Genomic DNA, 55,505 nt, shown 5'->3' with positions numbered 1-55,505 from the left:
AACGACTCACTTATAAAATTAACGGTAGAACGAATTGATGTGGCCTTTCTATAAAAGCTACAGCCGCCACCCACAACACCGCCCCACAGCTTGAGCTCACCACAAAGCGCAATCCGTGGGGCAAAAAATCACCGATTCAAAACCAGCAAAACCATCCGCCTCACCACCCCTCCTTCAACACCCTTAGCTCCAAACACTGCAACAACATAATCGTCTTCCCATCCACAATCTCCCCGCTCTGCACCATCCCCAGCGCCTGCTCAAACCCCAGCTCCAGCACCTCGATATCCTCACCCTCCTCTTCCAACCCTCCGCCCGACCCCACTCGATCCCCCGGCTGGTACTCGCCCAAAAAGAAGTGAATCCGCTCCGTCACCGACCCCGGGCTCATGAACGCGGCATACACCTTCTCCACATGCCCCACGCGATAGCCCGTCTCTTCTTCCGCTTCCAGGCGAATGCGTTCTTCGGGGCTGGCGTTGTCGAGCAATCCGGCGGCGGTTTCAATCAGGTAGCCGGGGTAGTCGTTGACGAAGGTGGGCATGCGGAACTGACGGATCAGCAACACGGTGCGCTGCTCGCGGTTGTACAGCAGGATCGTCGCACCATTGCCACGGTCGTACACCTCGCGGGTCTGGGCTTGCCAACTGCCGTCGCGGCGGCGCAGGTCGAAGCTGTATTTTTTCAGCAGGTACCAGTTGTCCGAGAGGGTTTCTTCGGCGGTGATGCGAACGGGGCTTTGGTTCATGGTTGGTTTTCTCACGTAAGGGGAAGCGCTTGTTTGATGCTATCCCAGGCGGCTGCGACTTCTTGCGCAGTGCCCGCTTTGATCCGAGCCAGGTTGCGCGGGTAGTCCACGCCGGGGTTTTCGGTGAAGCGCGTGGCGGTGAATTGGCCGTTGCTGGCGCGCAGGATATAACCCGTGTCCTCGCACTGCGCCGACGCCAGGAACACCACCCCCGGCGTCACCCACTCGGGTTTGAGTTCGTCCGGCGCCTCGGTCACGCCCCACATGCGTGTCTTGGCCACCGGTGAGATCGCGTTGACCCGAATCCCCGCTTGCGCGCCTTCATGGCCCAGCGCATTCATGATCCCCAGTTGCGCCATCTTGCCGGCGCTATAGGCCACCAGGCCGGTCTGCTCGTACTGCGCGTACATGGCGCGGTCGGAGGTGGTGAGGATGATGCGCGGCGCGCTGGATTGCAGCAGGTGTGGCCAGGCGTGCTTGCATAGCCACAGCGGGGCGTAGAGGTTGATGTCCATGGCGCGTTGCAGGAACGCGGCGTCGAGGTCTTCGATGCGTTGGTAACCCACCCAGCCCGCGTTGTGAATCAGGATGTCGAGTTGGCCGAACGCTTCGATCGTCGCGTGGATCAGTTGCCGGCAACCGTCATCCGTGGCCAGGTCGCCACTGTGGCCGATCACGTTCAGGCCTTCGGCCTGCAGTGCGGCGGCAGCGGCCTGGGCCACCGTCCCATCGTTGCCGGCCCCCACCGTGTCGGCGCCGATATCACTGATGACCACTCGCGCCCCGCCCTGGGCCAACGCCCGCGCATAGCTGAGCCCCAATCCGCGTGCCCCGCCGGTGACGATGGCTGTCTTGCCGGTGAAATCCATGTACTTGCCCTCCTGTTTGGCCGACCACCCTAACAATCCCTGCACGCATTGTTCAATGCTGTAACACTTTGCAAGCAATCCCCGTTTACGACTGTCGAATTAATTCCTGCCTGTACGGGCCATCTGTTAAAACCCCTGCTTCACCTTTGCCCTGGAACCTTCATGTCTTCACGTTTTCTGTCGCGCCTGCGCCTGCGCTGGTTGCCCTTGTTGTGCATGGCGCTGCTGATCGTCGGCCTGCCGGTGGGTTGCAGCGTGCTGCAACAAAAAGAACGCGAGCTAGTGTTTCGCATCGAGCCGGGCACCGCCGGCTGGTACACCGGCCTGCCCAAGGCCGTGCAGGAGTTCGAACTCAAGCCCGCCAGTTTCAAGTCAGGGCAGAACATCCATGCCTGGTGGTACCCGGCAGCCAAGAAGGACGCGCCCGCGATCCTCTACCTCCACGGCGTGCGCTGGAACCTCACCGGGCAGCTGTTTCGCATCGAGCAATTGCACGCCCTGGGCTACTCGGTGCTGGCCATCGACTATCGCGGTTTCGGCCAGAGCCACGGCGAGCTGCCGTCGGAAACCACGGTGTACGAAGATGCGCGCATCGCCTGGGAACGCTTCCAGATCCTGCAACCCGACCCAAGCAAACGCCTGATCTATGGGCATTCCCTCGGCGGTGCAGTGGCCATCGACCTTGCGGCCGAGCTGGGCAAGCAGGTGCCATTGCCGGTGCGCGGGTTGGTGATCGAGTCCACCTTTACCTCGTTGGCGGATGTGGCCACCGCCGTGGCGAATACCTCGCTGCCGGTGCGCTGGTTGCTGTCGCAGAAGTTCGATTCCATCGACAAGATCGCCGATATCCATATGCCGCTGCTGGTGGTGCATGGCCTCGATGATCGCTATGTGCCGCCACGTTTCAGCGAGCAGTTATTCAAAGCCGCCCAGGAACCCAAGCGTTTGTTGCTGGTGCCCGGCGCCAGCCATAACAACAGCATGAGCCTGGCCGGTCGCAGTTATGGCCAGGCGCTGGACAAACTGATGCAAGCGCAGATGCCGGCCCAGGTGGTGACGCACTCCACAGGCCGCAACGGCGACTCGTAAAAGCGCTTTTCGGCACTGGGTTCGCGCTTGCGTGTCAAGCGCAAACCCTGGCCATACTGGCCCGCGCGGAAAGTTGATCAAATATTGACCTTTGGTTAAATCGCCATACCTGCCGGGGTCTTGCAAAGTTATCCACAGAGATACCCACGGTTTTCGTGGACAACTCTTTTTACTTTTTTACGATTTTTTTGCTCAGTAAATGCTTTCGGGAAATGTACCCGGCAGCAAAATCTCGCGATTCACATCGCGTATATCGTTATAGCCACACAGGGCCATCGACACGTCCAGTTCGCGGGCGATGATGTCGAGGGCCTTGGTCACGCCCGCCTCGCCCATCGCGCCCAAACCATACAAGTGCGGGCGCCCGATCATGGTGCCTTTGGCCCCCAGTGCCATCGCCTTGAGCACGTCCTGGCCGGAACGGATACCACCGTCGAGCCACACTTCGATGCGCTCCCCCACCGCTTCGACAATCGCCGGCAATTGGCTGATGCTCGACGGCGCGCCGTCCAGTTGACGGCCACCGTGATTGCTCACCACCAGCGCGTCCGCACCGGCATTCGCCGCCAGCCGCGCGTCTTCCACATCGAGGATGCCCTTGATGATCAGCTTGCCGCCCCAGCACTTCTTGATCCACTCCACATCGTCCCAGCTCAGGCGCGGGTCGAATTGCTGGGCAGTCCACGACGACAGCGAACTCATGTCCGCCACGCCTTTGACATGCCCGACGATATTGCCGAAACCACGACGCTTTGTGCCGAGCATGCCCATCACCCAGCGCGGCTTGGTGGCCATGTTGAGGATATTCGGCAAGGTCAGCTTGGGCGGCGCCGACAGGCCGTTGATCAGGTCCTTGTGGCGTTGCCCGAGGATTTGCAGGTCGAGGGTCAACACCAATGCGTCCACGCCAGCGGCCTTGGCCCGCTCGATCAGTTGCTCGATAAAGCTGCGGTCGCGCATCACATACAACTGGAACCAGAACGGCTGGCCGACGTGTTCGGCGATGTCTTCCAGCGAACAGATGCTCATGGTCGACAAGGTATAACGCAGGCCAAACGCGGCGGCAGCGCGGGCGGTGAGAATCTCGCCATCGGCATGCTGCATGCCGGCCAGACCGGTGGGTGCGAGGGCCACGGGCATCGCCATGTCCTGGCCGATCATGGTGGCACGGATCGAACGTTCATCGATATTGCGCGCCACGCGCTGGCGGAATTTGATGCGGGCAAAATCGCTTTCATTTGCCCGGTACGTGCTTTCAGTCCAGGAGCCGGAATCGGCGTAGTCGTAGAACATCCTGGGCACACGTTTTTGCGCAAGCTTGCGTAAATCTTCGATGGTGGTGATCAACGACATCTGAGTGACCTCTCCCTAGGCTGAGCACAGAGAGTAACCGCCCATCGGCGGCGCAACCAGCCATTGCGTTTACATCGGCGGGCGACTAATCTCGCACAAAACCGCATAAAGGCGCACAAACATGCATGACACCCACGCCGCCATCGACCTGCCTTCGTTGCGCAAACAGAAGATTTTGTTACTGCTGGAGCGCGACGGCAAAGTCACCGCCGCCGACTTGGTGGAGCACTTTGCGGTGTCCGCGGACACCATCCGCCGCGACCTCGGCGAACTCGCCGCCGCAGGGCTGTTGCAACGGGTACATGGCGGCGCCCTGCCCCGGCCCAAGGACACCGGCAAGGACTTCTTCACCCGCATGGGCGAGACCAACGAAGCCAAGCGCCACCTCGCGCAACTGGCCGCCGACCGGGTCGAAGACGGCCAGATCGTGCTGTTCGATTCCGGCTCGACCACTTTGCAGATCGCCCAGTCACTGCCGCACTCGATTCGCCTGACCGTGGTCACGCCGTCGCCGATGATCGCCATCGCGCTGGCGGACCATCCCGAGGTGAAAGTGATCCTCGCGGGCGGCCAGCTCAACCCGGCGACCTTGTCCACCAGCGGCCACGAAGCCGTGCGCCTGATTCAAAGCGTGAAGGCCGACCTGCTGTTTACCGGCGTGTGCGCGCTGCACCCGCAGGTCGGCATCACCTCCCTGCATTTTGATGAAGTGGCGGTCAAGCAAGCCCTGCTCGACAGCGCCTCCCAGGTGATCGCGGTGACCATGGCGGACAAACTGGGCGCGGTGGAACCCTTTGTGGTGGCGCCATGCAGCCGCATTCACACACTGATTACCGAATGGCATGTGCCCAGTGTGGAGGCCTATGAGCAGTTGGGGTTGGAAGTGTTGCGGGTGGAAGTCGAGTAGGTCATCACTCCAGAATGAAAACCGGCGCCTCAGAGGCGCCGGTATTTTTTCATGCCTGTCTCAGCCCTTGCGATGCTCCGGCATCTGGCGCTTGGGTCCGAACATTGCCCAGGCTATCAAGCCCAGCAACGGCACGAAGATCAGGATCACCAGCCACAAGCCCTTGCTCTCCCAGCCCCCCGTGCTGCGCAATACGGTATTGATCGCCCACAATTCCAACACCAGCAGAATCACGGCCAAACCGATCCAGATATATTGAATTTCCATGCTTCACCTCCCAGGTCGTATGGGTTAGGTCAAGCATCGGCCGCGAGGGTTCATTAAAAGTTCTGCGACAAGGAAAAAACCCGCTCAGGGCACTGACGGTTCATCGGTCACTGGCGGCTCTGGGGCAAGTCCCCAATCTCCGTGCTCGTACCAGTCATCCCCGAGCATCTCCGCCGGGTGCATGGTGCGGTCGGCGCCATTGCCGCAGGCCAGGTCGGTCGCGGCACAGTAGCGATCACACCCCCAGCAGATGCGTTCGGGGTGCTTGGGGTGCAGTGGGAAAGGCTTGGCCATGGTGAGGTTTCCTGGCGGCGAGCAATCACTGCAACTTACCCTTATCACCAAGGCCGGACCTTGACCGACATCAAGCCGATCGGCCCCAAAGCACCTGATACATAAAAATCTAAATGTGGGAGCTGGCTTGCCTGCGATGGCGGTGTATCAGTCACCCATACAGTGACTGAACTACCGCTATCGCAGGCAAGCCAGCTCCCACACAAGCCTCCCAAATAAACCAGCGCTTCTAGACCTTGAACCGCGCCACCGTCTGGTGCAGCGCGCTCGCCATCCCCGCCAGGTCATGCCCCGCCGTTTCGGTATGCAACGCGCCCTGCAACACCTGCTGCGACAAGTTGCGAATCCCCACCAGGTTGCGATCCACCTCCCGCGCCACCAGCGCCTGCTCCTCGGTGGCGCTGGCAATCATCAGGTTGCGTTCGTTGATCTGCGAAATCGAGCGGGTGATTTCCTCCAGGGCCTCGCCCGAGCGTTGCGCCACGCCGAGGGTCGCCTGCACGCGCTCGCTGCTGCTGTGCATCGCCGACACCGCGTGTTCGGTGTCTTGGCGGATATTGCCGATCATCTGCTCGATTTCCTCGGTCGAGGCTTGGGTGCGATGGGCCAGCGCGCGCACCTCATCAGCCACCACCGCAAACCCGCGCCCGGCATCGCCCGCCCGGGCCGCCTCGATGGCGGCGTTGAGGGCCAGCAGGTTGGTCTGGTCGGCAATGCTGCGGATCACTTCGAGCACGCCGCTGATGTCTTGCACGCGCCCGGCCAGTTGCTGGATACGCTCCGAGGTTTCCACCACGCCGGTGGCCAGGGTGTTGATCGACGCCACGGTTTCCTGGACCTGGGCACGCCCGCGCTGGGCCGTCTGTTCCGACAGGCGCGAAGCCTCGCTGGTGCTCACCGCATTGCGCGCGACTTCGTCCACGGCGGCGGTCATTTCGTTGACCGCCGTAGCCGCCTGTTCGATCTCCTGGCCCTGGGACTGCAAGCTACCGCTGGTCTGGCTACTGACCGCGCTGAGTTCTTCGGAAGAGCTGGCCACGCCGTCCACCGAAGCCGCGATGTGGCGCACCATCTGATTAAGGTTCTGCTGCATATGGTGCAGGTTGCGCATCACGCTGCCGTCGGCACTGTTGCCCAGCGGCACGTCGATGGTCAGGTCGCCCTCGGCGATGTGGCTCAATACGCGCGCCACCTCATCCGGTTCGCCGCCCAACGGCCGGGTCACGCTGCGGGTAACGATCACCGCGGCCGTGACCACCAGGGCCAGGCACAGCAGGAACAGCCCGATCATATTGCGCCGCGCGTCGTCATACAGGCTCTGCGCCGCCTGTTCACGCTCGCTGAACAACCGCCCTTGCATCGCCATCAGCGCGTCCAGGCTCTTGAACACCTGCGCTTCGGCCGGCATCACCTGTTGCTTGAGCTGGGCCAGGCCCTGTTCACGGGCACCTTGCTTGATCAGTGCCTGCACCTGGGTAAACGCCGCCACGTAGGTTTCGCGATGGCTTTTCAACGTGGCGTAGGCGGCCTTGCCTTCGGCACTGTCGAGCAGCGGTTCAAGGGTGGCGAAGGCCTCGGTGATGTGCTGGCGCGTGGTGCCGATGGCTTCCTGGGCCTGCTGATTGTCCTGGTTGATCAGCAGGTCGCGGGTATTGCGCCCGTTATCACGCACGCCGGTGGCGATCACCATGATGGGGGCGATGCGCGGCCAATCCTGCTGCACGATCTGCTCGGATTGCTGCTTGAGGGTTGCCAGGTCGTGCAAGGCGTAAAACACCAAGCCCACCAGGGCCAGCGGCGCAATCGCGAAGCCGATGACAATGCGTTGTGCCGTGGTTAACTGCGTCATTCTTAACATTCCTTGATGAAAACCTGCCCACCATGGGCAGCATCTTAAAAACCAACAGAGGGCTCATCACCCTCGCAATACAAAAGCGGGAAACAACTCGTGCAGGCGGCCCCACAACTCCGGCAACCGGGCCTGCGCCGGTGAAGTCGCCAAGTGCGGATCGAGCATGCTCGCCGTGCGCACCATCTGTACGGCAAAGCGCTGCACACCCAAGGCCTGCAAACGCTGGGCCAGCAGCAACAAACGTGGTGGATCGATCAAGTGCCAATGCACGGTGGTGCGGCATTCGTAGTCCACGCCGCTGGCCAGCAGGGTGTCGAGGCTGCGCCAATTGGCGGTGCCGCTGCCCTTGACCTGAGTGACCGACGGGCAATCCTCGGCCAGCGCCTTGACGTCAAACCCGACCCAGTCGGCATGGCGCAAGGCATTGGCAAACCCTGCCGGCTTGATCCCGGCGCTGTGCAGGCCGATGCGAAAACCCATCGCACGTACTTCGTCCATGGCCGCCGGCAAGCCTTCCTGCAAGGTCGGCTCGCCGCCGCTGAACACCACCGCATCGAGCAAGTCCTGGCGGCGCTGCAGAAACAGCAATACCCGGCGCCAATCCATCTCCGTGCTTGCGCGCGGCGGGATCAGGTCCGGGTTATGGCAATACCGACACCGCCAGGCACAGCCCTGGCAGAACAGCACGCAGGCGAGCATGCCGGGGTAGTCGAGGGTGGTCAGGGGCACCAGGCCCCCGACCCGTAGCGCTCGACTCATTGGCGCACGGCCACGGCGGCGGTTTCGGTGAAGTGCACGCGCTCCTTGTGTTCGGACTGCTTGCCGGGGTTGAACGCCGACACCGGCCGGTGATAACCCATCACCCGGGTCCAGACTTCGCAGCGCTGACGTTGTGGCTGGGTTGCTTGCATGGTGAATCTCCTTGGGGTTGAAAAAACTTAGTGAGCCGCGGCCAAGACCTCATCGCACTTCGGACAAAACTCGTGTTCGCCCGCAAGATAGCCGTGCACCGGGCAGATCGAGAACGTCGGCGTGATCGTGAGGTACGGCAGGCGGAAACGTCCCAGCGCCTTGCGCACCAATTGCTTGCAGGCCTGGGTCGAAGAAATCTGTTCGGCCATATAAAGGTGCAGCACGGTGCCGCCGGTGTACTTGCATTGCAGTTCGTCTTGCAGCTCCAGGGCCTCGAACGGGTCCTGGGTAAAGCCCACCGGCAATTGCGAAGAATTGGTGTAGTACGGCGCGACGTCGCTGCCGGCTTGCAGGATGTGCGGGTAACGCTTGCGGTCTTCCTTGGCGAAACGGTAAGTGGTGCCTTCCGCCGGCGTCGCTTCGAGGTTGTAGAGGTGGCCGGTGTCTTCCTGGAAACGCAGCAAGGTGGCGCGCACATGGTCAAGCAGCTTGAGGGCGAACTCACGGCCCTGGGCAGTGTGCATCCCCTGCTCGTCACCGCTGAAATTGCGCAGCATCTCGTGCATGCCATTGAGGCCGATGGTGGAGAAGTGATTGCGCAGCGTGCCCAGGTAGCGCTTGGTATACGGGTAGAGGCCGGCATCCATATGGTGCTGGATCACCTTGCGCTTGACCTCCAGGCTTTCCATGGCCAGTTGCATCAACTGGTCGAGGCGTTGCAGCAGGCCCGAGGTATCGCCCTTGAACAGATAACCCAGGCGCGCGCAGTTGATCGTCACCACGCCCAGGCTGCCGGTCTGCTCCGCCGAACCAAACAAACCACCGCCGCGTTTGAGCAACTCGCGCACGTCCAGTTGCAGGCGACAGCACATCGAGCGCACCTGGTTGGGCTGCATATCGGAATTGAGGAAGTTCTGGAAATACGGCAAGCCATAACGCGCCGTCATCTCGAACAGGCGATCGGCGTTGGCGCTGTCCCAGGGGAAATCATGGGTGATGTTGTAGGTCGGGATCGGGAAGGTGAACACCCGGCCCTTGGCGTCCCCGGCCTGCATCACTTCGATGTAGGCGCGGTTGATCAGCTCCATTTCGTCTTGCAGCTCGCCATAGGCAAACGGCATTTCTTCACCGCCGATCACCGGGACTTGCTCACGCAGATCCTCGGGGCACACCCAGTCGAACGTCAGGTTGGTGAACGGCGTCTGGGTGCCCCAGCGCGACGGCACGTTGAGGTTGTAGATGAACTCCTGCACCGCCTGGCGCACTTCGGGGTAGCTCAGCTGATCCTTGCGCACATAGGGCGCCAGGTAGGTGTCGAACGAACTGAACGCCTGCGCCCCGGCCCATTCGTTTTGCAGGGTGCCGAGGAAGTTGACCATCTGCCCCAACGCGCTGCTCAAGTGCTTGGGCGGCCCCGCCTCGACCCGCCCTGGTACGCCGTTGAGGCCTTCGTGCAGCAACGAGCGCAGCGACCAACCGGCGCAGTAGCCGGCGAGCATGTCGAGGTCGTGGATATGCAGGTCGGCCTCACGGTGGGCGCGGCCGATCTGTTCGCTGTAGACCTCGTCGAGCCAGTAATTGGCGGTGACTTTGCCTGACACGTTGAGCACCAGGCCGCCGAGGGAGTAGCCCTGGTTGGCGTTGGCCTGGACGCGCCAGTCTTCGCGGTCGAGGTATTCGTTCATGGAGGTGGCGACTTCCACCAGGGTCTTGCGGTCGCGGCGCAGGCGGCCGTGTTGTTCGCGGTAGACGATGTAGGCGCGCATTGAGCGGAAGTGGCCAGCGTCCATCAATACGCGTTCGACGCTGTCCTGGATTTGTTCGACGTCCAGGTGTTCGATGCCTCTTAGGCGTGCCAGTACTGCGCCCAGTAAGAGGTCGGCTTCGGTGGGTTGGTATTCGGTGGTGGCGTTGCCGGCGGCGATCAGGGCTTGGCGGATTTTTTCGGCGTCGAAGGGGGCCAGGGTGCCGTCGCGCTTGTGGAGGTGGGTGCTGGCCAGCGGGGTGAAAGCGGTTTGCATTTGGGGCTCCTAGCACTACATATAGATGTTTTTTTCTGATTAGACACAAGATGCAGTGATGGTATGGAGGTTGGGTTGGGGGGGCATTGATCGGGGTCAAGTTTTTTTAGATCGTGTGAATATCCATTTCTTAGGTAACGGCCACCTATGGTTCCGCTCTTACAGCGGCTCACTTTTGGAAAGGCCCAAAAGTAAGCAAAAGGCCTTCGCCCCAACACTCGGTGCCTCGCCTAGGCTCGGCATGCCCGTAATCCGACATGTATTTGGGGGGCCGCCGCCACGCGCCATCCATGGCGCGGGGCGGCTAAACCGGCATCCCTGCCGGTTTACCCCCCAAATCCACGCCGAATTCCGGCCAGCGTGTTTAACGGGGCGCCTAAGATCAAAATCAAAAACAAAGCGAGGCGGCCTAGTAGCCGACCTGGTCGAGGAAGCGTTCGCGTTTCCCTGTGGGAGCTGGCTTGCCTGCGATGGCATCAACTGGGTGTGCCTGATGTACCGAGTTGTCTGCATCGCAGGCAAGCCAGCTCCCACAGTTGCCGGTTCCCACAGTTGAAGAGTGAACACCAAGAAAAATACCGGTCGGCTCTAAGGCCGCCGCGCTCTGGCTTTTGATCTGGGGTCGCCCCGTCAAACACGCTGGCCGAACGCAGGCTTGAATCCGTGGGTAACCCGGCAGGACGCCGGGTTAGCCGCCCCGCGCCATGGATGGCGCGTGGCGGCGGCCCACGGATTCAAGCCGGAGAGAGGGCACACCGAGCCTAGGCGAGGTGCCGAGTGTTGGGGCGAAGGCCTTTTGCTTACTTTTGGGCCTTTCCAAAAGTGAGCCGCTGTAAGAGCGGAACCATAAGCCGCCGTTACCGAAGAAACGGATATGTACACAAGACCAATCACCCCCCACTAACATTCATAAACCGCACCACCTGAACCTCCCCCGCCCCAGTAAACTCATGCCGCAACGGCTTCCCCTTCAATGCACCCACCAACGCTTCAACCACCGGCCCATCATCCACCGGAGCCCCCCTGAGCAACCCCCGCAAATCCACCGAATCCTCCTGCCCCAGACACAGCAAAAGCCGCCCCTCCACCGTCACCCGCACCCGATTACAACTCCCACAAAAATTATGCGAATTCGGCGAAATAAACCCGATCCGCGTGCGAGGATGCCGCACCAACCGCACATACCGCGCCGGCCCACCACTCGTCTCAGCACTGTCGAGCAACTCATACTCCCGGGCGATCACGGCACGCACTTCATCACTGGCACAAAACGTCTCCCCCCGCGACCGCCCCACATCCCCCAAAGGCATTTCCTCGATAAAACTGATGTCGATCCCCTGCTCAATCGCAAAACGCACCAACCCCGGCACTTCATCAAAATTGCGCCCCTTCATCACCACGCAGTTGAGCTTGACCCGCTCAAACCCCGCCCCACTGGCCGCATCGATCCCATCCAGCACCTGGCGCAAATCACCGTTGCGAGTGATCGCCCGAAACCGCTCGGGATCAAGACTGTCGAGACTGATATTCATGCGTTTGACCCCCGCCTCCACCAACGGCCGCGCCAACCGCGCCAGTTGCGAGCCATTGCTGGTCATCACCAACTCACGCAAGCCCGGCAATGCCGCAATGTTGCGGCACAAGCCGACAATCCCCGGACGGATCAGCGGTTCGCCGCCGGTGAGGCGGATCTTGCGCACACCCTGCCCCACAAACAGCGCGGCCAGGCGCTCCAACTCTTCCAGGCTCAGCACCTGTTGGCGCGGCAGGAAGGTCATGGTTTTCGCCATGCAATACACACAGCGAAAATCACAGCGGTCGGTCACCGACAAGCGCAGGTAGTCAATCGAACGGCCGAGCCCATCCACCAGGCTCATGTCACTGCACCAACGGCGAGTCGGCGCCCTGCAAGGCGAGGCCACGGATGTCTGCCGCGCCAATCAAGGTGTGCAGGTATTGCACCAGTGCCTTCTGCCATACGCCTTGCTGCAACTGGGTGCGGATCGCGCCGGCCACCGCCTCATAAGGCAACGGCTGGCCTTCGACGCGCTGGTCGATGCTGATCACGTGCCAGCCGTAGCGGCTTTCCAGGGGTTTGTCAGCCAGCCCCGGCGCCAGGGTGAACAGTTGGCGCTCCAGCTCCGGCACCGTTTGGCCCTTGCTGATCTGGCCCAGCGAACCACCCTGGGCCTTGGAGGGGCAGGCCGAGTACTTGAGGGCCAACTCGGCAAAGCTGCCGGGGGTTTGCGCCAGGCTCAGCAGGAGGATTTCCGCCTGCACATGGGCCATCTGCCGCGCCTCGGCGTCGTCCGGCGCGCATTCGAGGAGGATGTGCCGCACCGCCAGCAACGGCGCGCTGTGGAAGCGCCCGCGATTGCTGTCGAAGTAGTGCAGGCACGTCGCCTCGTCGCACTGCGGCACGCTGATTTCACGTTCCAGCAGCAAGCGAGTGGCCGCTTCTTCTTCGTTCTCGCCGGGGGCGATGTCCACCGCCAGGCCGAGTGCGCCGATGCGCTGCTGCAACAGCTCGCGGATCACCAGCGCGCGGGCGGCCAGGTACACCGCCGACTCGCGGCTTTCCGCCGGGTGATATTGCAACTCCAGGGCCATCGCCTCCGGCGTGATCAGCACGCCGTTGACGCTGACGATGGGCCATTCCTGTTCACTGCTGGCGATCAATGCAGGCGCCGCCTCTGCCACTTCCACCACCTCGACTTCCGGCGCTGGCACCGACGACCCGCAACCTCCGCCACATCCGCATCCTGTTGTCATGACCGTCTCCTCACGACTTCTGCCGCACGATTTGATAACGCCGCCCCAGGTACCAGATCGGCGCGCTGACCACGTGCACCAAGCGGGTAAACGGGAACAGCACAAACAAGGTCAGGCCCAGCGCCACATGGGCCTTGTAGATCAGCGACACCGGCGCAATCGCTGCCGCCGCTTCCACTGGCCGCAGCAACACCACGTTCTGCGCCCAGTCGGCGAGCATCACCATCACCGAGCCGTCCATATGGCCGGTGGACGCGACGATGGTCAGCAAGCCCAGCAGCAACTGCGCGAGCAGCACCAGCAGGATCAGGATGTCCGACGCACTCGACGTCGCCCGCACCCGTGGATCGCTGAGGCGGCGCTTGACCAGCATCAACAGGCCCACCAGGCACAGCAGGCCGAAAAAGCCACCGGAGACCATCGCCAGCAACTGCTTGTTCTCGGTGCTGATCACATGGTGGTACACCGACGCCGGCGTGAGCAGGCCGACAAAATGCCCGGCCAATACAAACAGCACGCCGATATGGAACAAGTTGCTCGCCACACGCATGCCACGGTTGTTGAGCATCTGGCTGGAACCGGCCTTCCAGGTGTACTGCGCCAGGTCGAACCGTGCCCAACTGCCCAACAGGCAGATCGCCAGGGCGACGTAGGGATAAACCCCGAATACCAGCAAATTCCACTTAGACATTACCCACCTCCCCAGCCGGCACGGCGGCCGGCCCTTGCTGCTGAAAATCCACCCAGTGCAACGGCACGGCGCTTTCTTCGCGGGCCTTGCCCGGTGCACTCGGCATCGCACTGCAACGGTCTTGTTGCTCGGCCTGCATAAAGTCCACCGCCTCTTCTTCCCAGACCTTATCGAGGGCTTCGAGGGAGTCGTCACGCGGCTCGGCGGCCACCTGCGCACGCACCTCGGCCACCGCCTGGTGCGGCTCGGCGCCGGCGATCTGCAACAGTGCGCGGAAGCAACTGGCGTAGGCGCTCTCGCGTTCTTCCAGACGCGCGCCGAGCAAGGCCAGCAAGTGCGCCACATCCGCCAGGCCCTCGCGAGCCTCGATGTCTTCGCGGGTGGACAAGAACTCCAGGTACAGCGGGATGTAGTCCGGCAGCTCCTTGACGCCGATGGCAAACCCGGCCGCCTCGTACTGGGCCATCATGTCCACCATGGCCTGGCCACGGTCGCGGGATTCACCGTGCACGTGCTCAAACAACAGCAGCGACAACGAACGCCCACGGCCAAACAGCGCGCCGTAGTGTTCCTGGCCGTCCATCAGGTCGTTGGCGCAGATCAGTTCGAGCAATTCGAACAGCGCGCCACGTTGCTTGGGGCTGATTTCCCGCGATTCGATAATCGCCTGCTCCAACTCATCGCGGCCGTTCACCAGGCGTTCGGTGGGGTAGTCCAGCAGCAGCGAAATCACTTTAAGAATGCGCATGGCTCAGTCCTCCCAGATCTGTACGGTTTTCAACACGTCGCGGCGGTTGGCCTTCTTCGCGCCGAACATATTGGTGTCGGAGCTGCCACTGCAGCCGCTGCCAAAGCTGAAGCCGCAACCGGAACGCTCGGCGAACGCGTCGCTCATGGCGTCTTCGCGGTGGGCGCTGGGCACGACAAAACGGTCCTCGTAATTGGCGATGGCCAGGTAGCGGTACATCTCTTCCACCTGGGGCACGCTCAGGCCGACGTCTTCGAGCACTTGCAGGTCTTGCACGCCGTCCACTTGCTGGGAACGCTTGAACGCACGCATGGCCAACAGGCGTTTCAGGGCACGCTTGACCGGCTTTTCATCGCCCGCCGTGAGCATGTTGGCCAGGTAACGCAGGGGGATGCGCAGGCTGTCCACATCCGGGATCACGCCGTTCATGCCCACGGTGCCGGCAGCGGCGGCGTTCTGGATTGGCGAGAGTGGCGGCACGTACCAGACCATCGGCAAGGTGCGGTACTCGGGGTGCAATGGCAGGGCGAGCTTCCAGTCCACGGCCATTTTGTACACCGGCGAACGCTGCGCCGAGTCGATCACCGACTGCGGCACGCCATCGGCCAGGGCCTGGCGGATCACCGCCGGGTCGTTGGGGTCGAGGAAGATCTCCAGCTGCTTCTCATACAGGTCCTGCTCGCTGGCGGTGCTCGCCACTTCGCTGATGCGGTCGGCGTCGTAGAGCAACACGCCAAGGTAGCGGATGCGCCCGACGCAGGTTTCAGCGCACACGGTAGGCATGCCGGCTTCGATGCGCGGGTAGCAGAAGATGCACTTCTCGGATTTGCCGCTCTTCCAGTTGAAGTAGATTTTCTTGTACGGGCAGCCGCTGATGCACATGCGCCAGCCACGGCATTTTTCCTGGTCGATCAGCACGATGCCGTCTTCTTCGCGCTTGTAGATCGCGCCGCTGGGGCACGACGCCGCGCACGCCGGGTTGAGGCAGTGCTCGCACAGGCGCGGCAGGTACATCATGAAGGTGTTTTCGTACTCGCCGTAGATGTCGGCCTGGATCTGGTCAAAGTTCTTGTCCTTGCGCCGCTTGGCAAACTCGGTGCCGAGGATTTCTTCCCAGTTGGGGCCCCACTCGATTTTCTGCATGCGCTTGCCCGACACCACCGAACGCGGGCGGGCGGTGGGTTGGTGCTCGCCCAACGGCGCGGTGTGCAGGTGCTGGTAGTCGAAGTCGAACGGCTCGTAGTAGTCGTCCAGGCCCGGCAGGTCCGGGTTGGCAAACAGGTTGGCGAGCACGCGGAACTTGCCGCCGATGCGCGGGTTGATGCTGCCGTTGGCATTGCGCACCCAGCCGCCCTTCCACTTGTCCTGGTTCTCCCACTCCTTGGGGTAGCCGATGCCAGGTTTCGATTCGACGTTGTTGAACCAGGCGTATTCCATGCCTTCGCGGCTGGTCCACACGTTTTTGCAGGTGATCGAGCAGGTGTGGCAGCCGATGCATTTGTCCAGGTTGAGGACCATGCCGATTTGTGAGCGGATCTTCATCTCAGTTCTCCTCGAGATCAGTCGGCAATGGGCGTGGCAGGTCATCGCCGTGGGAGCCATCGAGCCAGTCGACCTTGGCCATCTTGCGCACCACGACAAACTCGTCGCGGTTGCAGCCGACCGTGCCGTAATAGTTGAAACCGTAGGCCTGCTGGGCATAGCCGCCGATCATGTGGGTCGGCTTGAGCACCACGCGGGTCACCGAGTTGTGGTGGCCGCCACGGGTCTTGGTGGTTTCCGAACCGGGCACGTTCACGATGCGTTCCTGGGCGTGGTACATCATCACCATGCCTTCCTTGACGCGCTGGCTGACCACCGCGCGGGCGGTCAGCGCGCCGTTGACGTTGAAGCATTCGATCCAGTCGTTGTCCTCGATGCCGGCGCGCTTGGCGTCGATTTCCGAGAGCCACACAATCGGCCCGCCACGGCTGAGGGTGAGCATCAGCAGGTTGTCGCTGTAGGTGCTGTGGATGCCCCACTTCTGGTGCGGGGTGATCCAGTTCAGCACGATCTCCGGCTCGCCATTGCTGCGCTTGCCCTTGACGCCTTCGATGGTGCGGGTGTTGACCGGCGGCCGATAGCTCATCAGCTGCTCGCCGAAGGCCTGCATCCACGGGTGGTCCTGGTAGAACTGCTGGCGGCCGGTGATGGTGCGCCATGGGATGTTTTCATGGACGTTGGTGTAGCCGGCGTTGTAGCTCACGTGCTCGTCTTCGAGGCCCGACCAGGTGGGGCTGGAAATGATCTTGCGCGGTTGCGCCTGGATATCGCGGAAACGGATGGCTTCGTGGGCCTTGGAAATCGCCAGGTGGCTGTGGTCGATGCCAGTGAATTCCGACAGCGCGGCCCAGGCTTTCAGGGCGACCTTGCCGTTGGTTTCCGGGGCCAGGGACAGGATCACCTCAGCCGCATCGATGGCCGTGTCGATCTTCGGCCGGCCGTGGCTGATGCCCGCATCCCCTTCGTGATGGTTCAGCTCGCCGAGAAACTCGACTTCTTCCTCGGTGTTCCAGTTGATGCCCTTGCCGCCGTTGCCGAGTTTTTCCAGCAACGGGCCGAGGGAGCTGAATTGCTTGTAGATATTCGGGTAGTCGCGTTCCACCACTGCCATGTTCGGCGCGTTCTTGCCGGGTACCGGCGCCACGCCGGCGCTTTTCCAGTCGGTGCCGCCAAAAGGCTGGGCCAGTTCGCCGACGCTGTCATGCATCAGCGGCACGGTGACCAGGTCCTTCTCCACACCGAGGTGCCCGACCGCCATGGCGGAAAAGGCCTTGGCGATGCCCTTGTAGATTTCCCAGTCGGAGCGCGACTCCCACGCCGGGTCAATGGCGGCTGACAACGGGTGGATAAACGGGTGCATGTCCGAGGTGTTCATGTCGTCTTTTTCGTACCAGGTGGCGGTCGGCAAGACGATGTCGGAATACACGCAGGTGGACGACATGCGGAAGTCCAGGGTGGTCACCAGGTCGAGCTTGCCGATGGCGCCGTCGTCGACCCACTCGGCTTCGGTGGGCTTGCTCTCGCCGCCAAAGCCGATGTCTTCGTTCATCACGCCGTTCTTGGTGCCCAGCAGGTACTTGAGCATGTACTCGTGGCCCTTGCCCGACGAGCCAAGCAGGTTGGAGCGCCAGATAAACATGTTGCGCGGGAAGTTCACCGGGCTGTCCGGCTGTTCGCAGGCAAAACGCAAGGAGCCGTCCTGCCAGGACTTGACCACGTAGTCTTTCGGCTCCATGCCCGCGGCGGCCGCTTCCCGGCAGATATGCAGCGGGTTGCGGTTCAGTTGCGGCGCGCTGGGCAGCCAGCCGGCGCGTTCGGCGCGGATGTTGTAGTCCAGGGCGTGGGTGGGGAACTGGGACTTGTCTGCCAGGGGCGAGAGCACGTCGTGCATGTTCATTTTTTCGTGGCGCCACTGGGAGCTGTGGCCGTAGAAGAAGCTGGTGCCGTTCATCTGGCGTGGTGGGCGGTTCCAGTCCAGGCCAAAGGCCAGGGGCAGCCAGCCACATTGCGGGCGCAGTTTTTCCTGGCCGACGTAGTGAGCCCAGCCACCGCCGGTCTGGCCGACACAACCGCAGAGCATGAGCATGTTGATCAGGCCACGGTAGTTCATGTCCATGTGGTACCAGTGGTTCATCGCTGCGCCGACGATGATCATCGAGCGGCCACGGGTCTTGTCGGCGTTGTCGGCGAACTCGCGGGCAATCTGGATCGCCTTCTCGCGGCTGACGCCGGTGATCGCTTCCTGCCACGCCGGGGTGCCCGGCACGCTGGCGTCGTCGTAGTCCCTGGCCACATTGCTGCCGCCCAGGCCACGGTCGATGGCCAGGTTGGCCGCCGACAGGTCGAACACCGTGGCGACCTTGGCCACACTGCCATCGGCCAGCACCACGCTGTGCACCGGCACGCGGCGGAACTGAACGGCTTCACCGGCCACGTGCTGGAAGTGTTCGTGGGCTTCACCGGCAAAATACGGGAAGGCCACTTCGGCAACGTCGTCGCCGATCAGGCTGAGCTTCAGGTCGATGGCGCGGCCTTCACCGCCCTCTTTGGCGAGGATGTTCCACTTGCCCTTCTCGCCCCAGCGATAGCCGATGGCGCCCTGTGGCGAGACCAGCGTGCCGCTTTCGTCGAGGGCGATGGTTTTCCATTCCGGGTTGTTGTCCTGGCCGAGGTTGTCGATCAGGTCCGAGGCGCGCAGGAAGCGGTCGGGCTGGAAGCCTGCGCCCGGGGCAAAACCGGTCACGGGCTTGAGCATCACCAGTACCGGCAAGTCGGTATAACGCTTGGCGTAGTCAGTGAAATACGAACTCGGGTGGTCCAGGTGAAATTCCTTGAATATCACATGGTTGAAGGCCTGGGCCAACGCGGCGTCGGTGCCCTGCTTGGGGTTGAGCCACAGGTCGGTGAGCTTGGCCACTTCCGAATAGTCGGGAGTGATGGCCACGGTCTTGGTGCCCTTGTAGCGCACCTCGGTAAAGAAGTGTGCGTCGGGGGTACGGGTCTGCGGGACGTTGGAGCCCCAGGCAATGATGTAGTTGGAGTTGTACCAGTCGGCCGATTCCGGCACGTCGGTCTGCTCGCCCCACACCATCGGCGACGCCGGTGGCAGGTCGCAGTACCAATCGTAGAAACTCAGGCACACCCCGCCCAGCAGCGACAGGTAACGGGAACCGGCGGCGTAGCTGACCATGGACATGGCCGGGATCGGCGAGAAGCCGACAATGCGGTCCGGCCCGTATTGCTTGATGGTGTAGACGTTGGAGGCGGCGATGATCTCGTTCACCTCCTCCCAGTTGGAACGGATGAACCCGCCCATGCCACGCTTGCTCTTGTACGACTCGGCCTTGGCCTTGTCCTCGACAATGCTCGCCCAGGCTTCCACCGGTGCCAGGGTCAGGCGCGCTTCACGCCACAGCTTGAGCAGCGGCTTGCGGATCTTCGGGTACTTGAGGCGGTTGGCGCTGTAGATGTACCAGCTGTAGCTCGCACCGCGCGGGCAGCCACGGGGCTCGTGGTTGGGCAGGTCGTTGCGGGTGCGCGGGTAGTCGGTCTGCTGGGTTTCCCAGGTGATCAGGCCGTTCTTCACGTAGATCTTCCACGAGCAGGAACCGGTGCAGTTCACCCCGTGGGTGGAGCGCACGATCTTGTCGTACTGCCAGCGCGAACGGTAGACGTTTTCCCAGTCACGCGACTCCTTGCGGGTCTCGCCGTGGCCGTCGGAGAACTCGTCTTGCTTGCGGTTGAAGAACCGCAGTTGATCCAGTAAGTGACTCATGATGCTTTCCTCATCAGGCGTGCCGTGGGGTGCGTTGCCCCGCGAATTCGTGGTCGATCAGCAGGGTGTGGCGCAGCCTTTGCGGGCGTACCACCACCAGGTCACGACGATGCAGCTCAGGTAGAAACCGACAAACAGGTAGAAGGCCATGGCCGGGCTACCGGTGGCGGCCATGGAGGTGCCGAAGGTCTTGGGGATGAAGAACGCGCCGAACGCGCCCATGGCCGAGCTGAAGCCCAGCACGGCGGCGGATTCCTTGCCGGCGTCCTTCAAGGCTTGTTCACGCACGGCGGCCGGTTGGCCGGCGCTGGCTTTTTCGTGAACGGTGCGGAAGATCACCGGGATCATGCGGAAGGTGGAGCCGTTGCCGATGCCAGTGGTGATGAACAGCAGCATGAACAGGCCCAGGAAGCCGTAGAAGTTGCCCGCCTCGCCCTGCTGCGGCAAAAAGTGCAGCACACCGAACACCATCACGATCATCAATACGAAGTTCCACAGGGTCACCCGTGCGCCGCCCAGCTTGTCCGCCAGCCAGCCGCCCAACGGGCGTACCAGGGCGCCCACCAGCGGGCCAAGGAAGGCGAACTTCAGCGCGACCACTTCGGGAAACGAGGTCTTGATCAGCAACGGGAAGGCCGCCGAGAAGCCGATGAACGAGCCAAAGGTGGCCAGGTACAACCAGCACATCAGCCAGTTGTGCTTGCGCTTGAAGATCACCGCCTGGTCGCTGAACGAGGCGCGGGCGCTGGACAGGTCATTCATGCCGAACCACGCCGCCAAGGTGACGATGAGGATGAACGGCGCCCAGATGAATCCGGCGTTCTGCAACCACAACTGGCTGCCATCCGCCAGGGTCTGCGGCTGGCCACCCAGCGCGCCGAACGCAGCAAAGGTGATCACCAGCGGCACGCAGAACTGCATCACCGACACCCCCAGGTTGCCGAGGCCGGCGTTCAAGCCGAGGGCGGTGCCCTGATGGGACTTGGGGTAGAAAAAGCTGATATTGGACATGCTGGAGGCGAAGTTGCCGCCGCCAAAACCGCAGAGCAAGGCGATCAGCACAAACACGCTGTACGGGGTGCTCGGGTCTTGCACCGCGAAGCCCATCCACAGCGACGGCAGCAGCAAGGAGGCGGTGCTCAGAGCCGTCCAGCGACGCCCGCCGAAGATCGGCACCATGAACGAATAGAACACCCGCAACGTCGCACCCGACAGGCCCGGCAAGGCGGCCAGCCAGAACAGTTGGTCAGTGGTAAAGCTGAAGCCGATGGCGTTGAGGCGCACGATGACTGTGCTCCAGACCATCCACACGGCAAAGGCCAGCAACAGCGCGGGGATCGAGATCCACAGGTTGCGGGTCGCGGTCTTCTTGCCGCTGGCGCCCCAGAACGCCGGGTCTTCGGGACGCCAGTCGTGGATCACCGGGCCCGATTCGGGCTTTTGCGCGATAGACATGATCATTCTCCTCTGCCGGCTCGTGTGCCGAGCAACGGCTGTTTGCGGATTTCGCTGAGGTACATCCAGGTCAGGGATACCCAGACCACGCCGTACATCAACATGAAGCAGGAAGAGCGCACGCCGGTGAGGTCCACCAGGGCGCCGAACATAATCGGCAGGACAAAGCCGCCCAGGCCACCGGCCAGGCCGACGATGCCGGACACCGCGCCCATGTTGTGCGGGTAGTCATTGGCGATGTATTTGAAGACCGAGGCCTTGCCGAACGCGAAGGCGATGCCCATCACAAACAGCAGCACGGTGAACAGCGTGGGGTTGAGGCCGATGTGAAAATCCAGGGGACCGTTGACGGTCATCACTTGCAGTTGGGTCTGCGGATAGCTGAGCAGGAACAGGCAGATCCAGCTCACCCACAGCACCCACCAGGTCACGCTTTGCGCGCCCCAGCGGTCAGACATCCAACCGCCCACCGCGCGCAGCACACCGCCGGGCAGGGAGAAACACGCGGCCAGCAGCGCGGCGCTTTGCAGGCTGAAGCCGTATTCCTGCACGTAGTACTTGGTTACCCACAAGGCCAGCGCCACGTAGCCGCCGAACACAATCGAGTAGTACTGGCAGTAGCGCCACACGGCCGGGTCTTTCAGGCACCGCAACTGCTCACGCAGGCTGGCGCCGCCGGCACTGCGGTGCGCCTTGTTTTCGCTGGTGAGAAACCAGAACAGCAGCGCGGTGATAAACAGGATCGCGCTGAACACCTTGGGCACCAGGTGCCAGGTGCCGAGGGCAATCAGCGCCGGGGCGAGAAACTTGGTCACCGCCGCCCCGGCATTGCCGGCACCGAACACGCCCATGGCGAAGCCCTGGTTGTCCTTGTCGAACCATTTGGCGACGTAGGCGATGCCCACCGAAAACGAGCCGCCCGCCAGCCCGACAAACAGGCCGAGCACGAGGAACTGCCAATAGGCGGTGGCGTAGGTAATCAGGTACAGCGGCAGTACGCAGACCAGCATCAGCAGGAAAAACACGATGCGTCCGCCGAAGCGATCCGTCAGCAGGCCCAGGGGCAGACGCACCAGGGAACCGGTCAGCACCGGCGTGGCGGCCAGCAGGCCGAACTGGGTTTCGTTGAGTTGCAACAGGTCTTTGATCGGCACGCCGAGCACGGCGAACATCATCCACACCATAAAGCAGACGGTGAAGGCCAGGGTGCTCATGCCCAGCACCAGGCCCTGTCTCATACGGGGTTGAGTCACGGTATGCGCTCCAGAAAGTGATTCCATGAGCGCAGGTTAGGGGCGACACCCCCGCAGAACTTGACCCAGATCAACGTGGGCCGGGTGGGTATGGGGCTATGCTGGCCCCGTCTACCTCCTTGGAGGTAGTCAACAAATCAAGAGAAAGCCTTTATTTATCAATGGATTGCTCTCTTGTGCCGGCTTTTATCCGTGGGAGGGTTCGCCGGCAATTCTTTAGAGGTAGTGCGCCAGGGAAGGCCACGTTCAACCCCCTTTCCCGCTCCAGGTGCAAGCATGCTGCTCCCCCACTCCGTTCGATTGCGCCGTCATGCTTGACTGGCTGCGCAGCTCCCTGCCCGCTCGTGCCGGCCTGGCGGTGATCCTGATCGCCATCCTCGCCCTGGCCAGTTCCCTCAGTGCCGGGCTGATCGCCTGGTTCAGCCAGGGCGACGCCGCCGCGATCAACACCGCCGGTTCCGTGCGCATGGAGACCTACCACCTCAGCTGGAAACTCGCCGCTGGCGCGCGCGCGGATGAAATCGCCGAGGTCAGCCAGAGCCTGCAACGGCGCCTCGACAGCCAGTCCCTCAAGGCGGTGCTCGAAGACGGCCCGCAAAGTGCGCTGTTGCAGAGTTACCAGCAGATCCAGCAACGCTGGAACGACGAACTGCGCCCGGCGGTAATGCGCGGCGACGCGGCGCTGTTCCAGGCCCAGGCGCCGGCGTTTGTCGAGCAACTGAACCGGTTCGTCAGCCTGTTGCAGCAACAGAGCGAGCACAAGCAAGGCTGGCAGCAGGCGATCCAGGGCCTGGCGCTGTTCAGCACCTTGATCATCCTGCTGCTGGGCCTGTACGAGTTGCAGTACGGCGTGGTCACGCCGCTGCAAGAACTGGTGCACGCCACCCGGCGCTTTCGTGACGGTGACTACAAGACCCGGGTCAACCACCGCTCCGACGACGAGTTGGGCCAACTGGCCCTGAGCTTCAACGCCATGGCCGAGACCATCGAAGCGTCCCATCGCACCCTCGAAAGCCAGGTGCAGCTCAAGACCCTCAACCTGCAACAAGCCAACGCCGCCCTCGAACTGCTGTACCAGAGCAGCAGCAGCCTGGCCACGCGCCTGGCCAATGCCGAGGGCCTCGATGAACTGATCCGGCGCTTCCAGAAACGCTTGCCGGGGCTGCGCTTGTCGCTGTGCCTGCAAGGCCACTTCCTCGCCCCGGCCCAGCAGATGCTCGCCCTGCACGGCGAGCACAGCCGCAACGTCTGCGCGATTGGCGATTGCGCCACCTGCGAGCGCGCCCACGTCGCACCGCCGCAGGTGTTCAGCATCAGCAACCAGGGCGCCGAACTGGGTGAACTCAAGGCGCACTTCCTCGACGGCCATGCGCCCCAGGACTGGGAGCAACAATTGATCCAGGCCCTGGCCAACCTGATCGGCACCTCGCTGTCCCTCAAGCGCCAGCGCGAGCAGGACCACCGCCTGCTGCTGTTGGATGAGCGCACCATCATCGCCCGCGAACTGCACGACTCCCTGGCCCAGGCGCTGTCGTACATGAAGCTGCAAGTGAGCCGCATGCAAACCCTGATCCGCCGTGGCGAACCGCTGGAAAGCCTGGCCAGCGTCACCGCCGAACTGCGCGATGGCCTGAACAATGCCTACCGCCAACTGCGTGAATTGCTCACCACCTTTCGCTTGCAGATCCACGACGCCGGGCTGGTGCAAGAGCTGCAAGACACCGCCGCCGAATTCTCCCAGCGAGGCGAGTTCCAGGTGCATCTGCACGTGGACGCGCTGGCGTTCCAGCTATCGGCCAGTGAACAGATCCACCTGTTGCAGATCACCCGCGAAGCCCTGTCCAACTGCCTGCGCCACGCCCATGCGCAGAATGCCTGGCTGGAACTGCGCCAGGTCGGCGAGACCGTCAGCCTGAGCATCGACGACGATGGCCGTGGTTTTTGCGGCGACGTGGACAGACGTGAACACCACGGCCTGACCATCATGGACGAACGCGCGCGCAGCCTGCACGGCCACCTCGACATCAGCCCCCGCGAGCCCCAGGGCACCCGGGTGCAGCTGCGTTTCCAGCCGGAATTCCTCGGTCATTCCCTACAAGGCACCGCCCCATGAACACCGCCACGCGCCACCGTATCCTGCTGGTAGATGATCACCCGATGATGCGCCACGGCATGCGCCAGATCCTCGAACTGGAAGACGACCTGCACGTGGTCGGCGAGGCTGGCAACGGCCAGGAAGCCCTCGACCAGATCGCCAGCCTGCAACCGGACCTGGTGTTGCTGGACAACAACATGCCGCACATGAACGGCCTGGAAACCCTGCGTCGCCTGCGGGCCATGGACTATGCGGGCAAGGTGTTGCTGTTTACCGTGTCCGACGCTGAAGACGATGTACGGGATGCGCTGCGACTGGATGCCAATGGGTATTTGCTCAAGGACATGGAACCGGAGCTGGTGGTGGAGTTTATTCGTGATGCGTTGCATGGTGCGCTGGTGATCAGTCCCGGGTTGACCCGTGTGCTGGCCCAGGCGTTGCGCTCGCCGCAGCCCCATGCGGCGGTGGAATTGACTGAGCGGGAGCGGCAGGTGCTGCGTACGATTGCCAGTGGGTATAGCAATAAGGTGATCGGGCATAAGTTGGGGATTACGGAGGGGACGGTGAAGGTGCATGTGAAGAATTTGCTGCATAAGCTGGGGTTGAGGTCGCGGGTGGAGGCGGCGGTTTGGGCTATGGAACACCTGCGGCAGGTGGGGTGATTGGCTTTGTGTACATATCCGTTTCTTCGGTAACGGCGGCTTATGGTTCCGCCCTTACGGCGGCTCACTTTGGAAAAGCCCCAAAGTAAGCAAAGGGCTCTTGCCCCAACACTCGGTGCCTCGCCTAGGCTCGGCATGCCCGTAATCCGACATGGATTTGGGGGGCCGCCGCCACGCGCCATCCATGGCGCGGGGCGGCTAAACCGGCATCCCTGCCGGTTTACCCCCCAAATCCATGTCGAATTCCGGCCAGCGTGTTTAACGGGGCGCCTAAGATCAAAATCAAAAGCAAAGCGAGGCGGCCTGACAGCCGACCTGATCGGTGAAGCGTGCGCGGTCCCCTGTGGGAGCTGGCTTGCCTGCGATGGCATCAACTGGGTTTGCCTGATGTACCGAGTTGTCTGCATCGCAGGCAAGCCGGCTCCCACAGGTTCCAGTTCCCACAGTTAAATGGTGAACGACAGGAAAAATACCGGTCGGCTTTAAGGCCGCCGCGCTCTGGCTTTTGATCTTACTTGCCCCGTCAAACACGCTGGCCGAACGCAGGCTTGAATCCGTGGGTAACCCGGCAGGACGCCGGGTTAGCCGTCCTGGGCCAAGGATGGCCCATGACGGCGGCCCACGGATTCAAGCCGGAGTGAGGGCATGCCGAGCCTAGGCGAGGCACCGAGTGTTGGGGCAAGAGCCCTTTGGTTACTTTGGGGCTTTTCCAAAGTGACCCGCCGTAAGGGCGGAACCATAAGCCGCCGTTACCTAAATAACGGATATGTACACGGTCAAACACCAACCCCCCGCCCCGCCCGCTCCAACCCCCGCCACAACCACCCCGGCAACACATCCGAATCCAAACTATCAATCAAATTCTTAAGCCCCAACCCCAACTCCGTATCCCCCTCAATCACCAACCGCCGCCGAAAAAACAACGTATCCGGATCCTCCTGCCGACTAGCCAACAACAAAAACTCCCGCCAGTTTCCACTGATGGTCACCTGCGCCTCAGCCCTGTCAGCAATACGCAACCCCTCCCGCGCCAACGTCAGGTACCAACACAACCCCAAATCAGGAATGCGCAAACACATCCAACACCCACGCAGCAAATCGAAGCCCCCCTCGCGCAAAGGCTCAGCCAGACAACGATTAAGCCCCTGCTCCAAGGCCACACGCTGCACCGCAAACGGCACCCGCCGCACCAGCGGCAACAACCGATCGGCGCCCTTGAGCAACCACTGTTTGCGACTCAACACAGCCCCACCTCCTCAACCCGCAACATGCCCGCCTGGCCATGCCAGTAACCGTTGCAACCCGCGACAAACACCGGCGGCATCGCGCCCTGCCGCACCTGGTCGTAGGCCCGCACCACATCAGCCATGCCTTCCGCGCGCGGGCTCAGGCGCAACATATCAGCGCCACAAGCCACCAGCCCGGGATAGTCGGCCAGCAGGTTAGTCACGTCCGCCGACATCGTCTGAATCCCATTCAAGGTAAACAGCGCCTGCCCTTCCTGGCTGGTCAAGGCCATGCCGTCCGGGTAGTTGATGCAGCAGAACTGGCAGTCGTCCTTGGGGCGGTTTTCGGCGCGGGCGGTGAAGCAGCGCGCCGAGTAGGCCAGGGGTAAATGGCCGTAGGCGAAGATCTCCACTTCCGGCAACGGCCTGCCCAGTTCCTGCACCTGCGCCAGCACATCGGCGATCAAGCCCTGGGAGCATTCCACCGGCGGCACCCAGCGTTGCATGCCCAAGTCGAGCAATTGCACCAGGGCGTGGCCGTTGTAGAGGTTGAGCGCCGGGCCGCCGACGAAGGGTAATTTGCGTTCAACCAGCAACTGCACCGCACCCATGTCGTTGGCTTCCACCAGCATCTCGCCGTTGTCGCACAGGCGCCGCAGGCGGGACAGTTCGGAGGCTGCCTCGATCAGCGTAAGGCTCGACAACACGATCTGCGCCGAACTGCACGTCTGCAACTCACGGCCCAGGCCCAGCCACTGGTCGAGGTTGAACACGCGGCGTTTCGAGCACACGGTTTCGCCCAGGTAGATCACGTCCAGGGGCAAGTCGGCCATGTCTGCATAGAAGCGCCCGAGGTGGTCCTTGTCCCAATAAAACAGCACCGGTCCGAGACTGAGTTTCATCTGTGTATCCTCATTGCCATGCACGATGGTAAGCCCCCAGGGTGGTCTGGCTGCCTTCGGAGAGCCCGGCCAATACCTGGCGCCATTGCTCCTTGACGACAAAGTTGGCCGGGCTGCTGCGGTGGGCGTCGAGGGCGGCGCGCCAGACGCGGGTGACTTGCTCCACATAGGCCGGACTGCGTTGGCGGCCTTCGATCTTCACCGCTTCCACGCCGATGGCGGCCAGTTCCGGCAGCAGGTCGAGGGTGTCGAGGCTGGTAGGTTCTTCCAGCGCATGGAAACGTTTGCCGCCCACCAGGAAGCGGCCCTTGCACAGGGTCGGGTAGCCGGCGGGTTCGTCCGGGGTGTAGCGGTCGATCAGCACTTCGCTCAAGCGCGCGCTGAGGCCGTCGGCGTCGTCGCTCCAGCGCACCGCCTTGGCCGGCGAGCACACGCCGCACAGGTTGGGCGATTCACCGGTGATGTAAGAGGACAAGTGGCAGCGCCCTTCGGCCATGATGCACAGGCTGCCAAAGCCGAACACTTCGATGGGCACCGTGGCACTGGCAGCCACCTGCTTGACCTGGGCCAGGGACAACACCCGTGGCAGCACCGCGCGACGGATGCCGTAGCGTTCGACGTAGAACTTCAACGCCGCCGCGTGGGTGGCCGAGCCCTGCACCGACAAGTGCAAGGCCATCTGCGGATGGCGCGCGGCAGCGTAGCCAAGCACGCCGGGATCGCCGGCAATCAGTGCGTCCACCCCATGGTCGGCGGCGCGATCGACGGCGCGTTGCCAGCGCGGCCAGATCTTTGGTTGCGGGTAGGTGTTGACCGCCACGTAGAGCTTGCGCTGGTGCTGGCGGATATGGGCGACGGCGGCGTCGAACTGCTTGTCGTCCATGTTCAGCCCGGCGAAGTGCCGGGCGTTGGTGTCATCGCGAAACCCCACATACACCGCGTCGGCGCCTTGGCGCACAGCGGCTTTCAGCGCAGGCAAGTTACCTGCCGGGCAGACCAGTTGCATGGTGACTCCTTAATGGAAATCGGCAAAGGACAGAAACGGCACCGCCGCGCCCTTGAGCACCTGCTGCCCGCGCTCGACGATCACCAGACCGTCGGCCCAACAGGCGGCGACCAACATCGCCGAGCTTTGCTGCGGGTGCAGGATCGCGCGCAGTTGCCCATCGTTGCCGGGGCTCAAGCGCGCACGCAGGTATTGGCGGCGCGGGTTGGGCTTGAGCCATTCAAACGCCGCCGGCACGCTGGCCGGCACCGGCAACACCCGCTCCGCGCCCTGGGCACGCAGCAGGAACGGGCGCACCACCACCAGCGACGTGACCAACGCCGCCGTCGGATTACCCGGTAGGCCTATCCATGGTTTGCCTGCCACCTGACCAAAGGCCAGGGGCTTGCCGGGCTGGATCGCCAAGCGCCAGAACTCGACCTTGCCCAGCTCGCGGATCGCTTGTTTGAGATGGTCCTCCTCCCCCACCGACACGCCGCCGGTGGTCAGCAGCAGGTCGCATTCGGAAGACGCCAGCGCCAACGCATCGCGACTCGCCGCGAGGGCGTCGGCCATCACCCCATAGTCGTGCACCTCCACACCCCAGCCCCGCAGCAGCGCCGCGATGAGGTAACGGTTGCTGTTGTAGATCTGCCCCGGTGCCAGCGACTCACCGGGTTCGCGCAATTCATCACCACTGCTGAGCAGGCACACCCGCAGCGGTCGATAGACCTTGACCCGGGGAATGCCCGCCGCCGCCAGCAGGCCGATTTCCTGGGCGCGCAGGCGCTTGCCGGCGCTCAACACCTGCTGCCCGCGTTGCAGCTCTTCGCCGCGCTTGCGCACGTGGTCCCCCAGGCGTATCGGCGGGCACCAGATGCGTTGGCCATACACGCGGCAACGTTCCTGGGCGACCACACTGTCGGCCCCCGGTGGCAACGGCGCGCCGGTAAAGATGCGCACCGCTTGCCCGGCCTGCAACGGCTCATCGCTGCTGTGCCCGGCGGCGATGCGCCCGGCGACTTCCAGGTGACCGCCCTGCTCCGGCACGTCAAACGCGCGCAGGGCGTAGCCGTCCATGGCGCTGTTGTCCCAGCCCGGCAAGTCGAGGGGCGAAAACACCTCTTCGGCGACCACCCGCCCGAGGGCCTGGGCCAAGGTAATCACCTCGGTGGGCGGTGGTGGCGGTGCCTGCGCGAGCAATTGCTCGATGGCCTCCTCCACCGGCAGCAGGTCGCCGCTGTCACACACGTTCATGAGCGTGACTCACAGGCACTGAGGGCTTGATCGAGCTGCGGCTTGAGGTGCGGCGCGAAATTGCACGGGCCGGTGCGGCTGTCCAGTTGGCCGCAGAGAATCTTGTCCCAGGCCGTGCGGCACGCCCCTGGCGAACCGGGCATGCAGCACACCAGCACACCGTTGCTGAAACCCGCCAGGGCACGGGATTGCAGGGTCGACATGCCGATTTCGGCCAGGGACACCTGACGGAACAACTCGCCGAAGCCGTCCACTTGCTTGTCCAGCAACGGCAGTACGGCTTGGGGGGTGTTGTCGCGCGCGGTGAAGCCGGTGCCGCCGGTCATCAGCACCACTTGCACTTGAGGGTCGGCGATCCACTGCGAAACCCGGGCGCGGATCTGGTAGATGTCGTCCATCACGATGCCGCGGTCGATGAGCATATGGCCGGCGGTTTGCAGACGGTCCACCAGGGTGTCGCCGGAGGTGTCGGTGTCGTAGGTGCGGGTGTCGCTGATGGTCAGTACGGCGATATTCAGGGAGACGAAATTGGGTTGGGTCAGGTGGGCCATGGTCCGGGCTCCAAGCGTTGGAAAGATGGGGGCAGCCTGCGCCGCATTGGGCGTAGGGCCTATTCCTCGGAGGAGGTATGCCGTTGGGGGGCGTGGTCCTTCAGGGGGTTTGGCACAGTGTGGGAACTGGCGCTTTGGGAGCTTTTGATCGTGGTCAACGGTTGGATGTGGCATGGGGTCGCACACGGGTTCGAGGGGGCTGCTTTTTTGTGGGAGCTGGCTTGCCTGCGATAGCGGTCTGTCGGTGTACATATCCGTTATTTGGGTAGCGGCGGCTTATGGTTCCGCCCTTACGGCGGGTCACTTTGGAAAAGCCGGAGTGCCGGCCCAGCCCAAAGTAACCAAAGGGCTCTTGCCCCAACACTCGGTGCCTCGCCTAGGCTCGGCATGCCCGTAATCCGACATGTATTTGGGGGGCCGCCGCCACGCGCCATCCATGGCGCGGGGCGGCTAAACCGGCATCCCTGCCGGTTTACCCCCCAAATCCATGCCGAATTCCGGCCAGCGTGTTTAACGGGGCGCCTAAGATCAAAATCAAGATCAAAAGCCAGAGCCAGAGCCAGAGCCAGAGCAAACCACAGCCCCACTTGATACATGGAGATCCAAATGTGGGAGCGGGCTTGCTCGCGAATGCGGTGGGTCAGGAACAGATATTTTGACTGACACACCGCATTCGCGAGCAAGCCCGCTCCCACAGTTTTGACCCGGTTCCACCCGAACATACCGGTCGGCTTTAAGGCCGCCGCGCTCTGGCTTTTGATCTTACTTGCCCCGTCAAACACGCTGGCCGAACGCAGGCTTGAATCCGTGGGCAATCCGGCAGGACGCCGGGTTAGCCGCCCTGCGCCATGGATGGCGCATGGCGGCGGCCCACGGATTCAAGCCGGAGTGAGGGCATGCCGAGCCTAAGCGAGGCACCGAGTGTTGGGGCAAGAGCCCTTTGGTTACTTTGGGCTGGGCCGGCACTCCGGCTTTTCCAAAGTGAGTCGCTGCAAGAGCGAAACCATAAGCCGCCGTGACCTAAATAATGGATATGTACACAGACAGACCGCCATCGCAGGCAACCCAGCTCCCACAATTACCCCGGATGCCCATCAACCCGCGCCCGCCACAGCATCGGCCCATAACGCCACAAATACAGCCCAAACCCAACGCACCAACACACCCCCGCCATCCACAACCCCACCACCGGCCAAACCCCCACCAAAAACACCCGACACACACACGCCAGATTCATCAACACAAACCCCACCCCCATCCCTCGCGGCAACTGCAACGGCCGCCCCGTATGCCCAAGACTCACCCGCGCAATCATCGCCAAAATCAACCCACCCATGGCCCCCACGGTCAGCGCATGCACCGCCAGACTGGGATTCAACGACACCCCAAAATGCCACAGCGCCATCCCCAGGCACGCCAACGCCAGCCAGGCATAGGCCAAATGCAACGACCACAACAGCGGCACCCGCCACAAGCCACGATCATGCCAGCGCACCAACCGCAACAAATGCCCCAATCCAAGCACAACGAACAGCGCGCCAAGCCACAACTGAGGGAACAGCGCCACCCCACTGGCATAACACAACGCAACCAGGACCGACCCACCCAGCAACAGATAATCCAACCACGGCCAAGGCTTGACCGCCTCAACCCGCCCCAAACCCCGCTGGGTAAAAAACGGAATCACCCGCCCACCGATCAACCCCATCATCGCCGCCACCAGCCACAACCCGGCCAGCACCGCCTGACGTTGCAGGCTCGCGTCAACCAACGACACCCCATCCACCACCGCCAGCAGCACCAACACCAGCACAATGGGGTAGTTGCGCGTCTGTCGTACCTTCCACAGCGTCCAGCCCATCACCCCGGCCACGGCCAACGGAAAGCTCAGTTCCAGCAACGCCAGCAACGGCCACGGTACGTTCAACAACCAGCCCAAGCGCGCCGCTAGCCACAAAGCCACCAGCGCGGCCAAAGGCACACCGCTTAGGCCCGGACGCCCGGTCCAGGTCTGCACCGCCGTCAGCAGGAAACCGGCGATGATCGCCACACCAAAGCCAAACAACAGCTCATGCCGATGCCAGGCCAACCAGCCCCCAGCCGGTTGCCAACCACCGGTCATGCCGCCCAGTGCCAACAGCCATAGGGGGATCGCCAGCGCTGCCAACAGGCAGGCACCAAGAAAAAAAGGCCGAAAGGCCAAGCGAAACAACGGGGTAATCGACAGTGCCTTGCGCCGATCCAGTACTTGCATGTTGCGGCTCCTCAATTCATTTCTGCGCCGATGGTGCACCTGTGCCCGCGTCTTGCCCTTGTCGCAGATCAAGCTGTGCCGAGGGTAGTAGGATTAGCCTTGAGCCCCCTTCCCCTTTGTGTCCCGAGGTATTGATGGTGCTCCATCGTGTCCATCACCAGATCCTGCGCAGTCACCACCTGTTCGAGCCCATGGACGAGGCCCAGCTGAGTGAGTTGATGAGCAACAGCCACTTGCTCAATGTCGACAAGGGCGAGCCGCTGTTTCGCCAGGGCGACCCGGCCGACGCGTTTTACTTTGTGATTGCCGGCGCGGTGAAAATCTACCGCCTGACGCCGGACGGCCAGGAGAAAGTGTTCGAGGTGATCGGCGAACGCCAGACCTTCGCCGAAGCGATGATGTTGATGGACACGCCCAACTACGTGGCGTGCGCCGAAGCGGTGTGCCCGACCCAGGTGTATCGCCTGTCCAACGCCACCTATATGCGCCTGTTGCACAGCAACAGTCGCCTGACCTTCGCCTTGCTCGGCACGCTGTGCGTACGCCTGCACCAGCGGGTCAACGAGATCGAAACGTTGTCGCTGAAAAACGCCACCCACCGCGTGGTGCGCTACCTGCTCACGCAACTGGTGCGCCTGCAGAGCAGCGAGACGCGCTTTGAACTGCCCATGGCCAAGCAGTTGATCGCCGGGCACTTGTCGATTCAGCCGGAGACGTTTTCGCGGATTATCCGGCGCCTGATCGATGAAAAGATCATCACCCAGGACGGTCGTCATATCGCCATTCTCGACCGTTCGCGCCTGGAGCAATTCGAGTGAAAACCTGCCTCTACTGCCAGCATCGCAATGCCGTGGAGCGCGACACCTGCGAGCACTGCGCCATGCCGCTGCCGGCGTCCGAGGCCAGCAACCAGGCCCGGCGGCTGAGCCGCTTCCAGTGGTTTTGCCTGGGGCTGCTGCTGTTTTGCATCGCGATGTTCTTCTGGTTGCCCCGGGATATTTACTGACCTTCGGTCAACTGCCGGTACAACTGCGGCAAGCGCTGCGGCAACTGCTGCGGCTGGCGGATCAGGGTGAAGCCATTCGCGCCGAACATGTACGGCAGGTAGTCGCCGGCCTGTTTGTCGATGGTGATGCAGAACGGGATCAAGCCCGCGCGCCGCGCCTGCAGCACCGCCTGGCGGGTGTCTTCCACGCCATAGCGGCCCTCGTACAGGTCCAGGTCATTGGGCTTGCCATCGGTGAGCAGCAACAGCAGCTTGCGCCGTTGCGTGCAGGCGCCCAACACCTCGGTGGCCTGGCGAATGGCGGCCCCCATGCGCGTGTAATAGCCCGGCTTGAGGCCCTGGATCACGCCGCGTATACGGTCGTCGTAGGGTTGCTGGAAGGATTTGAGTACCTGCAAGCGCACCTGATGCCGGCGCAAGGACGAAAAACCATACAGCGCAAACCGGTCCCCGGCGCCGGCCAGGCTTTCACCGAACAGCAGCAGGCTGTCGCGGATCACGTCGATGACTTTTTGCGTGTCGTTCAGATGGGCATCGGTGGACATCGACAGGTCCGCCAGCAGCAGGCACGCGAGGTCGCGCTGGCGGTAACGCTGTTCCATGAACAGGCCGTGCTCGGCACAGGCCGCGTGCTGGCGCTGCACATGAAAATCCAGCCACGCTTGCAGGTCGAGCTCGCTGCCCTGGGGTTGCTGGCGCTGCCATTGGCGGTCGGTGCGCAGCCGTTGGAACTGACGACGCAGGCGTTGGGCCTGGGCTTGCAGGCGTGGAGGCAGCGATTGCGGCGCCGCATCGCGCGGCTGCATCAGTTGCAGGTTGACGAAGGCCTCTTGCAGGCGCTGTTGGCGATAGTCCCATTCGGGCAGCTTGATGCCTGCGCCGAGGGGGATGTCATCGACGTCGGCGGGCGGCAGGTCGAGGTGCAGTTTCAGCCCGCCACTTTTGCGCACGCGCTGGCGGGACAGGCTCAGTTGGTCGAGGTCTTCGGCCACGCGGGCGGCGTCGGGGTCGTCGCTGTCGTCGGTCCAGCGGTCGAGGTCGACGTGTTCGGTCCAGCTGAACAGGTTTTCCAGGCGCACCACCAACAGTCCGCCGTCGCGGCGCTTGTCATCCAGGCGTGTGGCCCGCTTGGGCGCGCCGTGTTGCTCACCGGGCAGCGCTGACAGGTCGTCGCCCGTGTCGTCGAGGTCGGCACTGTGCGGCGTGTCCAGATGCAACGGCGGGTACAACCACAACGGCAACGGCCACGGCGCACGTTCGCTGCGCGGCAAATGGCGCACGCTGCCGGGTTCGCGCAGGGCCTTGCGCAGGGCTTTTTCCAGCGCCGCTTCATCGGGACGCAAGTTGACGGGGTCGGGACGCAGGGCGATATGCGCGTCCACCAGGCGCCGGTAGCTGGGGCCCATGGCGGGATAGCGTTGCAGCAGCAGCCAGGTCCAGCGCTGGTTGTCCCGCGCCCAGTGGGTCATCGGGCCGGACTGTGCGGCGAGCAGTACCAACCAGCGATAGAGTTCCAGGTTGAGGGCGGCGTGGGGGAACACCGCCAGGCGCGATGGCAGGCGCAAGCGGTTGCCGTCGCAGCTGGCCAGCGGTGCCTGTTTGCAGGTGCCGGCGATGCGCATCAGCAGGTTGCGGCGCAGCAGCAGGTCGCGCTCGCCCGCCGCTTCCAGGGCGATGCCGCCTGCGCCGCCGAGGGCGCGAAACAGTAGCGCCAGGCTGCGTTGGCGGTCACTCAAGTGGACCTGTGCTTCGGGGAAATCCACGCTGGCGCGACGGGTGATAAAGCGGTGCCAGGCACTGCCGACCCACTCTTCCAGCTCCAGGGTAAAGGCCATGGGCATTGCTCCAAACGTAAAACGGCCCGCTGTACCAGCCGGGCCGCCCTCTTGGGGATTAACGATCAGTTCACAATCGGCACCGGTTCACCGACCACCGCGCGCCGTTGCCGGAAGCTGTACAGGTAGCAGAGCAGCCCCAGCAGGAACACCACGCCGCTGGCCAACCGCGCCCAGAACAGCGTCTGCAGATGTTCGGTCGTGGCCATGAACGGCAAGGCCACGCCGTCTACCGGCCAGCGTTGCAGCCACACCTGCACGGCGCCGGCGGCGGTGAGGAACAGGGTGATCATCACCATCGACAACACCATCAGCCAGAAGCCCCAGACCTCAATGGTCTGCGCGCGTGCATCCGGCGCTTCACCGAGTCCACGCAAGCGCGGCATGGCGTAGCTGATCAGGGTCATCACGATCATGGCGTAGGCACCGAAGAACGCCAGGTGGCCGTGGGCCGCCGTGAGCTGGGTGCCGTGGGTGTAGAAGTTGACGGGTGCCAAGGTATGCAGGAAACCCCAGACCCCGGCGCCGAAGAACGCCGTCACCGTGGTGCCCTTGGCCCACAGCGTCGCAGCGCGGTTGGGGTGCTCGCGGCGCCGGCGCTTGACCATGGTAAAGGCGAACATCACCATCGCCAGGAACGGCAGCGGTTCCAGCGCCGAGAAGATCGAGCCGACCCACAGCCACACCTGCGGCGCGCCGATCCAGAAGAAGTGGTGCCCGGTGCCGATGATCCCGGTGATCAAAGCCATGGCGATGATCACGTACAGCCATTTCTCTACCACTTCACGGTCCACGCCGGTGACCTTGATCAGCACGAACGCGAGCATCGAGCCCATGATCAATTCCCACACGCCTTCGACCCACAGGTGCACCACCCACCACCAGTAGAACTTGTCCCGCGCCAGGTTGCCGGGGTTGTAGAAGGAGAACAGGAAGAACACGGCAAGGCCGATCAGCCCGGTCATCATCACCATGCTGACCGTGGTCTTGCGGCCCTTGAGCAGGGTCATGCCGATGTTGTAGAGAAAGCCCAGGCACACCACGACAATGCCCATCTTGGTGATGGTCGGTTGCTCAAGGAACTCGCGGCCCATGGTGGGCAGCAGCTCGTTGTGGGTCAGCTTGGCCAGCGCCGCATAGGGCACCAGCAAGTAGCCGAGGATGGTCAGCACCCCGGCCACGGCAAACACCCAGAACAACAGGATCGCCAGTTTCGGACTGTGCAGCTCGCGGTCCGCCTCCTCGGGCACCAGGTAATACGCGGCGCCCATAAAGCCGAACAGCAGCCATACGATCAGCAGGTTGGTATGGACCATCCGCGCCACGTTGAACGGGATCAGCGGGAACAGAAAGTCACCCACCACGTATTGCAGGCCCATGATCAGGCCGAACAGCACCTGGCCGACAAACAGCATCAGGGCAAACACAAAGTAGGGTTTGGCCACGGCCTGGGATTGGAATTTCAGATAGGGATTGGCGCTGCGCATGGCTCAGCCCTCCTTGTTCGGTGGCCAGTTATTGGTGTCGATCTTCGAGCTCCACTTGAGGAACTCGGCCAGATCACCCACTTCCTGGTCGCTGAGATTGAATTGCGGCATGGCCCGGCGCCCTGGCACGCCCAGGGGTTGCATCTTCATCCAGGCGTGCAGGAACGGCTTGAACCCTTCTTCACCCCCCCGGCGCTGGAACACATTGCCCAACTCCGGCGCAAAGTAGGCGCCCTCGCCCAGCAGGGTGTGGCAGCCGACGCAGTTGTTGCGCTCCCACACACCCTTGCCGCGCACCACCGCTTCAGTGAGCTGGTCGACGTTGCTGCGGGTGGGAAAGGTCTGTTCGGTGTGGTAGGTCAGGGCCAGGAAAATCAGGAAGAAGAACACGCTCCCTCCGAAGTAGATATTCCTGGCCATGCCCTTGGTGAAGGTCTCTGACATGGTCGTCTTCCTCATGGCTTGGCGGGGGCCATGATAGGAAGGCGGGGTATGGAAAGTGATTGATGGCGATCAAGAAGTGGGGATTGTGGGTGGGTGCCTTATAAGTAAAGCGCGAACCCAATGACGGTCATGACCGCTCCAGAAAGGTTGAGCACCAGGCAGGGCGCGATGATCCAGAACTTTAATCTTCTTGGGATTCTCGCCACCTCGTCAAGGTCCACAAGTCTTCGCCAGTAAAAGACTTTCGGCATGATCAACACATAGGCCAGCAGCATTAATCGCATTGCCTTCCCCTCAAAAGGCTGACCGCGAAATAGATACTTGTTTGAAACGATGAAAACGCTATGGGGCAAATAGTTTTCCGCTGTTTCCAGTTTGGTAAGCATGCTGTACGCGATCCCTGGAAAACTAAGCATCATGATCAGCGCAGCAACGATGCCGACTAGTTCCCAGTCCATTTAATTCCCCGCGCTTTCGTAAAGGCGAACACCCACATTTTCCCCAAGGCGGTTTCCAATGGCGCCGCCCGCCAAGCCGCCGACAGCCCCGCCAACAATCATGCAGGCTAGCGCACCCAAGCCTCCCGTAGGTATGCCAAAAACCACTGCACACCCGCCTACCGCCGCTGACGCTCCGATATGCCCAATACCTGCCGCCCCAGCCACCCCAAACACCAGCTTTCCACCCTCAACATATTTAGCCTTCGTACACACCTCCTCCCGCCCTAACGAACAGGCCTCGGTGATTTCCAACGCCGTGACGCCCACATCCAGTGCAATCCCGATATACGTGCCTTTTTTCAACATTTGCGAGGCTTTGGCGATACGCGTGACGGTCTCTTCATACCGCCGAATCTCACCATGGTGCCAATAGCTCTTACTGGAGATCCCGAGCATTTTCTTGATCGAGCCTTCGTTCTTCAGGCCCGTTCCCAGGCGAGCCAGCCCGGACAACTGGCCATCCAGTTGCGTGAACAACGCCCGGCGTTTGAGAAGGAACTCATCCCTCGCAGCCATGCTGCCCTTGCGCAGGTACTGCTTATGCAACGCGTCGATGTCCTTGAGGGTCTGCTCGACTTGCGCCAGGTGCCTGCTCCAGGCGCCGCTGGCACTGCCGATGCTGAGGGACGCATGGGTCATGATGGCCTGAAGCTGGTCATAATTTTTTATCAGAAAGTGATCGGCGGCAGAATGCGCCAGCAGCGCGTGTTTCACATGCTGTGCCGAGCGCATCAACTTGGCTTCTTCAGTGGTGCAAGACGCCGTGCGGCTATCGCCGATAATCACCAGGTGCCCCGGCAGCACCACGGTGTTGCGGATGTGTTGGTTGAGGATGTCGAACTTTGTCTGTGTATGCGGATCAAGCGACAAGCTGAGCTTGAGCAATGGGTAGGGTTGCGGTCGTTCATTGATAAATGCGTAGGGTCCTTGCATCGCGTGCACCTCCAAGACTGTGGCGCACGACTATAGGAAGGCACTGCATAGGGGGTAAGGCAGTGTCCGGGGCATAACTCATGTTTCGGAAGTGAAGTACAAATGAGCAGGAAATCGCCTACATGAACGAGCCACTGATTAACGCTGTCAGCAGATAACTCCGATAAGCAGCACCAGCACCACAGCCCATCCCAACAGCATCAGGCGCCACCGCCAGGGCGCATGCCGCAGCTCCATAAACCCGTCCGCAATCAGCCACGCCTTGGAGGCCGCCAACAGCAGCACCACCAGCCACAACCCCGCAGCGCCCGCCAGCACCGTCCCGGCGCTCAGCGATACCAGCAGCACCCAACACACCAGCAACCCCTGCGACGCGCTCATCGGTCCCTCACCCCATCACATACACCACCGGAAACAACACCACCCACACCAGGTCCACCATGTGCCAGTACAACACCCCCGACTCCACCCCGCTCACTGCCACCCTTCCCCGCCAGCAGGCAACGGCCAGCCAGCCGAGGATCAGCATGCCCAACAGCACATGCAAAAAATGAAACCCCGTGAGCATCCAGTACAAGGTAAAGAACCGGCTGTACTCCAAGCCCAGCCCAACACCTGCCAGGTGGGCGTATTCGCCGAGCTTGATCGCCACGTACACCAGCGCTACCAGCAGGGCCGCCACAAACAAGGCGGCACCGCGCCGCGATTGCTGCACACGCACCTGCTGCAACCCCAGCGCGGCAAGCAAGCCGGCGGTCAGCAGGCTCACGGTCATCGCCAGCCCGGTGGAGCTGTCCAGCTGGCTGCGACCCAGGGCAAACACTTCGGGTTCAAGGCGCTGCGTCACCACAAATGCGAGGATCAAAATCGCAAACACCGTCAGCTCGGCGAGGATGAAAAACCACATCGCCAAGTCGCCCGGCAGGCGCCGTGATTCAGGCAAAGTGCACATCCACCACGTCCATCAGTGCCGCGACGGTTTGCGGGTCGTCGCTCAGGGCCTGGGCCAGGCAGGCCAGGCAGGCTTCGCGCGGTGGCATGCCGGCGGCGATCAGGCGGGCGGTGAAGATCAGTAGGCGCGTGGAGGCGACTTCCTCCAGATCGTGTTGATCGAGACGCCGCAACGCCTGGCCCAAGCGCACCACTTCAGCCGCCAGCGCACTGTCCACCTGGGCCTCCTGGGCGACGATGCGCGCTTCGTCCGTAGCCGCCGGATAGTCGAAGCGCATGGCCACGAAGCGCTGGCGGGTGCTGGGTTTCATGCCCTTGAGCAGGTTCTGGTATCCGGGGTTGTACGACACCACCAGCATGAACGACGGTGGCGCCTTGACCACTTCCCCCGTGCGTTCCAGGTACAACTCGCGGCGGTCGTCGGCCACCGGGTGCAGGACCACAGTGGTGTCCTGGCGCGCCTCGACCACTTCGTCGAGGTAGCAGATGCCGCCTTCGCGCACCGCGCGGGTCAGCGGGCCGTCCTGCCACCAGGTGCCCTGCGCACCGATCAAATGGCGGCCAACCAGGTCGGCGGCGCTAAGGTCGTCGTGACAGGCCACGGTGTACAGCGGCAACTGCAGGCGGTGCGCCATATGCTGCACAAAGCGGGTCTTGCCGCAGCCGGTGGGGCCCTTGATCAGCACCGGCATGCGGTGGCGCCAGGCGTGTTCGAACAGCAGGCATTCATTGTCGACGGGTTGATAGAACGGCTCGGTCATCACACACATCCAAAGCAGATTTGCGGCCACGCTAAGGGCGCCTGCGACAACCTGGCAAGCGCTACCCAAGGCAAACTTGATCGCCGTCAAGCGAGCATTCCAACACCTCGCCATAGTCTGGCCGGGCACTAAGAACCTGCGCCCCGCACCCCGTTGCGCGGCACCGCAAAGGTCTCGCCTGAGGAGTAAATGGAATGCTGACTCGCCACAGAAAAACCTTCACCCTGAGCCTCGCCAGCCTGAGCTGCGCGCTGGCCCTCGCCCTGCCCTTGAGCGCCCATGGCGCGGCCACGCCTGCCGTGGTGAAAACCGCCGGTGCGCCGGACATGAGCCAGGCCGACTTCGACGCCTCCAAGCAGATTTACTTCGAACGCTGCGCCGGCTGTCACGGCGTGCTGCGCAAGGGCGCCACCGGTAAACCGCTGACCCCGGACATCACCCAATCCCGTGGCCAGGCCTATCTGGAAGCGCTGATCACCTACGGTTCCCCCGCCGGCATGCCGAACTGGGGCACCTCCAATGCGCTGACCAAAAGCCAGATCAGCAGCATGGCCAGCTTCATCCAGCACACCGCGCCCACCCCGCCCGAATGGGGCATGGCCGAGACGCTCAAGACCTGGAAAGTGCTGGTCAAGCCTGAAGACCGGCCGCAGCGCCAGCTGAATAAACTCAACCTGGAAAACCTGTTTTCCGTGACCCTGCGCGACGACGGCAAGATCGCCCTGATCGATGGCGACACCAAGCAGATCGTCAAGCTGATCGACACCGGCTACGCCGTGCACATCTCGCGGATTTCCGCCTCGGGCCGCTACCTGCTGGTGATCGGCCGCGATGCCAAGATCGACATGATCGACCTGTGGCCCGCCGAGCCGACCAAGGTCGCCGAGATCAAGGTCGGCATCGAAGCGCGCTCGGTGGAAACCTCCAAGTTCAAGGGCTTCGAGGACAAATACACCATCGCCGGCTCCTACTGGCCGCCGCAGTTCACGATCATGGACGGCGAAACCCTGGAGCCCAAGCAGATCGTCTCGACCCGTGGCATGACTGTGGACAAGCAGGAGTACCACCCCGAACCGCGCGTAGCGGCGATCATCGCGTCCCACGAATGGCCGGAGTTCATCGTCAACGTCAAGGAAACCGGCAAGGTCATGCTGGTCAATTACCAGGACATCAAGAACCTCACCATCACCACCATCGACGCCGCGCCGTTCCTGCATGACGGCGGTTGGGACAGCACCCATCGCTACTTCCTCACGGCGGCCAACAACTCGAACAAGGTCGCGGTGATCGACTCCAGGCAGCGCACCCTCGCCGCCCTGGTGGACGTCGGCAAGACCCCACACCCCGGGCGTGGCGCCAACTTCGTGCACCCGCAATACGGGCCGGTGTGGGCCACCAGCCACTTGGGCGATGGCGGGATCTCGGTGATCGGCACCGACCCGATCAAGCACGCGCAATACGCCTGGAAACAGGTGGCATCGCTCACCGGCCAAGGGGGCGGCTCGCTGTTTATCAAGACCCACCCCAATTCCCACCACCTCTACGTCGATACCACCCTCAACCCCGACGCCAAGCTCAGCCAGTCGGTGGCGGTATTCGACATCAACCACCTCGACAAGGGCTACAGCGTACTGCCGATCGCCGAGTACTCGGGCATCAAGCAAGGCGCACTGCGTGTGGTGCAACCGGAATACAACAAGGCTGGTGACGAGGTGTGGTTCTCGGTGTGGAACGGCCAGACCGAGGAGTCGGCGCTGGTGGTGATCGACGACAAGACCCTCAAGCTCAAGCAGGTGATCAAGGACAAGCGCCTGATCACACCGACCGGCAAGTTCAACGTGTTCAACACCCAACACGACATTTATTGAGCCGCATCAACAAGAGAACCCGCCATGAAAAATATGCTCCTCGCATTGCTCGCCAGCACCGCCTTTATCGGCCTGCAACCGGCCCTCGCCGAGGATGGCCCGGCGCTGTTCAAGAGCAAACCTTGCGCGGCCTGCCACAGCATCGACAGCAAACTGATCGGGCCGTCGCTCAAGGAGGTCGCCGCCAAGAACGCGGCGGTGAAAGACGCCGCCGTCACCCTCGCCAGCCATATCCAGAACGGCACCCAGGGCAACTGGGGACCGATCCCGATGCCGCCGAACCAGGTGACGGATGCCGAAGCGAAGACGTTGGCCACCTGGATCCTGACCTTGAAATAACCCCAAGGAGCACGCCATGCAAGTTTCGATGATCGGTTCGGCCGTGGCGCTGCTCCTACTCATTCCCGCGCCCGTCAATGCAGCAGTGGATGCCCTACGCCTGGAGCACCTGCTGACCCAGGACTGCGGCGCCTGCCACGGCCTGTACCTGACCGGCGGCCTTGGCCCGCCACTGACGCCCCAGGCCCTGGCCGGACAAAGCCGTGACAGCCTGATCGCCACCGTGACCTATGGCCGCCCGACCCGCGCGATGCCTGGCTGGGCGCCGCTGCTCAGCGCCAGTGAGATCGCCTGGCTGGTCGACCGCCTCTTGCAAGGAAGCCTCGCGCCATGATCCGTCCCCTGTGTTTATCCCTGTGCCTGTTGCTCGGCGCCTGCACCCAGCCAACGTTGCGCGGCAGCGGCGACCTGGGCGTGGTGATCGAACGCGCCAGCGCCAGTGTGCAAATCATTGAAACCAGCGGCATGACCGCACTGGCACGCCTCGATGGCCTGGGCGACCTGTCCCACGCCTCGGTGGTGTTTTCCCGCGACCAGCGCTACGCCTATGTGTTTGGCCGCGACGGCGGGCTGACCAAGGTTGACCTGCTGGGCCAACGCATCGAAAAACGCATCATCCAGGGCGGCAACAGCATTGGCGGCGCGATCAGCCAGGATGGGCGCCTGATTGCCGTGTCCAACTACCTGCCCGGCGGGGTCAAGGTGTTTGATGCCGCCACCCTGGCCCTGGTCGCCGACATCCCCGCCACCGCGCTGCCGGACGGCAAACGCTCACGGGTGGTGGGCCTGGTGGACGCCCCCGGCCAGCGCTTCGTGTTCAGCCTGTTCGACACGGGCGAGATCTGGAGCGCGGACTTCAGCCACGGCACCCCGCCCACCATCACCCGCTTCAAGGACATCGGCGAGCAACCCTACGACGCGCTGATCACCGCCGATGGCCGCTACTACATGGCCGGGCTGTTCGGTGAAGACGGCATGGCCCAGCTCGACCTGTGGCACCCGGAACAAGGCGTCAAGCGGGTGCTCGCCGACTACGGCCGTGGCCAGGCCAAACTGCCGGTGTACAAGATGCCCCACCTCGAAGGCTGGGCCGTGGCCAACCACCAGGCCTTCGTGCCCGCCGTGGGCCGCCACCAAGTCCTGGTGATGGACGCACGCAGCTGGCAGCAGACCGCTGCCATCGCCGTGGCCGGCCAGCCGATCTTCGTCACCGCGCGGCCGGATGGACGCCAGCTGTGGGTCAACTTCGCCTACCCGGACAACGATCGCGTGCAGGTACTCGACACGCAAACCCACCAGATCGTCGCCGACCTGCACCCCGGGCCCGGCGTGCTGCACATGGAGTTCACCGGGCGTGGCGAGCAGCTGTGGCTGTCGGTGCGCGACGGTGAGCAGGTGCAGATCTGGGACCCCTATCGCCTGACCCTGCTCAAGACCTTGCCGGCCTTGAGCCCCAGTGGAATTTTCTTCAGCAGCCGCGCGCAAAAAATGGGGTATTGAGATGGACCTTGACCTGCTCAGCCAGCAATTGATCGAACGCTACCAGCACGGCATGCCGCTGTGCGCCGAGCCCTATCGGGAAATGGCCCAGGTGCTGGGCTGCCGCGAAGCCGAGGTGATGGCCTGCCTGCAACGCCTGGAACTGGCCGGCGCCCTCTCGCGCATCGGCCCGGTGTTCGAGCACACTCGCGCCGGCGCCAGCACCCTCGCCGCCCTGGCGGTGCCGCTCGAACGCCTGGAACAGGTGGCCCAACGGGTCAGCCAGTACCCGGAGGTCAATCACAACTATGGCCGCGAGCACCATTACAACCTGTGGTTCGTGCTCACCGGGCCGCACCGCCAGCACCTGGAACAAATCCTTGGCGAGCTGGAGAAAGACACCGGCCTGCGCCCCCTGGATTTGCCAATGCTCACCGCCTACCGCATCGATCTCGGGTTCTCCCTGGGAGCCCACCCGTGATCACGCCTCTGAACCACGAGCAAATGCTCGACCTACGCCAGTGCCTGGAGCGGGGCTTGCCGGTGGTCACGCGGCCCTACGACGACCTCGCCGAGCGCATCGGCGCCCATCACGACCAAGTGTTGCAGCAGATGCAGCAATGGCAGGAGCAAGGCCTGTTCCGCCGTGTCGGCCTGGTCCTCAACCACCGCGCCCTGGGTTTTGTCGCCAACGCCATGCTGGTGCTCGACGTGCCGGATGCGCTGGTGGATGAAGTGGGCACGCGCCTGGGCCGCGCGCCGCGCATCAACCTGTGTTACCAGCGCCCGCGCCGCCTGCCACTGTGGCGCTACAACCTGTTCTGCATGGTGCATGGCCGTGAGCGCGAGGAGGTCGTGACGCATATCCACGCGGTGCTGGAACAGCAACAGCTGAGTGACCTGCCCCACCACGTGCTGTTCAGTACCCGTGCCTACAAACAATGCGGCGGGCGTTTTGCGCCGCCACCGTCCCAGGTATGGGCCCATGGATGACCTCGACCGCCGCCTGATCAACCGCCTGCAACACGGCCTGCCGCTGGTGCGCCAACCCTGGCAGCAACTGGCACAGGAGTTGGCGAGCCGCCCCTGCGAAATACTCGATCGCCTGCATGACTTGCTTGAAGACGGCGTGCTCACGCGCTTCGGCCCGATGTTTGACATCGAGCAACTGGGCGGCGCCTTTACCCTCGCCGCCCTGGCCGTGCCCGAAGCGCGATTCGAGACAGTAGCGGCGCAACTCAACGACCTGCCGCAAGTGGCCCACAACTACCGCCGCGAGCACCCCTGGAACATGTGGTTCGTGCTGGCCTGCGCCAGCGCCCCGGAGCTGGCACAGGCCCTGTCCCGCATCGAAGCCCTCACGGGGCTGGCGGTGCTCAACCTGCCGAAGGAGCACACCTACCATGTCGGTCTGTATTTCCCGGTCTGACAACGCCCTGGCCCTGCGCCTGATCGCCCTGACCCAGAGCGGCCTACCGCTGGTGGAAGATCCCTGGGCCTGGCTCGCCGAGCAATTGGGCATCAGCGTCGAATCGACCCTGGACTTGCTCAAGCGCCTGCAAGCCGAAGGTGCGATCCGCCGCATCGCCGCGGTGCCCAATCATTACCGCCTCGGTTATCGGCACAACGGCATGACCGTGTGGGACGTGGCCGATGCGCAGATGCCGCGCCTGGGTGAACTGCTGGGCGCGCAGCCCTTCGTCAGCCATTGCTACCGCCGCCCACGCCGCCCGGATTGGCCGTACAACCTGTTCGCCATGGTGCATGGGCGCAGCCGCGAAGAAATCGACAGCTACCGCGAACACCTGCGCTACCTGCTGGGCGATGCCTGCCGCGCCGACGAGATGCTGGTGAGCAGCCGCATCCTGAAAAAAACCGGCCTGCGCCTGCCCCCCTCGCACTAAGGAGTTGCCATGCTGCGGATCAGTCAGTACTTGCGCACAGTGGCCGGCCAATGCCCGCCGCCTCGCGCCTCGACACCGGGCGGTGATCGCCCGCCGGTGGTGATCTGGAACCTGTTGCGCCGCTGCAACCTCACCTGCAAACACTGTTACGCCACCAGCGCCGACAGCGTGTTTCGCGATGAGTTGGACACCGCCACGGCGCTGCGGGTGATCGACGATTTGCACGCGGCCGGGGTGCGCGTGTTGATCTTGTCCGGCGGCGAACCGTTGCTGCGCGAGGACCTGTTCCAGCTCAGCGCCTACGCCCGGCAAAAAGGCTTTTTCGTCGCGCTGTCGACCAACGGCACGCTGATCGACGAGCACAACATCCAGCAGATCGCCGACGCCCGCTACGACTACGTCGGCATCAGCATCGATGGGCTGGAGGCAACCCACGATGCGTTCCGGCAGATGCACGGCAGTTTCCGGTGCTCGCTGCACGCCATCCGCCTGTGCCGGGAAGCCGGCATTCGCGTGGGCCTGCGTACCACGCTGACCCAGGCCAACCATGCCCAGTTGCCGCAACTGCTGGCGCTGATGCGCAGCTACGACGTGCAGAAGTTCTACCTGTCGCACCTCAACTACAGCGGACGCGGCAAGCGCAGTCGCCTGCTGGACGCCCACCGCCAGATGGGTCGCGATGCGATGACGCTGATTTTCCAGCAGGCCTGGCACGACATCGAACACGGTGTGGCCAGCGACTTCGTCAGCGGCAACAACGACGCCGACGCCATCCTGTTGCTGCAATGGGTGCACCGCCACCTGCCCGAGCACTACCCGCAGCTGGAACACCTGCTACATGACTGGGGCGGCAATGCGTCGGGTTGCGGCATCGCCAATATCGACAACACCGGCGAAGTGCACCCGGACACCTACTGGTGGCAACACTCGGTGGGCAACGTGCGCAATACCAGCTTCCGCCACCTCTGGCTGGACCAGCCCGACCCGTTGCTGCTGCGCCTGCGCGAGCACCCGCGGCAGATCGGCGGGCGCTGTACCGAGTGCCGCTGGCTGGCGATCTGCAACGGCAACACGCGTACCCGCGCCTGGGCCGATGGCGACCTCTGGGGCCCGGACCCCGGTTGTTATCTGAGCGACGCCGAGATTGCCCGCCACCCCCTCGACCTGATCCCGTGCGCTACCCGGTGACACAACCGCGGGCGCCCTCCTGATGATGAACCAAGGACGTCTCATGCACCTTCCGACCGCCTTACCCGCCAGTTTGCACAGCCCCTTCCACCCCGGCGAAGTCGCGCTGGTGGGCGCCGGCCCCGGCGACCCACGCCTGCTGACGCTGCGCGCCTGGAGCCTGTTGATGCAGGCCGACGCGGTGGTGTTCGACCGCTTGATCAGCGCCGAACTGCTGAGCCTGATCCCCCTCACCTGCGCGCGTCACTACGTGGGCAAGGCCAGCGGCTACCACAGCCTGCCCCAGGCGCAACTCAACGCACTGCTGGCGGAGTTGGCCGAGCAGGGTCAGCGCGTGGTGCGCCTCAAGGGTGGTGACCCGTTCATCTTCGGGCGCGGCGCCGAGGAGCTGGAATATCTGCTCGCGCGCGACATTCCCTGCCAGGTGGTGCCGGGCATCACCGCGGCGTCCGGGTGCAGCGCCTACGCGGGGATCCCGCTGACCCACCGCGACCTGGTCAACTCCTGCCGCTTCGTCACCGGGCATTTGCAACGCGACGGCGCCTTGAAACTGCCGTGGGCCAGCCTCGCGGAGCCGAGCCAAACCCTGGTGTTCTACATGGGCCTGGCGAACCTGGCGCTGATCGCCGAACACCTGGTGGCCGCTGGCTTGCCGGGCGATACGCCGGCGGCGCTGATCAGCAACGGTGCACGTGCCGACCAGCACGTGGCCCGTGGCACCTTGCGTGAGTTGCCGGCCCTGGCCGCCGCCTGCGAACCCGGCGTGCCGACCCTGACGGTGATCGGCGCGGTGGTAGACCTGTTTGCCGACGCCGCCCTGCACTACCCGGCCAGCCTGTCGGCGCCCCGCGCAGCGGTGGCGCCATGAAACGCCTGTGGCTGCTGCCATTGCTGTGGGCCAGCGCCGCCCATGGCACGCCGGCCGAGGACTACCACCAGTACTGCGAGAGCTGCCATGGCCTCAATCGCATCGGCGCCAGCGGCCCGGCGCTGCTGCCGGAAAGCCTCGGGCGGATCAAGCCGGAGGAGGTTCGAAAGGTCATCGCACAGGGCCGCGCGGCCAGCCAGATGGCCGCCTTTGCAGCGCAACTGAGTGCGGCACGGATCGACGCCCTGGCAGACTTCCTGCAACAGCCGCCCGCCACGCCGGTCAGCTGGGCGGCACAAGACATCGGCAACAGCCACCGCCTGCTGGCCGACCTGCGCCAGTTGCCGACCACCCCGCAACACCACGCCGACCCGCTCAACCTGTTCGTGGTGGTGGAGTCCGGCGACCATCACATCGACATCCTCGACGGTGATCGTTTCACCGTGCTGGACCGCTTCGCCAGCCACTTTGCCGTGCACGGCGGGCCCAAGTTCTCGCCGGATGGACGCTTCGTGTATTTCGCCTCGCGGGACGGCTGGATCAGCCTGTACGACCTGCACAACCTCACCCTGATCGCCGAGACCCGCGCCGGGCTCAACACCCGCAACCTCGCGGTGAGCAAGGATGGGCGCTGGGTGCTGGTGGGCAACTACCTGCCGGGCAACCTGGTGGTGCTCGATGCGCGGGATTTGTCGCTGGTCAAGACACTGCCCACCGGCTCACGGGTCAGCGCCGTGTATACCGCACCGCCGCGCAACAGTTTTGTGGTGGCGCTCAAGGACGTGAACGAGGTGTGGGAGCTGTCCTATGCCGCCCGCAACCCCACCTTCGAACCCCGGCGCATCGCGGCCCGTGACGTGCTCGATGACTTCTCGTTCACCCCGGATTACCGCCAGTTGCTCGCCACGTCACGCAAGGCCGGGGGCGGCCAGGTGATCGATCTGGATTCAGGCGCCGTGGTCACGGACATCCCGCTGGCGGGCATGCCGCACCTGGGCTCCGGCACCTATTGGCGGCGCAACGGCCAGTGGGTGTTCGCCACGCCGAATATCAGCCAAGGGCAAATCAGCGTGCTCGACCCCGTCACCTGGAAACTGATCAAACAGATTCCCACCCTGGGCCCGGGCTTTTTCATGCGCAGCCATGTCAACTCGCGCTATGTGTGGAGCGATGTGTTTTTCGGCCCGGACAACGATGCCATCCACTTGATCGACAAACAGACCCTGGAAATCGCCCACACCCTGCGCCCGGTCCCCGGCAAGACCGCTGCCCACGTGGAATTCACCCGCGATGGGCGCTACGTACTGCTGAGCATCTGGGCCAGCGACGGCGCACTGATCGTGTACGACAGCCAGACGCTTGAGGAGATCAAGCATCTGCCGATGAACAAGCCGTCGGGCAAGTACAACGTGGGCAACAAGATTGAGTTTGCCGAAGGCACGTCGCACTGAGGCCTGTTAACGATCAACTGTGGCGAGGGAGCTTGCTCCCGCTCGACAGCGCAGCTGGAGCCGGCTTTTTTGGGAGCGCTACGCACTCCAGCGGGAGCAAGCTCCCTCGCCACAACAAGTTCCCTTCCTCCAGCAAGGCCGTTCACCACAGGAGTGTGTCGCCCAGGCTGATATGGTCACAGTCACCGTGTACCGTGAACCCTTCGCCGGTACGGCGCAGTTTCCCGCGTTGCTGGGCCTGGGTGAACTCATCGTCGCTGCGGGCAAACTGCCCCTGGCCGATGTAGTGGTAACCCGCCGCCACCAGGCGTTCAAAACTCAGCTGACGCATGCTGCCGCTATGGGCTTGCGTCGGTTGCGCGCGGTACCGCCGAGGCGGACGGGCGTAGTCGAACAGGTGCAATCGATCCGGCTCCAGGGTGATCAGGCTGTCGAGCTTGGACTCAAAGCTGGCCAGGGTCTGCCAGGCCGCGCCGTAGCCCAGGTCGACACTCACTGAACGAAAATCGAAGGTACGCGCCGCATCGATCAACGACTGGATCGGTGCGGGGTTGCGGTAGCACAACGGGGAGGGTTCGCCCTCGGCGCCGGCATCGGGCGCGCTGATGCAGACGTGGTTGAAACCCAGCTCGCGCAGCAGGCCGACGCTCGCCCAATCGGTGTGCCGGGGCGCAAGATCAATGGCGTAGTCGCCGCGGTCGCGCTCGAAAAAATTGAAGCGGGCATGCAGGGTGCCCATCAGCGCCTGCACCTCGGCGACGGCCGCTGCTCCGCGCCACTGGAAATGCGCCACGGGCTGGCGCTGGTCAAGGTGCCTGCCGATCCATTGCGCCTCCTCGGCCAGGCTGCGCCGGCAGGCATCGTTCGCCGTGCCGGCCGGCCAATGCAAGGTCAACGCCAGGGGGCGCTGGCGTTGTCGGCTGCTGCGTAGGGTACGCACCACATCGAGAGAAATGACGCTGCGCATGACGGGCTCCTCCATGGACGGTGAGCCATTGTCCGGTGCGACATCAGGGCGCCCCTTGATATGCATCAAGGGCTTTACCAGCTCAGGTAAAACATGCTCTTGGCCAACAGCACAATCGCAACCATGTGCGCGAACAGGCTGAGGTGGATAAAACGCAGGTACCGCGCACTGACACGCCCACGGCGCATGCGCAGCATGGTCAGCACGAAGTGCAGCAACACGCTGGCCGCGAGGATCAGCTTGAGGCTCAGCAACGTGCCGAAAGCGCTGGCAAGCGGTGCCGCCAGTATCGGCCGATAACGCAGCCAGACCATGCCGATGCCCGCGCCGAACAGCACCAGCAACACCCAGGGCATCAACGCCCGGGCGCGCTGGCCGACGCCTTGTTCGACCTGCACCATCACCCGCGCCGGCAGGTGCCGATGCAGGTGGGCCAGGATCAACACTTCAAAAAACACCGTGCCGATAAAGATCAGCGCGGCGAACAGGTGGGCCAGGAGAAGCAGCAGGTAAAGCATGGAGGCCTCGCAGGTCGCGCCGGGCCTCCAGTGTCGCGCCTTGGACGCGGCCACACCTTGATGCCGGTCAAGCGGTTACAGCAGCGGGATGCTGTAGCTGACAATCAGCCGCGTCTCGTCCTTGTCCGCCGTGTCGTTGCCGCGCAGTACCGCGCTGCGCCAGGTCAGGCCCAGGCCTTTGAAGGTGCCCGTGGGAATCACGTAATCCACGCGCAGGTCACGCTCCCATTCACTGTTGTCGCGCGTTGCCGTGCGGATGTGGCTGCCATGGATATAGGTGACGCTGGAACGCAGGCCCGGTACACCGAGGCCGGCAAAGTCGTAGGCATAGCTGCCGACGGTGGCTTGCTCGCCGGCATTGACGAATTTCAGCGACTGCGAATTGGTGATCAGGTAGAGCGAACGGCCCTGGCCCTGGTTGATATGGGGGAAGTCGCTTTCACCGGTGGTTTTCTGGTAGCCGAGGCTGACCGAATGCCCGCTCAAGGCATAGGTAAACAACGCGCTCCACAGGCGGTTGTCGACCTTGCCGGTGTTGACGCCGGGGCCGTAGTAACCGGCGCTGACGTAGCCTTCATCGCGCCCCGCTGCGCTGGCGTTCTTGCCGTCGGCAGTGCTGTAGAAGTAGCGCAGGTCGCTTTTGAACTGGCCCACCGGCAGTTGCCAGTTGTGCACCAGGCCGAAGAAATGCTGCTGGTAGAAGTTCTCCAGGTTGGCGTAGTAGTACTGCACTTGCAGTTGCTTGCTGACGGCATAGTCCACGCCGCCGTAGTAGAACTGGTTGCTCGCCTTGCCCTTGACCGGGTCATTGGCGCCGGCAATCGACATCCCCTGGCCGTTGCTGGAGTTGCGGTCGACGACGCGCTCAAGCTTGCCGGCGATCAGGTTGAAGTCCTGGAAGTCTTTGGAGTCAAGTTGGTAACCGCGAAAGGTCTGGGGCAGCAGGCGGCCGTCTTCGGTGGTCAGTACCGGCAACTTGGGTTGCAGGTTGCCGACCTTGAGCTGGGTCTGCGCGATGCGCATCTTGCCGGTGACGCCGGTCTTGCTGAAGTCATGGGCGGCCTTGCCGTCGTCCAGCGGGAAGACGCTGCCGGGGGTGTTGTCGGCACCGGCCTTGCCGGCGCGGCCCGAGGCGTCCAGGCGCACGCCAAGCATCTGCTGCAGGTCCAGGCCGAAGCCGACGGTGCCTTCGGTGAAGCCGGACTGGTAGTTGAACATGAACGCCTGGCCCCACTCCTTGTCCGACGCGCCCCGGGCGTTGCGGGTGTCCTGGTTGTAGTAGAAGTTGCGCAGGTCGAGGCTGGCTTTGCTGTCGTCGATAAAACCGGACGCGGCAACGTGTTGCGCGGCCCCCAGGGAAACGGCGAGGGCCAGGCAAGTCTTGTGATTCATGAAGGCTCCGTAAGATAAATGAGGCGATCCCGTCGCAGCCCGGCCCTGTTCTTTGCCAGTCGGGTGGTGCTGCATTTAACGGGAGCGCGCACGGTATAGCCTCGGCCGCGCGGGAAACAGCCGGGGAAACCGTCATTCACTTTTACCGGTTGCGTAACAATCTCAAGGCAATGGCCGCCAACCGCAGAACGCCCCCTGCGCGTTGAGCGGGCACCAGGCGAAGTCCCATTCGGTGCCTGGCAAGGCCTGGTGTTCGACGTCCGAGCGGGGCGCGTCCTTCCAGTCGAACACGGTTGCGCCTTGCCAAGTCAGGACCACGCCACTGGCCTGGCTGGTATCGGCATTGATCCAGCACGCCGCCGCAGCCGCCATGAAGGCTTCGATCGGCTCATCGTCAATCTGCGCCCGATACGGCGAGCCCAGCAGCCAGCGGCAGACATTGACGTGATAGGTCCAGTCCAGCGGGGGCCGGTGGCGATAGGCCCAGGTCATGAAGCTGCGGAACAGGTTCAAGCCCTCGGGCGGGTCGAGTTTGAGCAGCGCCGGGCAGATGTCGAACAAGGTGTGCCAATGGGGCAACAGCCGTGCATCGAGGTGCACGAAGCAGCGGGAATTGCTTGGGTAGTCGGGCAGCGCCGGCTCCAGGTGCAGGCGCCGGGACGCCTTGCTGACCAGGCGGCTGGCACCGGCAGGCAATAGGTGATTCATCAAACGCACTCACAGTCGTGACGATAGAACGCCGCCTGATCACAGGCAGCCCAAGGCACACGTCAGAATGCGGGGGAAGCGCGGGGGTTGGCCGAGGGCCAGGAATAGCGCGGCGGCGCCTTGTTGCGCCGCTCATGGGCCGGGCGCGGGGTTTGCCCAAGGCCCAGCAGCCAGGCAAGACCGACCAGGAACACCAGGGCGACGGTGAGAGCGTTGCACACCGGGCAGGCAAAGTAGTTCGAGATGTTGCTGGAAGACGGGTTACCCAACCCTTTGTCGGAAATCGGCTGGCTGCCTTCCACCGAACAGAACTGCCCGCCGATGCCGTTGAGCTCCAGGCCCATCATCTGCCCATGGCCCAAACCGCACACGAACAGGTTCATCAGCACGCAGAAGTACAGGGTCCAGGCGATGAGCGAGCGGTCGGGAGGGCGCAATTTCATGGCGGCGACTCTACCACCACAGGCGCACCGAGATGAAGCACGGCGCGCCCCTGTGGCAGAACGTCGCACGTTACGCGGGCCGGCTGGGGTTGGTAGACTTGGCGCCCTCCTCCTTTACTCCTTTTCAAAGCCTGATGTGTAGATCCAGAGCAATGCAGGCGTTTCACAGGATGCGCAGTTGATGAGTACGTTATTCACCCGCCGCAAAGTGCTGACCGGCATGGGCCTGTTAGGCCTGGGCAGCCTGCTGGGCGGCTGTGACTACAGCCCCAAGCTGAACTTCAAGTACGGCAAGGACCTCAGTGACAAGATCATGGGCCGCACCTTCAAGCTCAAGAACACCGACGGCGAAACCGTCACCCTGAGCTCGTTCCGTGGCCTGATGCCGGTGGTGTTCTTCGGCTTCACCCAGTGTCCGGCCGTGTGCCCGACCACCCTGGCCCGCGCCGCCCAGGCCAAGAAACTGATGGGCCGCGACGGCGAGATCATGCAAGTGGTGTTCATCACCCTCGACCCCGAGCGCGACACACCGGAAATCCTCGACAAGTACGTCAAGGCCTTCGACCCCAGCTTCGAAGCGCTGTACGGCACCCCGGAAGAAATCGCCGTGGCTGCCAAGGAGTTCGGGATCTTTTATGAAAAGATCCCCGCCGGCGACACCTACACCCTGTCCCACACCGCCACCAGTTTTGTCTTCGACACCCGTGGCAACCTGCGCCTGGGGCTGCAGGCATCCCTTACCGCTAAAGAGTGCGCAGAAGACCTGCTCACCGTCATGGAGGTCTGCTAATGACTGCCGTTCAACACCTCAAGCGCCTGACATTCGGCCTCACCCTGCTGACCCTCGCCGCCCACGCCAGTGCCCAGGTGCAAGTGACCGACGCCTGGGTGCGCGCCACCGTGCCGGGCCAGCCGTCGAGCGGCGCGTTCATGACCGTCACCGCCGACAGCGACAGCAAGCTGCTGAGCGTGGCGACGCCGGCGGCGAAGGACGTGCAGATCCATGAGATGAGCATGAAGGACGACGTGATGCACATGGGCCCGGTGGACTCGGTGGCGCTGCCCGCCGGCAAGGCGGTCACCCTCGACCCCAACGGTTACCACGTGATGCTGATGGGCCTGACCGGCCAGATCAAGGAGGGTGACCAGGTGCCGCTGACCCTGACCGTCGAGAACGCCAAGGGCGAGAAACAGACCATTGAAGTCAAGGCCCCGGCCCGTGGCCTGGATGGCATGGACCACAGCAAGATGCACTAAGGGCTAGTCGACGATAAACAGCTTCGCCCCGCCGGTGGTGAAAGACCGGTGCGCCTCCATGTCGTTGCCTACCTGGTAACTCATCCCGGCCGTCAGTGTGAACTGGCGGCCGTCTTCCAGCTCCGTGTGCAGCTCGCCTTCCAGGCACAGCAGAACATGCCCGCGCTTGCACCAGTGATCCGCCTGGTAGCCTGCGGTGTACTCCACCCGGCGCACACGGGTGGTGCCGAAATGGCAGGTGCGCCACACAGCGCTGCCGGTTTCGCCGGGATAGGTAACAGGCTCGATGGTTGACCAGTCGGTGGTGCCAAAGGGTACGGCGGTAAGGTCCATGGGGGGCTCGGTCGTCAGTTAACGTGGCCCAAGGCTAACGAGCACAAGGCTCGGTCGATAGACACAGATCCTGGGCTTTTGGGGGATACAGAACAACTGCGGTTCAACTGACAGACCGCGGCGCCTGCATCGCAGGCAAGCCAGCTCCCACAGAAGCCTGCGCCACACAGTTTGATCTGTGAACACCGTCAAAATGGGGGAGCTGGCTTGCCTGCGATAGCGCTGGGTCAGGCAACATCTCTGCCAGCAGTGCCGCCGCCTTCGCAGCCTCGCTAAAGCTCGACAGCTCCCACAGGGGTAGCGGTGTCAGTGAGATCTGTGAGCTGAACACTGCCTGCCCAATCAACACTGCTCAAAATGTGGGAGCTGGCTTGCCTGCGATAGCGCTGGCTC

General features: G+C 63.2%; 55 protein-coding genes and 1 pseudogene (1 of these 56 running past the window's edge). 20 read left to right on the top strand and 36 right to left on the bottom strand.

Going from position 1 to position 55,505, the window contains the following annotated elements:
• Positions 1–54 carry the 3' end of a hypothetical protein gene (locus ACZRMO_RS28625; protein ID WP_463975065.1) on the top strand. The gene continues 300 nt to the left of window position 1, outside the view, so only the last 54 of its 354 coding nucleotides appear in the window; its start codon lies beyond the left edge, outside the window; the stop codon is at positions 52–54.
• A gap of 106 nt (positions 55–160) precedes the next feature.
• On the opposite strand, the gene ACZRMO_RS28620 is transcribed toward ACZRMO_RS28625, so the two are convergent.
• Together ACZRMO_RS28620 and ACZRMO_RS28615 are read right to left on the bottom strand one after the other, a co-directional pair.
• The gene (locus tag ACZRMO_RS28620) at positions 161–748 is read right to left on the bottom strand and encodes an NUDIX domain-containing protein (RefSeq protein WP_463975064.1); all 588 of its coding nucleotides are present in this window, start codon (positions 746–748) and stop codon (positions 161–163) included.
• 11 nt (positions 749–759) lie between these two features.
• Positions 760–1,617 carry an SDR family NAD(P)-dependent oxidoreductase gene (locus ACZRMO_RS28615; protein WP_463975063.1) on the bottom strand — a complete coding sequence of 286 codons (858 nt, stop codon included), beginning with the start codon at positions 1,615–1,617 and terminating at the stop codon, positions 760–762.
• 162 nt (positions 1,618–1,779) lie between these two features.
• On the opposite strand from ACZRMO_RS28615, the gene ACZRMO_RS28610 reads away from it, so the two are divergent.
• Entirely contained in the window at positions 1,780–2,706 is a 927-nt protein-coding gene (locus ACZRMO_RS28610) for an alpha/beta hydrolase (RefSeq protein WP_463975062.1), read from the top strand.
• A 192-nt stretch (positions 2,707–2,898) separates the two neighbouring features.
• Here the strand turns inward: ACZRMO_RS28610 and ACZRMO_RS28605 are convergent, their stop codons facing one another.
• A complete protein-coding gene (locus tag ACZRMO_RS28605; protein ID WP_463975061.1) occupies positions 2,899–4,059 on the bottom strand; it encodes an alpha-hydroxy acid oxidase in 1,161 nt (386 codons plus the stop codon).
• Between the two features lie 121 nt (positions 4,060–4,180).
• Between ACZRMO_RS28605 and ACZRMO_RS28600 the strand changes: the two genes are divergently transcribed.
• Positions 4,181–4,966, top strand: coding sequence for a DeoR/GlpR family DNA-binding transcription regulator (locus ACZRMO_RS28600; protein WP_463975060.1), 786 nt, complete (start codon positions 4,181–4,183; stop codon positions 4,964–4,966).
• Between the two features lie 60 nt (positions 4,967–5,026).
• On the opposite strand, the gene ACZRMO_RS28595 is transcribed toward ACZRMO_RS28600, so the two are convergent.
• From ACZRMO_RS28595 to ACZRMO_RS28535, 13 genes and pseudogenes are all read right to left on the bottom strand, one after another.
• Positions 5,027–5,233, bottom strand: a complete 207-nt coding sequence (locus tag ACZRMO_RS28595; protein WP_017737271.1) for a PLDc N-terminal domain-containing protein — start codon at positions 5,231–5,233, stop codon at positions 5,027–5,029.
• Positions 5,234–5,317: 84 nt separating this feature from the next.
• The gene (locus ACZRMO_RS28590; protein ID WP_463975059.1) at positions 5,318–5,527 is read right to left on the bottom strand and encodes a DUF3079 domain-containing protein; all 210 of its coding nucleotides are present in this window, start codon (positions 5,525–5,527) and stop codon (positions 5,318–5,320) included.
• 229 nt (positions 5,528–5,756) lie between these two features.
• Complete coding sequence (locus ACZRMO_RS28585; RefSeq protein ID WP_463975058.1) at positions 5,757–7,376, bottom strand: methyl-accepting chemotaxis protein; 1,620 nt, start codon at positions 7,374–7,376, stop codon at positions 5,757–5,759.
• 66 nt (positions 7,377–7,442) lie between these two features.
• On the bottom strand, positions 7,443–8,138 hold the full coding sequence (locus tag ACZRMO_RS28580; protein ID WP_463975057.1) for an anaerobic ribonucleoside-triphosphate reductase activating protein: 696 nt from the start codon (positions 8,136–8,138) through the stop codon (positions 7,443–7,445).
• Positions 8,138–10,312 (bottom strand): annotated as a pseudogene (locus ACZRMO_RS28575) (ribonucleoside triphosphate reductase); the annotation flags it as partial. The pseudogene ACZRMO_RS28575 and the gene ACZRMO_RS28580, both read right to left, overlap by 1 nt.
• Positions 10,313–11,202: 890 nt before the next feature.
• A complete protein-coding gene (moaA, locus tag ACZRMO_RS28570; RefSeq protein ID WP_463975056.1) occupies positions 11,203–12,189 on the bottom strand; it encodes a GTP 3',8-cyclase MoaA in 987 nt (328 codons plus the stop codon).
• A 1-nt stretch (position 12,190) separates the two neighbouring features.
• A complete protein-coding gene (locus ACZRMO_RS28565) occupies positions 12,191–13,084 on the bottom strand; it encodes a peptidylprolyl isomerase (RefSeq protein ID WP_463975055.1) in 894 nt (297 codons plus the stop codon).
• A 10-nt stretch (positions 13,085–13,094) separates the two neighbouring features.
• Complete coding sequence (narI, locus tag ACZRMO_RS28560; protein ID WP_017735788.1) at positions 13,095–13,775, bottom strand: respiratory nitrate reductase subunit gamma; 681 nt, start codon at positions 13,773–13,775, stop codon at positions 13,095–13,097.
• Positions 13,768–14,523, bottom strand: coding sequence for a nitrate reductase molybdenum cofactor assembly chaperone (gene narJ / locus ACZRMO_RS28555; protein ID WP_017735787.1), 756 nt, complete (start codon positions 14,521–14,523; stop codon positions 13,768–13,770). Before narJ ends, narI begins: the two co-directional genes overlap by 8 nt.
• Before the next feature lie 3 nt (positions 14,524–14,526).
• Positions 14,527–16,065 carry a nitrate reductase subunit beta gene (gene narH / locus ACZRMO_RS28550; protein WP_017735786.1) on the bottom strand — a complete coding sequence of 513 codons (1,539 nt, stop codon included), beginning with the start codon at positions 16,063–16,065 and terminating at the stop codon, positions 14,527–14,529.
• A 1-nt stretch (position 16,066) separates the two neighbouring features.
• Entirely contained in the window at positions 16,067–19,840 is a 3,774-nt protein-coding gene (locus tag ACZRMO_RS28545; protein ID WP_463975054.1) for a nitrate reductase subunit alpha, read from the bottom strand.
• 57 nt (positions 19,841–19,897) lie between these two features.
• Positions 19,898–21,295 (bottom strand): NarK family nitrate/nitrite MFS transporter, encoded by a 1,398-nt coding sequence (locus ACZRMO_RS28540; RefSeq protein ID WP_463975053.1) that lies wholly within the window; start codon positions 21,293–21,295, stop codon positions 19,898–19,900.
• 2 nt (positions 21,296–21,297) lie between these two features.
• Complete coding sequence (locus tag ACZRMO_RS28535; protein ID WP_463975052.1) at positions 21,298–22,548, bottom strand: MFS transporter; 1,251 nt, start codon at positions 22,546–22,548, stop codon at positions 21,298–21,300.
• Between the two features lie 310 nt (positions 22,549–22,858).
• On the opposite strand from ACZRMO_RS28535, the gene ACZRMO_RS28530 reads away from it, so the two are divergent.
• Positions 22,859–24,661 (top strand): HAMP domain-containing protein, encoded by a 1,803-nt coding sequence (locus tag ACZRMO_RS28530; protein ID WP_463975051.1) that lies wholly within the window; start codon positions 22,859–22,861, stop codon positions 24,659–24,661.
• On the top strand, positions 24,658–25,305 hold the full coding sequence (narL, locus tag ACZRMO_RS28525) for a two-component system response regulator NarL (RefSeq protein ID WP_448185508.1): 648 nt from the start codon (positions 24,658–24,660) through the stop codon (positions 25,303–25,305). The genes ACZRMO_RS28530 and narL overlap by 4 nt, the downstream gene beginning before the upstream one ends.
• Positions 25,306–26,081: 776 nt before the next feature.
• Here narL and ubiT read toward each other — a convergent pair.
• From ubiT to ACZRMO_RS28495, 6 genes are all read right to left on the bottom strand, one after another.
• A complete protein-coding gene (gene ubiT, locus ACZRMO_RS28520; protein ID WP_463975050.1) occupies positions 26,082–26,549 on the bottom strand; it encodes a ubiquinone anaerobic biosynthesis accessory factor UbiT in 468 nt (155 codons plus the stop codon).
• Positions 26,543–27,433: a U32 family peptidase gene (locus ACZRMO_RS28515; protein WP_463975049.1), complete on the bottom strand. Its 891-nt coding sequence runs from the start codon at positions 27,431–27,433 to the stop codon at positions 26,543–26,545. Before ACZRMO_RS28515 ends, ubiT begins: the two co-directional genes overlap by 7 nt.
• A 10-nt stretch (positions 27,434–27,443) precedes the next feature.
• On the bottom strand, positions 27,444–28,439 hold the full coding sequence (gene ubiU, locus ACZRMO_RS28510; RefSeq protein ID WP_257783837.1) for a ubiquinone anaerobic biosynthesis protein UbiU: 996 nt from the start codon (positions 28,437–28,439) through the stop codon (positions 27,444–27,446).
• Between the two features lie 9 nt (positions 28,440–28,448).
• On the bottom strand, positions 28,449–29,675 hold the full coding sequence (locus tag ACZRMO_RS28505; protein WP_463975048.1) for a molybdopterin molybdotransferase MoeA: 1,227 nt from the start codon (positions 29,673–29,675) through the stop codon (positions 28,449–28,451).
• On the bottom strand, positions 29,672–30,226 hold the full coding sequence (gene moaB / locus ACZRMO_RS28500) for a molybdenum cofactor biosynthesis protein B (protein WP_463975047.1): 555 nt from the start codon (positions 30,224–30,226) through the stop codon (positions 29,672–29,674). The genes ACZRMO_RS28505 and moaB overlap by 4 nt, the downstream gene beginning before the upstream one ends.
• Before the next feature lie 1,078 nt (positions 30,227–31,304).
• Positions 31,305–32,480 (bottom strand): NnrS family protein, encoded by a 1,176-nt coding sequence (locus tag ACZRMO_RS28495; RefSeq protein ID WP_463975046.1) that lies wholly within the window; start codon positions 32,478–32,480, stop codon positions 31,305–31,307.
• A 134-nt stretch (positions 32,481–32,614) separates the two neighbouring features.
• Between ACZRMO_RS28495 and ACZRMO_RS28490 the strand changes: the two genes are divergently transcribed.
• Entirely contained in the window at positions 32,615–33,298 is a 684-nt protein-coding gene (locus ACZRMO_RS28490) for a Crp/Fnr family transcriptional regulator (protein ID WP_463975045.1), read from the top strand.
• The gene (locus ACZRMO_RS28485) at positions 33,295–33,486 is read left to right on the top strand and encodes a protein DnrP (RefSeq protein WP_463975044.1); all 192 of its coding nucleotides are present in this window, start codon (positions 33,295–33,297) and stop codon (positions 33,484–33,486) included. Before ACZRMO_RS28490 ends, ACZRMO_RS28485 begins: the two co-directional genes overlap by 4 nt.
• Here the strand turns inward: ACZRMO_RS28485 and ACZRMO_RS28480 are convergent.
• The 8 genes from ACZRMO_RS28480 to ACZRMO_RS28445 form a co-directional block, all read right to left on the bottom strand.
• Positions 33,480–35,321, bottom strand: a complete 1,842-nt coding sequence (locus tag ACZRMO_RS28480) for a nitric oxide reductase activation protein NorD (protein ID WP_463975043.1) — start codon at positions 35,319–35,321, stop codon at positions 33,480–33,482. The genes ACZRMO_RS28485 and ACZRMO_RS28480 overlap by 7 nt on opposite strands.
• 65 nt (positions 35,322–35,386) lie before the next feature.
• A complete protein-coding gene (locus ACZRMO_RS28475; RefSeq protein ID WP_463975042.1) occupies positions 35,387–36,808 on the bottom strand; it encodes a cbb3-type cytochrome c oxidase subunit I in 1,422 nt (473 codons plus the stop codon).
• Between the two features lie 3 nt (positions 36,809–36,811).
• Entirely contained in the window at positions 36,812–37,252 is a 441-nt protein-coding gene (locus tag ACZRMO_RS28470; RefSeq protein WP_192300757.1) for a c-type cytochrome, read from the bottom strand.
• A gap of 98 nt (positions 37,253–37,350) precedes the next feature.
• The gene (locus ACZRMO_RS28465; RefSeq protein ID WP_463975041.1) at positions 37,351–37,710 is read right to left on the bottom strand and encodes a hypothetical protein; all 360 of its coding nucleotides are present in this window, start codon (positions 37,708–37,710) and stop codon (positions 37,351–37,353) included.
• Positions 37,711–38,685: a hypothetical protein gene (locus ACZRMO_RS28460; RefSeq protein WP_463975040.1), complete on the bottom strand. Its 975-nt coding sequence runs from the start codon at positions 38,683–38,685 to the stop codon at positions 37,711–37,713. It abuts the gene before it with no gap.
• Positions 38,686–38,832: 147 nt separating this feature from the next.
• The gene (locus ACZRMO_RS28455) at positions 38,833–39,066 is read right to left on the bottom strand and encodes a cytochrome C oxidase subunit IV family protein (RefSeq protein WP_463975039.1); all 234 of its coding nucleotides are present in this window, start codon (positions 39,064–39,066) and stop codon (positions 38,833–38,835) included.
• Between the two features lie 7 nt (positions 39,067–39,073).
• The gene (locus tag ACZRMO_RS28450; RefSeq protein ID WP_463975038.1) at positions 39,074–39,637 is read right to left on the bottom strand and encodes a cytochrome c oxidase subunit 3; all 564 of its coding nucleotides are present in this window, start codon (positions 39,635–39,637) and stop codon (positions 39,074–39,076) included.
• Positions 39,621–40,397 (bottom strand): AAA family ATPase, encoded by a 777-nt coding sequence (locus ACZRMO_RS28445; RefSeq protein WP_463975037.1) that lies wholly within the window; start codon positions 40,395–40,397, stop codon positions 39,621–39,623. Before ACZRMO_RS28445 ends, ACZRMO_RS28450 begins: the two co-directional genes overlap by 17 nt.
• 194 nt (positions 40,398–40,591) lie before the next feature.
• Here ACZRMO_RS28445 and ACZRMO_RS28440 point away from each other — a divergent pair, with 194 nt between their 5' ends.
• The 11 genes from ACZRMO_RS28440 to ACZRMO_RS28390 are packed head-to-tail and all read left to right on the top strand — an operon-like array spanning position 40,592 to position 49,494.
• Entirely contained in the window at positions 40,592–42,265 is a 1,674-nt protein-coding gene (locus tag ACZRMO_RS28440) for a cytochrome D1 domain-containing protein (RefSeq protein WP_463975036.1), read from the top strand.
• Positions 42,266–42,289: 24 nt separating this feature from the next.
• Positions 42,290–42,604 carry a c-type cytochrome gene (locus tag ACZRMO_RS28435; protein ID WP_463975035.1) on the top strand — a complete coding sequence of 105 codons (315 nt, stop codon included), beginning with the start codon at positions 42,290–42,292 and terminating at the stop codon, positions 42,602–42,604.
• Positions 42,605–42,620: 16 nt separating this feature from the next.
• Positions 42,621–42,938, top strand: coding sequence for a c-type cytochrome (locus ACZRMO_RS28430; RefSeq protein WP_463975034.1), 318 nt, complete (start codon positions 42,621–42,623; stop codon positions 42,936–42,938).
• The gene (locus tag ACZRMO_RS28425) at positions 42,935–44,104 is read left to right on the top strand and encodes a cytochrome D1 domain-containing protein (protein ID WP_463975033.1); all 1,170 of its coding nucleotides are present in this window, start codon (positions 42,935–42,937) and stop codon (positions 44,102–44,104) included. Before ACZRMO_RS28430 ends, ACZRMO_RS28425 begins: the two co-directional genes overlap by 4 nt.
• 1 nt (position 44,105) lies before the next feature.
• On the top strand, positions 44,106–44,564 hold the full coding sequence (locus ACZRMO_RS28420) for an Lrp/AsnC family transcriptional regulator (RefSeq protein ID WP_463975032.1): 459 nt from the start codon (positions 44,106–44,108) through the stop codon (positions 44,562–44,564).
• Positions 44,565–44,587: 23 nt separating this feature from the next.
• Positions 44,588–45,076: a siroheme decarboxylase subunit beta gene (gene ahbB / locus ACZRMO_RS28415; protein WP_463975067.1), complete on the top strand. Its 489-nt coding sequence runs from the start codon at positions 44,588–44,590 to the stop codon at positions 45,074–45,076.
• Positions 45,069–45,512, top strand: a complete 444-nt coding sequence (locus tag ACZRMO_RS28410; RefSeq protein ID WP_463975031.1) for an Lrp/AsnC family transcriptional regulator — start codon at positions 45,069–45,071, stop codon at positions 45,510–45,512. The genes ahbB (ACZRMO_RS28415) and ACZRMO_RS28410 overlap by 8 nt, the downstream gene beginning before the upstream one ends.
• A complete protein-coding gene (gene ahbB, locus ACZRMO_RS28405) occupies positions 45,487–45,987 on the top strand; it encodes a siroheme decarboxylase subunit beta (RefSeq protein WP_463975030.1) in 501 nt (166 codons plus the stop codon). The genes ACZRMO_RS28410 and ahbB (ACZRMO_RS28405) overlap by 26 nt, the downstream gene beginning before the upstream one ends.
• Before the next feature lie 9 nt (positions 45,988–45,996).
• Positions 45,997–47,175: a heme d1 biosynthesis radical SAM protein NirJ gene (nirJ, locus tag ACZRMO_RS28400; RefSeq protein ID WP_463975029.1), complete on the top strand. Its 1,179-nt coding sequence runs from the start codon at positions 45,997–45,999 to the stop codon at positions 47,173–47,175.
• Positions 47,176–47,218: 43 nt separating this feature from the next.
• On the top strand, positions 47,219–48,043 hold the full coding sequence (gene cobA / locus ACZRMO_RS28395) for a uroporphyrinogen-III C-methyltransferase (protein ID WP_463975028.1): 825 nt from the start codon (positions 47,219–47,221) through the stop codon (positions 48,041–48,043).
• Positions 48,040–49,494 carry a cytochrome D1 domain-containing protein gene (locus ACZRMO_RS28390; protein WP_463975027.1) on the top strand — a complete coding sequence of 485 codons (1,455 nt, stop codon included), beginning with the start codon at positions 48,040–48,042 and terminating at the stop codon, positions 49,492–49,494. Before cobA ends, ACZRMO_RS28390 begins: the two co-directional genes overlap by 4 nt.
• Positions 49,495–49,636: 142 nt before the next feature.
• Here ACZRMO_RS28390 and ACZRMO_RS28385 read toward each other — a convergent pair whose 3' ends face one another.
• The 5 genes from ACZRMO_RS28385 to ACZRMO_RS28365 all read right to left on the bottom strand — a co-directional run bounded on the left by ACZRMO_RS28385 (position 49,637) and on the right by ACZRMO_RS28365 (position 53,522).
• Complete coding sequence (locus ACZRMO_RS28385) at positions 49,637–50,461, bottom strand: oxygen-independent coproporphyrinogen III oxidase (RefSeq protein WP_463975026.1); 825 nt, start codon at positions 50,459–50,461, stop codon at positions 49,637–49,639.
• A gap of 74 nt (positions 50,462–50,535) precedes the next feature.
• The gene (locus ACZRMO_RS28380) at positions 50,536–50,979 is read right to left on the bottom strand and encodes a hypothetical protein (protein ID WP_463975025.1); all 444 of its coding nucleotides are present in this window, start codon (positions 50,977–50,979) and stop codon (positions 50,536–50,538) included.
• A gap of 75 nt (positions 50,980–51,054) precedes the next feature.
• Positions 51,055–52,371, bottom strand: a complete 1,317-nt coding sequence (locus ACZRMO_RS28375; RefSeq protein WP_463975024.1) for an OprD family porin — start codon at positions 52,369–52,371, stop codon at positions 51,055–51,057.
• A gap of 162 nt (positions 52,372–52,533) precedes the next feature.
• The gene (locus ACZRMO_RS28370) at positions 52,534–53,079 is read right to left on the bottom strand and encodes a putative natural product biosynthesis protein (RefSeq protein ID WP_463975023.1); all 546 of its coding nucleotides are present in this window, start codon (positions 53,077–53,079) and stop codon (positions 52,534–52,536) included.
• A gap of 62 nt (positions 53,080–53,141) precedes the next feature.
• Positions 53,142–53,522, bottom strand: coding sequence for a DUF2946 domain-containing protein (locus ACZRMO_RS28365; protein ID WP_124528442.1), 381 nt, complete (start codon positions 53,520–53,522; stop codon positions 53,142–53,144).
• 181 nt (positions 53,523–53,703) lie between these two features.
• Here ACZRMO_RS28365 and ACZRMO_RS28360 point away from each other — a divergent pair, with 181 nt between their 5' ends.
• Positions 53,704–54,312, top strand: coding sequence for an SCO family protein (locus tag ACZRMO_RS28360; protein WP_016976099.1), 609 nt, complete (start codon positions 53,704–53,706; stop codon positions 54,310–54,312).
• Positions 54,312–54,779, top strand: a complete 468-nt coding sequence (locus ACZRMO_RS28355) for a copper chaperone PCu(A)C (RefSeq protein WP_463975022.1) — start codon at positions 54,312–54,314, stop codon at positions 54,777–54,779. Before ACZRMO_RS28360 ends, ACZRMO_RS28355 begins: the two co-directional genes overlap by 1 nt.
• Positions 54,780–54,782: 3 nt before the next feature.
• Here ACZRMO_RS28355 and ACZRMO_RS28350 read toward each other — a convergent pair whose 3' ends face one another.
• Positions 54,783–55,112, bottom strand: a complete 330-nt coding sequence (locus ACZRMO_RS28350) for a DHCW motif cupin fold protein (RefSeq protein WP_463975021.1) — start codon at positions 55,110–55,112, stop codon at positions 54,783–54,785.
• Positions 55,113–55,505 lie beyond the last annotated feature (393 nt).

Source organism: Pseudomonas sp. B611, from assembly GCF_055407965.1.
This window is presented reverse-complemented; position numbering and strand designations above follow the sequence as displayed.

Excerpts from the sequence above, each read along its gene's own strand:
- ACZRMO_RS28620 (WP_463975064.1), bottom strand. The coding sequence starts at position 748 with ATGAACCAAAGCCCCGTTCGCATCACCGCCGAAGAAACCCTCTCGGAC.
- ACZRMO_RS28615 (WP_463975063.1), bottom strand. The coding sequence starts at position 1,617 with ATGGATTTCACCGGCAAGACAGCCATCGTCACCGGCGGGGCACGCGGA.
- ACZRMO_RS28610 (WP_463975062.1), top strand. The coding sequence starts at position 1,780 with ATGTCTTCACGTTTTCTGTCGCGCCTGCGCCTGCGCTGGTTGCCCTTG.
- ACZRMO_RS28605 (WP_463975061.1), bottom strand. The coding sequence starts at position 4,059 with ATGTCGTTGATCACCACCATCGAAGATTTACGCAAGCTTGCGCAAAAA.
- ACZRMO_RS28600 (WP_463975060.1), top strand. The coding sequence starts at position 4,181 with ATGCATGACACCCACGCCGCCATCGACCTGCCTTCGTTGCGCAAACAG.
- ACZRMO_RS28595 (WP_017737271.1), bottom strand. The coding sequence starts at position 5,233 with ATGGAAATTCAATATATCTGGATCGGTTTGGCCGTGATTCTGCTGGTG.
- ACZRMO_RS28590 (WP_463975059.1), bottom strand. The coding sequence starts at position 5,527 with ATGGCCAAGCCTTTCCCACTGCACCCCAAGCACCCCGAACGCATCTGC.
- ACZRMO_RS28585 (WP_463975058.1), bottom strand. The coding sequence starts at position 7,376 with ATGACGCAGTTAACCACGGCACAACGCATTGTCATCGGCTTCGCGATT.
- ACZRMO_RS28580 (WP_463975057.1), bottom strand. The coding sequence starts at position 8,138 with ATGAGTCGAGCGCTACGGGTCGGGGGCCTGGTGCCCCTGACCACCCTC.
- moaA (WP_463975056.1), bottom strand. The coding sequence starts at position 12,189 with ATGAGCCTGGTGGATGGGCTCGGCCGTTCGATTGACTACCTGCGCTTG.
- ACZRMO_RS28565 (WP_463975055.1), bottom strand. The coding sequence starts at position 13,084 with ATGACAACAGGATGCGGATGTGGCGGAGGTTGCGGGTCGTCGGTGCCA.
- narI (WP_017735788.1), bottom strand. The coding sequence starts at position 13,775 with ATGTCTAAGTGGAATTTGCTGGTATTCGGGGTTTATCCCTACGTCGCC.
- narJ (WP_017735787.1), bottom strand. The coding sequence starts at position 14,523 with ATGCGCATTCTTAAAGTGATTTCGCTGCTGCTGGACTACCCCACCGAA.
- narH (WP_017735786.1), bottom strand. The coding sequence starts at position 16,065 with ATGAAGATCCGCTCACAAATCGGCATGGTCCTCAACCTGGACAAATGC.
- ACZRMO_RS28545 (WP_463975054.1), bottom strand. The coding sequence starts at position 19,840 with ATGAGTCACTTACTGGATCAACTGCGGTTCTTCAACCGCAAGCAAGAC.
- ACZRMO_RS28540 (WP_463975053.1), bottom strand. The coding sequence starts at position 21,295 with ATGTCTATCGCGCAAAAGCCCGAATCGGGCCCGGTGATCCACGACTGG.
- ACZRMO_RS28530 (WP_463975051.1), top strand. The coding sequence starts at position 22,859 with ATGCTTGACTGGCTGCGCAGCTCCCTGCCCGCTCGTGCCGGCCTGGCG.
- narL (WP_448185508.1), top strand. The coding sequence starts at position 24,658 with ATGAACACCGCCACGCGCCACCGTATCCTGCTGGTAGATGATCACCCG.
- ACZRMO_RS28515 (WP_463975049.1), bottom strand. The coding sequence starts at position 27,433 with ATGAAACTCAGTCTCGGACCGGTGCTGTTTTATTGGGACAAGGACCAC.
- ubiU (WP_257783837.1), bottom strand. The coding sequence starts at position 28,439 with ATGCAACTGGTCTGCCCGGCAGGTAACTTGCCTGCGCTGAAAGCCGCT.
- ACZRMO_RS28505 (WP_463975048.1), bottom strand. The coding sequence starts at position 29,675 with ATGAACGTGTGTGACAGCGGCGACCTGCTGCCGGTGGAGGAGGCCATC.
- moaB (WP_463975047.1), bottom strand. The coding sequence starts at position 30,226 with ATGGCCCACCTGACCCAACCCAATTTCGTCTCCCTGAATATCGCCGTA.
- ACZRMO_RS28495 (WP_463975046.1), bottom strand. The coding sequence starts at position 32,480 with ATGCAAGTACTGGATCGGCGCAAGGCACTGTCGATTACCCCGTTGTTT.
- ACZRMO_RS28490 (WP_463975045.1), top strand. The coding sequence starts at position 32,615 with ATGGTGCTCCATCGTGTCCATCACCAGATCCTGCGCAGTCACCACCTG.
- ACZRMO_RS28480 (WP_463975043.1), bottom strand. The coding sequence starts at position 35,321 with ATGGCCTTTACCCTGGAGCTGGAAGAGTGGGTCGGCAGTGCCTGGCAC.
- ACZRMO_RS28475 (WP_463975042.1), bottom strand. The coding sequence starts at position 36,808 with ATGCGCAGCGCCAATCCCTATCTGAAATTCCAATCCCAGGCCGTGGCC.
- ACZRMO_RS28470 (WP_192300757.1), bottom strand. The coding sequence starts at position 37,252 with ATGTCAGAGACCTTCACCAAGGGCATGGCCAGGAATATCTACTTCGGA.
- ACZRMO_RS28465 (WP_463975041.1), bottom strand. The coding sequence starts at position 37,710 with ATGGACTGGGAACTAGTCGGCATCGTTGCTGCGCTGATCATGATGCTT.
- ACZRMO_RS28460 (WP_463975040.1), bottom strand. The coding sequence starts at position 38,685 with ATGCAAGGACCCTACGCATTTATCAATGAACGACCGCAACCCTACCCA.
- ACZRMO_RS28455 (WP_463975039.1), bottom strand. The coding sequence starts at position 39,066 with ATGAGCGCGTCGCAGGGGTTGCTGGTGTGTTGGGTGCTGCTGGTATCG.
- ACZRMO_RS28450 (WP_463975038.1), bottom strand. The coding sequence starts at position 39,637 with ATGTGCACTTTGCCTGAATCACGGCGCCTGCCGGGCGACTTGGCGATG.
- ACZRMO_RS28445 (WP_463975037.1), bottom strand. The coding sequence starts at position 40,397 with ATGACCGAGCCGTTCTATCAACCCGTCGACAATGAATGCCTGCTGTTC.
- ACZRMO_RS28440 (WP_463975036.1), top strand. The coding sequence starts at position 40,592 with ATGCTGACTCGCCACAGAAAAACCTTCACCCTGAGCCTCGCCAGCCTG.
- ACZRMO_RS28435 (WP_463975035.1), top strand. The coding sequence starts at position 42,290 with ATGAAAAATATGCTCCTCGCATTGCTCGCCAGCACCGCCTTTATCGGC.
- ACZRMO_RS28430 (WP_463975034.1), top strand. The coding sequence starts at position 42,621 with ATGCAAGTTTCGATGATCGGTTCGGCCGTGGCGCTGCTCCTACTCATT.
- ACZRMO_RS28425 (WP_463975033.1), top strand. The coding sequence starts at position 42,935 with ATGATCCGTCCCCTGTGTTTATCCCTGTGCCTGTTGCTCGGCGCCTGC.
- ACZRMO_RS28420 (WP_463975032.1), top strand. The coding sequence starts at position 44,106 with ATGGACCTTGACCTGCTCAGCCAGCAATTGATCGAACGCTACCAGCAC.
- ahbB (WP_463975067.1), top strand. The coding sequence starts at position 44,588 with ATGCTCGACCTACGCCAGTGCCTGGAGCGGGGCTTGCCGGTGGTCACG.
- ACZRMO_RS28410 (WP_463975031.1), top strand. The coding sequence starts at position 45,069 with ATGGATGACCTCGACCGCCGCCTGATCAACCGCCTGCAACACGGCCTG.
- ahbB (WP_463975030.1), top strand. The coding sequence starts at position 45,487 with ATGTCGGTCTGTATTTCCCGGTCTGACAACGCCCTGGCCCTGCGCCTG.
- nirJ (WP_463975029.1), top strand. The coding sequence starts at position 45,997 with ATGCTGCGGATCAGTCAGTACTTGCGCACAGTGGCCGGCCAATGCCCG.
- cobA (WP_463975028.1), top strand. The coding sequence starts at position 47,219 with ATGCACCTTCCGACCGCCTTACCCGCCAGTTTGCACAGCCCCTTCCAC.
- ACZRMO_RS28390 (WP_463975027.1), top strand. The coding sequence starts at position 48,040 with ATGAAACGCCTGTGGCTGCTGCCATTGCTGTGGGCCAGCGCCGCCCAT.
- ACZRMO_RS28385 (WP_463975026.1), bottom strand. The coding sequence starts at position 50,461 with ATGCGCAGCGTCATTTCTCTCGATGTGGTGCGTACCCTACGCAGCAGC.
- ACZRMO_RS28380 (WP_463975025.1), bottom strand. The coding sequence starts at position 50,979 with ATGCTTTACCTGCTGCTTCTCCTGGCCCACCTGTTCGCCGCGCTGATC.
- ACZRMO_RS28375 (WP_463975024.1), bottom strand. The coding sequence starts at position 52,371 with ATGAATCACAAGACTTGCCTGGCCCTCGCCGTTTCCCTGGGGGCCGCG.
- ACZRMO_RS28370 (WP_463975023.1), bottom strand. The coding sequence starts at position 53,079 with ATGAATCACCTATTGCCTGCCGGTGCCAGCCGCCTGGTCAGCAAGGCG.
- ACZRMO_RS28365 (WP_124528442.1), bottom strand. The coding sequence starts at position 53,522 with ATGAAATTGCGCCCTCCCGACCGCTCGCTCATCGCCTGGACCCTGTAC.
- ACZRMO_RS28360 (WP_016976099.1), top strand. The coding sequence starts at position 53,704 with ATGAGTACGTTATTCACCCGCCGCAAAGTGCTGACCGGCATGGGCCTG.
- ACZRMO_RS28355 (WP_463975022.1), top strand. The coding sequence starts at position 54,312 with ATGACTGCCGTTCAACACCTCAAGCGCCTGACATTCGGCCTCACCCTG.
- ACZRMO_RS28350 (WP_463975021.1), bottom strand. The coding sequence starts at position 55,112 with ATGGACCTTACCGCCGTACCCTTTGGCACCACCGACTGGTCAACCATC.